The sequence below is a fragment of the Zestomonas insulae genome (assembly GCF_016901015.1).
Lineage (GTDB): Bacteria > Pseudomonadota > Gammaproteobacteria > Pseudomonadales > Pseudomonadaceae > Aquipseudomonas > Aquipseudomonas insulae.
Genome location: NZ_JAFEUP010000005.1, coordinates 388,896 through 445,033, shown reverse-complemented (window position 1 = coordinate 445,033; position 56,138 = coordinate 388,896). Strand labels below are relative to the sequence as shown.

47 protein-coding genes (2 of these 47 cut by a window edge) are annotated in these 56,138 nt (G+C 68.9%); 18 read left to right on the top strand and 29 right to left on the bottom strand.

What is annotated here, in order from left to right; genetic code table 11:
- From JQX08_RS17920 to JQX08_RS17905, 4 genes are all read left to right on the top strand, one after another.
- Window positions 1-81, top strand: the 3' portion of a protein-coding gene (locus JQX08_RS17920; protein ID WP_205349773.1) for a zinc ABC transporter substrate-binding protein. Its footprint begins 828 nt before the window's first position; 81 of the gene's 909 nt are visible here — the last part of the coding sequence; its start codon lies beyond the left edge, outside the window; the stop codon is at window positions 79-81.
- Window positions 82-186: 105 nt separating this feature from the next.
- The gene (locus JQX08_RS17915) at window positions 187-651 is read left to right on the top strand and encodes a bacteriohemerythrin (protein WP_205349772.1); all 465 of its coding nucleotides are present in this window, start codon (window positions 187-189) and stop codon (window positions 649-651) included.
- Between the two features lie 95 nt (window positions 652-746).
- Window positions 747-2,894, top strand: a complete 2,148-nt coding sequence (locus JQX08_RS17910) for an adenosylcobalamin-dependent ribonucleoside-diphosphate reductase (protein ID WP_205349771.1) — start codon at window positions 747-749, stop codon at window positions 2,892-2,894.
- 110 nt (window positions 2,895-3,004) lie between these two features.
- A complete protein-coding gene (locus JQX08_RS17905) occupies window positions 3,005-3,691 on the top strand; it encodes a TSCPD domain-containing protein (protein WP_205349770.1) in 687 nt (228 codons plus the stop codon).
- Window positions 3,692-3,792: 101 nt separating this feature from the next.
- On the opposite strand, the gene JQX08_RS17900 is transcribed toward JQX08_RS17905, so the two are convergent.
- From JQX08_RS17900 to speB, 5 genes are all read right to left on the bottom strand, one after another.
- Window positions 3,793-4,434 (bottom strand): DUF2931 family protein, encoded by a 642-nt coding sequence (locus tag JQX08_RS17900; RefSeq protein ID WP_205349769.1) that lies wholly within the window; start codon window positions 4,432-4,434, stop codon window positions 3,793-3,795.
- On the bottom strand, window positions 4,434-5,996 hold the full coding sequence (locus JQX08_RS17895) for a phospholipase effector Tle1 domain-containing protein (protein ID WP_205349889.1): 1,563 nt from the start codon (window positions 5,994-5,996) through the stop codon (window positions 4,434-4,436). The genes JQX08_RS17900 and JQX08_RS17895 overlap by 1 nt, the downstream gene beginning before the upstream one ends.
- A 243-nt stretch (window positions 5,997-6,239) precedes the next feature.
- On the bottom strand, window positions 6,240-8,060 hold the full coding sequence (gene recD / locus JQX08_RS17890; protein ID WP_205349768.1) for an exodeoxyribonuclease V subunit alpha: 1,821 nt from the start codon (window positions 8,058-8,060) through the stop codon (window positions 6,240-6,242).
- On the bottom strand, window positions 8,057-11,614 hold the full coding sequence (recB, locus tag JQX08_RS17885; protein ID WP_205349767.1) for an exodeoxyribonuclease V subunit beta: 3,558 nt from the start codon (window positions 11,612-11,614) through the stop codon (window positions 8,057-8,059). Before recB ends, recD begins: the two co-directional genes overlap by 4 nt.
- A gap of 271 nt (window positions 11,615-11,885) precedes the next feature.
- Window positions 11,886-12,848, bottom strand: a complete 963-nt coding sequence (gene speB, locus JQX08_RS17880) for an agmatinase (RefSeq protein WP_205349888.1) — start codon at window positions 12,846-12,848, stop codon at window positions 11,886-11,888.
- Between the two features lie 115 nt (window positions 12,849-12,963).
- Between speB and JQX08_RS17875 the strand changes: the two genes are divergently transcribed.
- On the top strand, window positions 12,964-13,866 hold the full coding sequence (locus JQX08_RS17875; RefSeq protein WP_205349766.1) for a LysR family transcriptional regulator: 903 nt from the start codon (window positions 12,964-12,966) through the stop codon (window positions 13,864-13,866).
- A gap of 87 nt (window positions 13,867-13,953) precedes the next feature.
- Here the strand turns inward: JQX08_RS17875 and recC are convergent, their stop codons facing one another.
- Both recC and JQX08_RS17865 read right to left on the bottom strand, forming a co-directional pair.
- Complete coding sequence (gene recC / locus JQX08_RS17870) at window positions 13,954-17,280, bottom strand: exodeoxyribonuclease V subunit gamma (RefSeq protein WP_205349765.1); 3,327 nt, start codon at window positions 17,278-17,280, stop codon at window positions 13,954-13,956.
- 175 nt (window positions 17,281-17,455) lie between these two features.
- A complete protein-coding gene (locus tag JQX08_RS17865) occupies window positions 17,456-18,181 on the bottom strand; it encodes a hypothetical protein (protein ID WP_205349764.1) in 726 nt (241 codons plus the stop codon).
- Between the two features lie 311 nt (window positions 18,182-18,492).
- Between JQX08_RS17865 and JQX08_RS17860 the strand changes: the two genes are divergently transcribed.
- Both JQX08_RS17860 and JQX08_RS17855 read left to right on the top strand, forming a co-directional pair.
- Window positions 18,493-20,163 (top strand): Na/Pi cotransporter family protein, encoded by a 1,671-nt coding sequence (locus JQX08_RS17860; protein WP_205349763.1) that lies wholly within the window; start codon window positions 18,493-18,495, stop codon window positions 20,161-20,163.
- Between the two features lie 44 nt (window positions 20,164-20,207).
- Window positions 20,208-21,242, top strand: a complete 1,035-nt coding sequence (locus tag JQX08_RS17855; protein ID WP_205349762.1) for an AraC family transcriptional regulator — start codon at window positions 20,208-20,210, stop codon at window positions 21,240-21,242.
- 188 nt (window positions 21,243-21,430) lie between these two features.
- Here the strand turns inward: JQX08_RS17855 and JQX08_RS17850 are convergent, their stop codons facing one another.
- Entirely contained in the window at window positions 21,431-22,393 is a 963-nt protein-coding gene (locus JQX08_RS17850; protein ID WP_205349761.1) for an SDR family oxidoreductase, read from the bottom strand.
- The gene (locus tag JQX08_RS17845; protein WP_205349760.1) at window positions 22,381-23,298 is read right to left on the bottom strand and encodes a bile acid:sodium symporter family protein; all 918 of its coding nucleotides are present in this window, start codon (window positions 23,296-23,298) and stop codon (window positions 22,381-22,383) included. The genes JQX08_RS17850 and JQX08_RS17845 overlap by 13 nt, the downstream gene beginning before the upstream one ends.
- 283 nt (window positions 23,299-23,581) lie before the next feature.
- Between JQX08_RS17845 and JQX08_RS17840 the strand changes: the two genes are divergently transcribed.
- Both JQX08_RS17840 and JQX08_RS17835 read left to right on the top strand, forming a co-directional pair.
- Window positions 23,582-25,471 (top strand): sensor domain-containing diguanylate cyclase, encoded by a 1,890-nt coding sequence (locus tag JQX08_RS17840; RefSeq protein WP_205349759.1) that lies wholly within the window; start codon window positions 23,582-23,584, stop codon window positions 25,469-25,471.
- 136 nt (window positions 25,472-25,607) lie between these two features.
- On the top strand, window positions 25,608-27,485 hold the full coding sequence (locus JQX08_RS17835; protein ID WP_205349758.1) for a sensor domain-containing diguanylate cyclase: 1,878 nt from the start codon (window positions 25,608-25,610) through the stop codon (window positions 27,483-27,485).
- Here the strand turns inward: JQX08_RS17835 and JQX08_RS17830 are convergent, their stop codons facing one another.
- Window positions 27,486-28,175 carry a type 1 glutamine amidotransferase domain-containing protein gene (locus JQX08_RS17830; protein ID WP_205349757.1) on the bottom strand — a complete coding sequence of 230 codons (690 nt, stop codon included), beginning with the start codon at window positions 28,173-28,175 and terminating at the stop codon, window positions 27,486-27,488.
- Between the two features lie 170 nt (window positions 28,176-28,345).
- On the opposite strand from JQX08_RS17830, the gene JQX08_RS17825 reads away from it, so the two are divergent.
- Window positions 28,346-29,470: a DUF5924 family protein gene (locus JQX08_RS17825; RefSeq protein ID WP_205349756.1), complete on the top strand. Its 1,125-nt coding sequence runs from the start codon at window positions 28,346-28,348 to the stop codon at window positions 29,468-29,470.
- A gap of 174 nt (window positions 29,471-29,644) precedes the next feature.
- Here JQX08_RS17825 and JQX08_RS17820 read toward each other — a convergent pair whose 3' ends face one another.
- The gene (locus JQX08_RS17820) at window positions 29,645-30,874 is read right to left on the bottom strand and encodes a nucleoside recognition domain-containing protein (protein ID WP_205349887.1); all 1,230 of its coding nucleotides are present in this window, start codon (window positions 30,872-30,874) and stop codon (window positions 29,645-29,647) included.
- A gap of 131 nt (window positions 30,875-31,005) precedes the next feature.
- On the opposite strand from JQX08_RS17820, the gene wrbA reads away from it, so the two are divergent.
- Window positions 31,006-31,602: an NAD(P)H:quinone oxidoreductase gene (gene wrbA, locus JQX08_RS17815; RefSeq protein ID WP_205349755.1), complete on the top strand. Its 597-nt coding sequence runs from the start codon at window positions 31,006-31,008 to the stop codon at window positions 31,600-31,602.
- 72 nt (window positions 31,603-31,674) lie between these two features.
- Window positions 31,675-32,346 carry a DUF3313 domain-containing protein gene (locus JQX08_RS17810; protein WP_205349754.1) on the top strand — a complete coding sequence of 224 codons (672 nt, stop codon included), beginning with the start codon at window positions 31,675-31,677 and terminating at the stop codon, window positions 32,344-32,346.
- Between the two features lie 228 nt (window positions 32,347-32,574).
- Here JQX08_RS17810 and JQX08_RS17805 read toward each other — a convergent pair whose 3' ends face one another.
- From JQX08_RS17805 to JQX08_RS17795, 3 genes are all read right to left on the bottom strand, one after another.
- Window positions 32,575-33,039, bottom strand: a complete 465-nt coding sequence (locus JQX08_RS17805; RefSeq protein WP_205349753.1) for an inhibitor of vertebrate lysozyme family protein — start codon at window positions 33,037-33,039, stop codon at window positions 32,575-32,577.
- A complete protein-coding gene (locus JQX08_RS17800) occupies window positions 33,036-33,200 on the bottom strand; it encodes a DUF1328 domain-containing protein (protein WP_205349752.1) in 165 nt (54 codons plus the stop codon). Before JQX08_RS17800 ends, JQX08_RS17805 begins: the two co-directional genes overlap by 4 nt.
- Before the next feature lie 245 nt (window positions 33,201-33,445).
- The gene (locus JQX08_RS17795) at window positions 33,446-33,880 is read right to left on the bottom strand and encodes a PA2169 family four-helix-bundle protein (RefSeq protein ID WP_205349751.1); all 435 of its coding nucleotides are present in this window, start codon (window positions 33,878-33,880) and stop codon (window positions 33,446-33,448) included.
- Window positions 33,881-34,125: 245 nt separating this feature from the next.
- On the opposite strand from JQX08_RS17795, the gene algB reads away from it, so the two are divergent.
- A complete protein-coding gene (gene algB, locus JQX08_RS17790; RefSeq protein ID WP_205349750.1) occupies window positions 34,126-35,472 on the top strand; it encodes a sigma-54-dependent response regulator transcription factor AlgB in 1,347 nt (448 codons plus the stop codon).
- Between the two features lie 34 nt (window positions 35,473-35,506).
- Window positions 35,507-37,294 (top strand): ATP-binding protein, encoded by a 1,788-nt coding sequence (locus tag JQX08_RS17785; RefSeq protein WP_205349749.1) that lies wholly within the window; start codon window positions 35,507-35,509, stop codon window positions 37,292-37,294.
- 11 nt (window positions 37,295-37,305) lie between these two features.
- Here the strand turns inward: JQX08_RS17785 and JQX08_RS17780 are convergent, their stop codons facing one another.
- The 6 genes from JQX08_RS17780 to JQX08_RS17755 form a co-directional block, all read right to left on the bottom strand.
- Window positions 37,306-37,491 carry a PA3371 family protein gene (locus JQX08_RS17780; protein ID WP_205349748.1) on the bottom strand — a complete coding sequence of 62 codons (186 nt, stop codon included), beginning with the start codon at window positions 37,489-37,491 and terminating at the stop codon, window positions 37,306-37,308.
- A gap of 26 nt (window positions 37,492-37,517) precedes the next feature.
- A complete protein-coding gene (locus JQX08_RS17775) occupies window positions 37,518-37,835 on the bottom strand; it encodes a hypothetical protein (RefSeq protein ID WP_205349747.1) in 318 nt (105 codons plus the stop codon).
- 178 nt (window positions 37,836-38,013) lie between these two features.
- Window positions 38,014-39,213 carry a hybrid sensor histidine kinase/response regulator gene (locus JQX08_RS17770; protein ID WP_205349746.1) on the bottom strand — a complete coding sequence of 400 codons (1,200 nt, stop codon included), beginning with the start codon at window positions 39,211-39,213 and terminating at the stop codon, window positions 38,014-38,016.
- Window positions 39,207-39,821: a chemotaxis protein CheB gene (locus JQX08_RS17765; RefSeq protein WP_205349745.1), complete on the bottom strand. Its 615-nt coding sequence runs from the start codon at window positions 39,819-39,821 to the stop codon at window positions 39,207-39,209. The genes JQX08_RS17770 and JQX08_RS17765 overlap by 7 nt, the downstream gene beginning before the upstream one ends.
- Entirely contained in the window at window positions 39,818-40,627 is an 810-nt protein-coding gene (locus tag JQX08_RS17760) for a CheR family methyltransferase (protein ID WP_205349744.1), read from the bottom strand. Before JQX08_RS17760 ends, JQX08_RS17765 begins: the two co-directional genes overlap by 4 nt.
- Window positions 40,627-44,112 carry a response regulator gene (locus tag JQX08_RS17755; RefSeq protein ID WP_205349743.1) on the bottom strand — a complete coding sequence of 1,162 codons (3,486 nt, stop codon included), beginning with the start codon at window positions 44,110-44,112 and terminating at the stop codon, window positions 40,627-40,629. Before JQX08_RS17755 ends, JQX08_RS17760 begins: the two co-directional genes overlap by 1 nt.
- 150 nt (window positions 44,113-44,262) lie before the next feature.
- Between JQX08_RS17755 and JQX08_RS17750 the strand changes: the two genes are divergently transcribed.
- The gene (locus JQX08_RS17750; protein ID WP_205349742.1) at window positions 44,263-44,664 is read left to right on the top strand and encodes a response regulator; all 402 of its coding nucleotides are present in this window, start codon (window positions 44,263-44,265) and stop codon (window positions 44,662-44,664) included.
- A gap of 9 nt (window positions 44,665-44,673) precedes the next feature.
- Here JQX08_RS17750 and JQX08_RS17745 read toward each other — a convergent pair whose 3' ends face one another.
- The 7 genes from JQX08_RS17745 to JQX08_RS17715 all read right to left on the bottom strand — a co-directional run bounded on the left by JQX08_RS17745 (window position 44,674) and on the right by JQX08_RS17715 (window position 50,673).
- Window positions 44,674-45,450: an N-acetylmuramoyl-L-alanine amidase gene (locus tag JQX08_RS17745; protein WP_205349741.1), complete on the bottom strand. Its 777-nt coding sequence runs from the start codon at window positions 45,448-45,450 to the stop codon at window positions 44,674-44,676.
- The gene (locus tag JQX08_RS17740; protein ID WP_205349740.1) at window positions 45,447-46,040 is read right to left on the bottom strand and encodes a MarC family protein; all 594 of its coding nucleotides are present in this window, start codon (window positions 46,038-46,040) and stop codon (window positions 45,447-45,449) included. The genes JQX08_RS17745 and JQX08_RS17740 overlap by 4 nt, the downstream gene beginning before the upstream one ends.
- Before the next feature lie 92 nt (window positions 46,041-46,132).
- Entirely contained in the window at window positions 46,133-48,037 is a 1,905-nt protein-coding gene (locus JQX08_RS17735) for a GGDEF domain-containing protein (protein WP_205349739.1), read from the bottom strand.
- Between the two features lie 11 nt (window positions 48,038-48,048).
- Entirely contained in the window at window positions 48,049-48,912 is an 864-nt protein-coding gene (locus JQX08_RS17730) for an endonuclease/exonuclease/phosphatase family protein (protein ID WP_430472550.1), read from the bottom strand.
- Window positions 48,913-48,926: 14 nt separating this feature from the next.
- Window positions 48,927-49,559 carry a thiol:disulfide interchange protein DsbA/DsbL gene (locus JQX08_RS17725; protein WP_205349737.1) on the bottom strand — a complete coding sequence of 211 codons (633 nt, stop codon included), beginning with the start codon at window positions 49,557-49,559 and terminating at the stop codon, window positions 48,927-48,929.
- A 144-nt stretch (window positions 49,560-49,703) separates the two neighbouring features.
- Complete coding sequence (locus JQX08_RS17720; protein ID WP_205349736.1) at window positions 49,704-50,336, bottom strand: c-type cytochrome; 633 nt, start codon at window positions 50,334-50,336, stop codon at window positions 49,704-49,706.
- A 46-nt stretch (window positions 50,337-50,382) separates the two neighbouring features.
- Window positions 50,383-50,673, bottom strand: a complete 291-nt coding sequence (locus JQX08_RS17715) for a c-type cytochrome (RefSeq protein WP_205349886.1) — start codon at window positions 50,671-50,673, stop codon at window positions 50,383-50,385.
- 181 nt (window positions 50,674-50,854) lie between these two features.
- Between JQX08_RS17715 and yihA the strand changes: the two genes are divergently transcribed.
- Window positions 50,855-51,496: a ribosome biogenesis GTP-binding protein YihA/YsxC gene (gene yihA / locus JQX08_RS17710; protein WP_205349735.1), complete on the top strand. Its 642-nt coding sequence runs from the start codon at window positions 50,855-50,857 to the stop codon at window positions 51,494-51,496.
- Window positions 51,497-51,770: 274 nt separating this feature from the next.
- Here the strand turns inward: yihA and polA are convergent, their stop codons facing one another.
- Window positions 51,771-54,566, bottom strand: a complete 2,796-nt coding sequence (polA, locus tag JQX08_RS17705; protein ID WP_205349734.1) for a DNA polymerase I — start codon at window positions 54,564-54,566, stop codon at window positions 51,771-51,773.
- A gap of 74 nt (window positions 54,567-54,640) precedes the next feature.
- On the opposite strand from polA, the gene JQX08_RS17700 reads away from it, so the two are divergent.
- Window positions 54,641-54,925 carry a DUF2782 domain-containing protein gene (locus tag JQX08_RS17700; RefSeq protein ID WP_205349733.1) on the top strand — a complete coding sequence of 95 codons (285 nt, stop codon included), beginning with the start codon at window positions 54,641-54,643 and terminating at the stop codon, window positions 54,923-54,925.
- Between the two features lie 12 nt (window positions 54,926-54,937).
- Window positions 54,938-55,888, top strand: coding sequence for a homoserine kinase (locus tag JQX08_RS17695; protein WP_205349732.1), 951 nt, complete (start codon window positions 54,938-54,940; stop codon window positions 55,886-55,888).
- Window positions 55,889-55,899: 11 nt separating this feature from the next.
- Here the strand turns inward: JQX08_RS17695 and JQX08_RS17690 are convergent, their stop codons facing one another.
- On the bottom strand, window positions 55,900-56,138 hold the end of the coding sequence (locus tag JQX08_RS17690; RefSeq protein WP_205349731.1) for an AEC family transporter. 667 nt of this gene lie beyond the right edge of the window; only the last 239 of its 906 coding nucleotides appear in the window; the start codon falls outside the window, past its right edge; it ends in the stop codon at window positions 55,900-55,902.

The following is a 56,138-nucleotide window of genomic DNA, read 5'->3' as shown; positions in this document are numbered from 1 at the left end:
GCACCGCTGACTGCGCAAGGCTACGAGCAGCTGCTCGACAACCTCGCCGGGACCCTGGCCGGCTGCCTGGAACGCCTCTAGCCCACCACTCGTCGGCATTGATCCGGGTCAATACCGGCGCTGCGGAGTGCCCCTAGTCTGCCGGCTTGGCCCGCCCGTTGCGGGCCCTGGCAGGGGGAACATGCAGTGACGCAACTGGTCTGGCAGAACGACCTGAACACCGGGATCGTGGTGATCGACAATCAGCACAAGCGCATCGTCGAGATGATCAACCGCCTGTACATCGCCCGCCACGGCAGCGGTGGGCGGCCGGCGGTGGCGGCGGTGATCGAGGAGCTGGTCGACTACACGCAATCGCACTTCGCCTTCGAAGAAACCCTGATGGAAGACGCCGGCTACCCGCTGAGCCGCGCGCACAAGCGCGTCCACGAACTGTTCATCCGCCGTGTCGACGAGTACCGCCTGCGCTTCAAGGCCGGCGAGGACGTCGCCGAGGAACTGCAGCAACTGCTCGCTCGCTGGCTGTTCAACCACATCCGCAACGACGACGCCGGTTACGCCGAGACGGTGCGCCAGAGCATGGCCGCGCTGACCAGCGACCGCAGCGAGGGCGGTTGGCTGAGTCGCTCGCTGCGGCGCTTCTTCGCCTGAGACCCTGTCCACGATCTGCTGCGCGTCGGTCAATCGCGCGGGCGGCGGCGTCAGCTTCTAAGGTGTGTGTACGCGTTACTCCACGAGGACTGCCCATGGCCAAGCCCGGGAATGCCCCGCCAGTCGACTCGCTGGCCGAGCTGCCGCTGCAGCCGGCGTCGCTGGACATCTGGGACAGCAAGTACCGCCTGCGCGACCGCCGCGAACGGGCGCTGGACGCCGATCCGGATGCCACCCTGCAGCGCGTCGCCCGCGCTATTGCCGCGGTGGAGGCCGAGCCGGCGCTGCAGGAGCACTGGTACCAGCGCTTTCTCTGGGCGCTGCGCAACGGTGCGCTACCGGCCGGGCGGATCATCGCCAACGCCGGCGCCGAGGCGCACAAGCCGGCCACCTCGACGATCAACTGCACGGTGTCGGCGACCATCGGCGACTCGATGGACGCCATCCTCGGCACCCTGCACCAGGCCGGTCTGACCCTCAAGGCCGGCTGCGGCATCGGCTACGAATTCAGCACCCTGCGCCCGCGCGGCGCCTACGTGTCCGGCGCCGGCGCACACACCAGCGGGCCGCTGTCGTTCATGGAAATCTACGACAAGATGTGCTTCACGGTGAGCTCCGCCGGCGGTCGGCGCGGCGCGCAGATGGCCACCTTCGACATCGCCCATCCGGACGTACGCGACTTCATCCGCGCCAAGCGCGAGGACGGCCGCCTGCGCCAGTTCAACCTCAGCCTGCTGGTCAGCGACGCCTTCATGCAGGCGGTTGAGGACGACGGCGACTGGCCGCTGCTGTTCCCCCTGCACGCCAAGGAGCGCGAGCGCCTCGACCTCGGCGATCCGCGCCAGGTGCAGTGGCGCGCCTGGCCGTGCCACGACGGCTACCTGGTCGACGAGCACGGCCGGGTGGCCTGCAAGGTGCACGGCCAGCTCAAGGCGCGGCACCTGTGGGACATGATCATGGCCTCCACCTACGACTTCGCCGAGCCGGGTTTCATCCTCATCGACCGGGTCAACCAGTGGAACAACAACTGGTGGTGCGAGCAGATCCGCGCCACCAACCCCTGCGGCGAGCAGCCGCTGCCGCCCCACGGTGCCTGCCTGCTCGGCTCGCTGAACCTCACCGCGTTTGTCGTCGAGCCATTCGGCGCCAACGCGCATTTCGATTGGGAGCGCTTCCGCGAGGTGGTGCGGGTGTTCACCCGCCTGCTCGACAACGTGGTCGAGCTCAACGGTCTGCCGCTACCGGCGCAGCGCGACGAGATCTTCGCCAAGCGCCGCCACGGCATGGGCTTCCTCGGCCTCGGCTCGACGCTGTGCATGCTCAAGCTGCGCTACGGCAGCGCGCAGGCCTGCGTGTTCACCGAGGAGGTCAGCCGCGAGATGGCCCTCACCGGCTGGCAGGTGGCCCTCGAACTGTCCCGCGAGAAGGGCCCGGCGCCGCTGCTGCGCGAGGACTTCGAGGTCACCGCGTCGATGCTCGAACAGCGCCCCGAGTTGAGCGCCGACGGCTACCGGCTCGGCGATCGGATTCCCGGGCGGGTGCTGCACGCCAGGTATTCGCGCTACATGCAGCGCCTCGCCGAGCATGCCCCCGAGCTGGTCGCCGCGCTGGCCGAGGAGGGCGCGCGCTTCACCCACCACAGCTCGATCGCGCCGACCGGCACGATCAGCCTGAGCCTGGCCAACAACGCCTCCAACGGCATCGAACCAAGCTTCGCCCACCAGTATTCGCGCAACGTCATCCGCCCCGGACGCAAGACCAAGGCCAAGGTCGAGGTGCTCAGCTACGAGCTGCTCGCCTACCGTCGGCTGGTCAACGCCAGCGCCCGTCCCGACGCGGAAAGCCCGGCGCAGCGCCTGCCGGATTACTTCGTCAGCGCCGACGACATCAGCCCGCAGGAACACGTCGACATCCAGGCCGCGGCGCAGAAGTGGATCGACTCGTCGATCTCCAAGACCGCCAATGTGCCCACCGACTATCCCTTCGCGCAGTTCAAGGACATCTACCGCTACGCCTGGCGCCAGGGCCTCAAGGGCTGCACCACGTTCCGCTTCAACCCGGCGGCGTTCCAGGGCGTGCTGGTCAAGCAGGCCGACCTGGAAAACACCCGCTACCGCTTCGAGTTGGACGACGGCAGCACCGTGGAGCTGCGGGGCGACGAAGAGGTCGAATACGACGGCGAGACGCACAGCGCGGCCAACCTGTTCGAGGCGCTGAAGGATGGCTACTACGGCAAGTACTGAGCGGGGCGTGCTTGTAGGAGCGGCCCATGGGCGCGATCGCGGGCGCCAACGACCTTTCGCGGCCATGGGCCGCTCCTACGGGGTGATTGCAACCGCGAGTGGAGATGCGCATGAGCATTAAGATCGACAAACGCATCAAGGGCTTCGCGGTGGTCGACGAGGCCGCCGAGCGCGCCCGCCAGGCCGCTGCCGAAGCGGCCGCGGTAGTGCAGATGGACGAGACCCTGCAGCGCCCCGAGACCCTGGTCGGCGCCACCTACAAGATCAAGTCGCCGCTGTTCGAACACGCCCTCTACGTGACCATCAACGATGTGGTCCTCAACCCCGGCACGCCCCACGAACAGCGCCGGCCCTTCGAGATTTTCATCAACTCCAAGGGCATGGAGCACTTCCAGTGGATCGTCGCGCTGACCCGCATCATGTCGGCGGTGTTCCGCAAGGGCGGCGATTGCACCTTCCTGGTCGAGGAGCTCAAGGCGGTGTTCGACCCGCGCGGCGGCTACCTGAAGCGCGGCGGCGTATACATGCCGTCGATCGTCGCCGAGATCGGCGCGGTACTGGAGCGCCACCTGATCGCCATCGGCCTGCTCGAAGGGCAGAAGCTCGACGAAGAGCAGCGCCTGTACCTGGCAGAAAAGCGCGCCGCCTACGAGGCCAGCGTTGGCGTGTCCAAGGCCGAACCCGGCGAGGGCTTCCCAGCCGGCGCGCAGCTATGCGGCAAGTGCAACACCCAGGCGGTGGTGCAGATGGAAGGCTGCGCGACGTGCCTGAACTGCGGCTACTCGAAGTGCGGTTGAGGGACAGGGCCTGAGCTGGGGAGACGAATCAACGAAGCGACGGGGCAGTCATGACCAGGCGCTGAGTGGCTGAATCGCTCAGGCCTGGTCGGGTTGCGGTATTACCAGCTGCCGTAAGGGATGCCCCAACGCTCGATGTAGCGCTTCGAGGCATCGGACTGTGGGTAGTAGTGCCCGTCAGATTCACCCTGGTGTGGGCCCAGCGGTTCCACTTCGGCCTGGGCGCGGGCGACTTTGATGGGGCGCAAGCATTCGTCGCGTACCCACACTTGTACGATGCCACCAGGAGCAAGTCCGAGGGTTACTCGACCACCGCCACCCATTGGCATGGGATGCGGGTCGTCAGGGCAAAGTGCGGTGGTCGATTGACGCAAGATGCGCCGCGCTTGCTCCGGTATCTCGATCCAGGTGCGATAGGTTCGCGATTCGGCGACTGATTGCCAGCGGACGAAGAGGCGCTTGGGCAGGTCCGCCCCCACTGCGGGGTACACGCTGCTCCCCACGCCGAGCCAGCCGCGTGCGTATTCAGCGTCGCCCTTCGGCTCGCCGCCGGCTGCGGTGCCGGCGCCAATACGGTGGAACAATTGGCCCTGGATATCCTCGGCGTCCAGGGTTTCTACCCAAACCTTCATGTATGCAGGCTCGGTGAAGCCAACGAGCCACCAGGCCGGTCTTTGTTGTTGCGGCGCCTGGCAGCCAGCCAGCAGCAGAATGGTTCCCAGCAGTGCAATTTGGCGGCGCATTACGGCAACTCCGAGTCTGGCGTGTGGGGGTGTTGCACGCGCACCGCGTCGGTGGTTGGTGCATTGACGAACTGCAGATTGATGCCAGTGCGCGGCGTCTGACCCTGCAACTTTGCTGGCGGATTCCAGTTCGCGGAACAGTGGATGTAGCGCAGCTTGAGTAGCTGTTCCTCGTCAGGCGTGACGCTGTAGTTGCCACTGACAAAGCGGGCGCATAGCGCGTTGAGCTCCGCCGGCAGCGCGTAGCCAGGATCGTGGTCGTCGATGACGTTGAAGCGCACCCCTTTTTGCTTGGCCAACTGATACATGACGCGCAGGTACACCCGTGACAACTCGCCGCGCACCGGTCGTTTGAGTTGCAGTGCTGCATAGACCCGCTTCTGTCGCGCGGCGTTGCGTTCGGCGGGCAATGGCTTGGCTGGCGGGGTGACGATCTCCAGCATGGCCGCGGGCCAACCCTGGGCCAGCCAGCGCGCCTTTTCCCGTACTGCAGCCTGGTAGATGGCGGTGCTCTTCACATCGGTGTGCAAGGCCACGTCCTGCGCCTGCATCGGACTGATCAGCAGGCACTCCTGCGCTTCGCTGAGGTAGCCGCCGCCGATGTCCGAATGCGCTCCGGGCAGGCTGATTTCCGGATGATCCGGTTTGACCCGGCACAGTGGGAAGTTGGCGCGATGCTCGTCACGGGCGACCAGGTGCACCACGTTGGCAAACAGCCGGCGCGGCAGATGCAGCTTCAGGCCGGGAGCGGAGGCGCTGCGCACATTGCCCAGATTGCTCAGGCCGCCGACCGAGGCCACGGTATCGAACAGGCCGATAAAGCCGACGTGGATATCCTGCTGGTAGCGGTCGATAAACGACGGCTTGAAGGCAGGGGCCATGCTCTCAGTGGTCTGCTGCAACGGCCCCTGGCCGCCACACGCTACTTCGTTGGCGAAATGCCGAGCTGCTGCGGCGCCGCGGCTGAAGCCGAAGGCGTCGAAAGTCAGTGAGGCGATTTCGCAGTCTGGATGGGATTGGTGGAATTCCTTCACCAGTACCTGAATGTCGCTGAAAACCGATTGCACTCTGCCCGCCACCCCAGTGGAACCGCGGCCGAGCCCTGCGCCGAGTAACGGATCTTCTTTGCCCGCACTGGTACCAATGCCCTCGACGTAGATTTTCCGATAGGCCTGCTGCTGCCCGGAGTCGCTTTCGATCATCACCTGGCTGAAGTACAGCTCACTCAACTTCTTCACATTGGTCACGTCATTGCCGTAGCTGCTGTCGGGATCACGCATATACGGCTTGCAGCTGGCGTCCAGGTCTTCGGCGCTGATCGGGTGCTGGGCGCCGCACAGCTGGCCCAGGGCGCTGTTGCTGGCGTTGTTGCCGGTGCCGTCGAAGAACACGCCGATGCGCAGGGCCACCGCGGTTTTCGCCGGTGCCGCGACGCGTTCGTGGCCGCTTGTGTCGGCGTCATCCCAGCGCGAGGCGGGGCGGCTAGGTGCCGGTGCCGAGACCCCGCGCAGGCGTGCGCTTGGCGGCGTGTTGGCCGCCGCGGGGCGGCAGACGTTCGGCATCACGTGATCGCAGCTTGTTCTCCAGTCGGACGTTCCACTCATTCCCTTGTCTCCCGGTCCTTGGTTACTGCGCACGCTCCGGTGCGCGTCGAGCCGGACTATACCGGCAACCCGACTGCGCAAAGGTTTGCGCAATCGGGCTGCAGGCCGCGGCGGGCGGGGATTGGACAGAGTTCGCCACGAATGGGTGGGCAATAACTGGCGCACTCGCGGCGAGCCCGGAAGGGGTATGCCGAGAGGGGGCTAGAACAGGCTGAGCTGGTCCTTGGCCGGGCCGCTCGGCGGTGTGGCGCTGGTGGGCAACGCCAGCCGTTCGGCCAGCCCGGCGGCGCGTTCGGCGCGGGTCTCCACCGCCTCGCGCAGGCGCGCGGCCAGGGCCCACAGTTCGACCTTGTGCTTGGCGCGGGTGATGCCGGTGTAGAGCAGCGCGCGGGTCAGCAGCGGGCTCGGTTGTTCGGGCAGGGCGAGCAGCACTTCGCTGAATTCCGAGCCCTGGCTCTTGTGCACGGTCATGGCGAAGGCGCTGTCGTGGCTGGGCAGTCGCGCGGTGGCGAACAGGCGGAAGCCGTCCTCGCCCTCGAAGCACACGCGCAGGCCCTCGGCGGTCGGCAGGCATAGGCCGATGTCGCCGTTGAACAGGCCGAGCGCGTAGTCGTTCTGAGTGACCATCACCGCGCGACCGGGGTACCAGCGGTCCCGCGCGGCGAGGCCGAGGCGGCGCTTGAGGCGCGCATCGAGCGCTTCGTTAAGGCCGTTGACGCCGAACGCGCCGTCACGCTGGGCGGCCAGCGCGCGGAACGCGTTGAACGCGTTGAACGCGGCAACTGGTTCGCCGATCTGGGCGGCGGCGAGGTAGGGCGCGTAGCCCTGTTCGAGGCGTTCGAGCAGCGCCTGCGGGCCGGGTTGCGCCTGCCAGGCCAGATCGCTGCGCGCCTCGCCGAGTAGCGCCAGGGTGCCGCTGGCATCGCCGCCGTTGATGCGCCGGGCCAGTTCGCCGATGCCGCTGTCGCCAGCGAAGCGGTGACTGTGGCTGAGCAATACCACTGCCTCGCCGAGCCGCGAGCGCGGCGGTGTGCACGGCACACTTTGCCCGGTCAGGCGCTGCAACTCGGCGGCGGTGGTGGGGGTGAAACCCTGACCCTCGCACAGCTCGGCGAACACCGCGCCGGCCTCGACCGCGGCGAGCTGGTCCTTGTCGCCGAGCAGGATCAGCCGCGCCTGCGGCGGCAGTGCGTCGAGCAGCTTGGCCATCAGCGCCAGGTCGACCATCGACGCCTCGTCGACCACCAGCACGTCGAGCGGCAGCGGGTTGCTCGCGTCGTGGCGCACCCGCGGGCTGTCGCCGCGATTGCCGAGCAGACGGTGCAGGGTGCGCGCCTCTTCGGGCAGCGCGGCCTTCACCGCGTCGCTGACCGGCAGCTGGGCCTTGGCGTTGCGGATCGCCTCGGCCATGCGTGCGGCGGCCTTGCCGGTGGGCGCGGCGAGGCCGATCGCCAGGCGTTCACCGCCAGGCTGCTCCAGCAGCGCGGCGAGCAGGCGCACCACCGTGGTGGTCTTGCCGGTGCCCGGGCCGCCGGAGATCACCGCCAAGTTGCGGCGCACCGCCTGCGCGGCAGCCAGCCGTTGCCAGTCCGGTTGCTGCTGGTTGAAGGCGAACAGGCGCTGCAGGCTGTCGGCCAAGCGCGTCTCGTCGACGCTCGGCAGCTGCTCGACGCGCCCCAGCAGCTGTGCGGCGAGTTGCGCCTCGTAGGCCTGGTAGCGCGCCAGGTAGAGCCGCTCGCCCTCGAGGATCAGCGGGCTGAAGGCACCCGCGTCACCGACCAGCGTCGAGGCGCGCAGGCGTGCCTGCCAGTCGCTCAGCGCGGGCAGGGCGAAGGCGAACTCCGGCCACGGCCGCTTGCCGGCCCAGCGGCTCAGTGGCAGGCACACGTCGCCGCCGGCCAGGGCCTGGCAGGTGAGCGCGGCGGCGGCCAGCACGCTGCTGTCGGCCGTCGGTTCGAGACGCTTCAGGCTGGCCAGCAGGGCGCGCTCCAGGGGCCCCAGGGGCAGTTCGGCGAGGCTCATCGTTCGGCTCCGTCGAACAAGCGATCCAGTGCATCCAGCAGGCTGTCGGCCGGGCGCGCGAAGTACACCCCGGCGTCGGGCATGCCGCGCAGGAACAGGTAGTAGGCGCCGCCCAGCTGCTCGTCGCGGAAGTCCGCCAGGCGCTGGCGCAGGAAGCGGCGCAGGGCGACCAGGTAGAGCAGGTATTGCAGGTAGTAGTGCTCGCCGGCCAGCGCCTGCAGCAGGCGCTCGCTGCCGTAGTAGCTGGGGTCCGGGCCGAGCCAGTTGGACTTGTAGTCGGCGATGTACCAGCGCCCGTCATGCTCGAAGGTCAGGTCGATGAAGCCCTTGAGGAAGCCCTTGAGGCTGTCGAATTCCAGGCGCGCGGCGGCTTCGCGCAGCGGCGCGGCGAGGCCGTGGGCGGGATCGGCGAGCAGCGCGCGCAGGCGCAGCACGTCGAGGTTGGCGACCGGGAAGGTGAAGCCCAGTTCGGGCAGCCGGCGCGCGCTGTGCAGCGCAGCGAGGCTCAGGCCCTGGCCGTCGAGGTCGCTGGCGAGCACGCGCTGCAGCTGCTCCAGCACGGTGCTGGTCCAGGTCTCGGCGTCGATGCCGTGGGCGCTCAGTTGCGGCGCGACCAACGCCTCCAGCGGGCCCTTGGCGCGCGCCCAGTCCTCGAGGATGGCGTGCAGGCAGGTACCGGCGCGGGCGCCGCGCGGGAAGGCGAAGAAGCCGCTGCCCGGCTCGCTGGCGGCCGGCATGGCCAGCGCGTCGCGGTCCGGCGCTTCCATGTGCAGGCCGGCGGCCAGCCCGGAGAAGCTGCCGATGCGCCAGGCGCTGTACAGGCTGCGCGGCAGGCTGGCGAGCTGGCCGGGCGGCAGCGCGCGCTGTTCGCCGGCGGCACTGGCTTCGCGGTCGAGCAGCGGCAGGCGGGCGATCAGCCCGGTGCTGTCAGCCGCCAGCGCATCGACTTCGCCGGCCAGGGCGCTGCCGCCGCGACTGCTGAGGTGCGCGGCCAGCTCGCCGAGCGCGTCGCCGCCGGGCAACGCGCGGCCGTGCAGCAGCCAGGCCAGCGCGCTGCTGTGCAGGCCTTCGTCGGGCAGCCCGCCGTCCTTCTTCGGCTTGGGCAGGGCGACCGGGCCCCAGTGCAGCCACAGGCGGTCGCGCGCACGGGTCAGGGCGACGTAGGCGAGGCGCAGTTTCTCGGCGAAGACTTCCTCGCGGGCGCGTTGCAGGTGCGTGTCGAGCGCTTCGCTGCCGAGGTCGAGCAGCGGCTGGCCGGCGTCGTCGTGGCAGCGCGCGCTGTCGGTGAACTGGCCGAGCAGCTTGCCGTCCCACAGGAACGGGCAGAACACCAGCGGGTACTCGAGGCCCTTGGAGGTGTGGATGGTGACGATCTGCACCCGCTCGGCATCGCTTTCCAAGCGCAGCAGGGCGTCCTCGCCGGCGCCTTCGCTGGCGCGCTGGGCGTTGAACCAGGCGAGCAGCGGTTCCAGGCCGGGGCGCTGCAGGCTCTCGGCCTGCAGCAGTTCGGCGAGGTGCAGCAGGTTGGTCAGCCGGCGCTCGCCGTCCGCCGCGGCGAGCAGCCGTTCGGCCACCGCTTCGCGGTCCAGCCAGGCGCGGAACGCGCGCATGAAACCGTGCTGCTGCCACAGCTGGTGGTACAGCTCGGCGTCCTCGCGCTCGCGGTCCCAGGCGCGCTCGTCGTCCTGGCAGCGCGCCAGCTGCGCGGCGTCGCGGCCGAGCAGGCGGGTCGCCAGTGCATAGCGCAACACGCCTTCGCGGCCCGGTTCGGCGTAGGCGGCGAGCACCGCGGCCAGCTCGCCGGCTTCCTCGCTGTGCCACACGCTCTGGTTGCCGCGCCGCACGCTGGGCACGCCGCGCGCGGCGAGCTGCTCGGCGACCGCCGCCGCCTGGCGATGGTTGGCGACCAGTACGGCGATGTCGCCGCCCTTCAGCGGCGTACGCTCGGCCGCCTGCTCGAAGTAGGCGCTGCCCTGGCTGCTCGCGGCGAGCAGCGTGGCGATCCGGCGTGCGCAGTCGAGGGCGGCCAGCTCGCTGGCCTGCTGCTTGTTCAGCGCCTCGTCGCCGAGCCATACCAGGCCGAGCGGTGCGTCGCTCTCGCCGGCCGGCAGCACCAGCTGCGCGCGCGGCTTGCTGCCGGCGGCCACCGGCGGGTAGTCGAGGCCGTCGACGGCGAACGGCTGCGGGCGGTCGAACAACTGGTTCAGCGCGGCGATCAGCGCGGCGGTGGAGCGGTAGTTGTTCGGCAGGTCGTAGCGCCGCGCGGCACTCGCGCGGGCCTGCAGGTAGGTGGCCAGGTCGGCACCGCGAAATGCGTAGATGGCCTGCTTGGGATCGCCGACGAAGCACAGCGCCGCCGGCTCGGTGCTGGCGGTCGGGTAGATGCGGTCGAAGATGGCGAACTGGATCGGGTCGGTGTCCTGGAACTCGTCGATCAGCGCCAGCGGGTACTGCTGGCGCAGGGTCGCCGCCAGGCTGTCGCCGGCCGGGCCGTGCAGCGCCGCGTCGAGGCGGTTGAGCAGGTCGTCGAAGGCCAGCATGCGCTGCGCCGCCTTGCGTTCCGGCAGCTCGCGGTTGAGCCGCTCGAGCAGGCTGACCTGCAGCGCGATCAGGCGCTGGCGGCCGGCCGGCACGGCGGCGCCGAGCCGCTCGGCGAGCGCGTCGAGGGCCTGGGCGAGGGCGCAGTCGGGGGTCTCGTGACCCTTCTTGCAGGCCTTGGCCAGCGCTGCGCTGCCGAGTTTCTCCAGCGCCTGCGGGGCATCGAACAGCGCCGCCGGGTCGGCGAAGTAGCTGTCCAGCTCGGCCTGCCAGAGCGGGAATTTGCCGGCCTTGTGGGTGCTCTGGCTGAGCCCGGGATGCGCAGCCAGCGCCTCGCTCCACGCGGCGCCGTGCGCGGTCCACTGTGCGGCGGCGTGTTGCCAGGCGCTCCCGGCGGCGTCCAGCTCGTCACCGAGCACCTGCTGCTGCGGCTCGACGCGCAGGTAGGGCTTGCCAAGGTGGCTGCGCAGGCGCTGGCGCAACAGCGCCGGGGTGATCTTCTGCTTGGCCAGGAAGCGCGCCCAGGCCGGGTCGGCGTTGGCCAGTTCGTGGCGCCAGGCATCGGCGAGCAGCGCGTCGAGCACCTCGCGGTCGTCCTGGGTCAGCTCGCTGTCGAAGTCGCCACCGGCCTCGAACGCGGCGTCTTGCAGGGCGCGCTGGCAGAAGCCGTGGATGGTGAAGATCGCCGCCTCGTCGAAGCCGTGCACGGCGAGCAACAGCCGGCGGCGCGCCTCGGCGCCGGGGTAACGGGCGTGCAGGGCGGTGAGGAAGGCGTCCGCGCTGGGCGTGTCGTCGTAGATCGCCAGCAGCTCGGCGAGCCGCGCACGGATGCGTTCGCGCAGTTCGGCGGTGGCCGCGGTGGTGTAGGTGACCACCAGGATCTGCCCGACCGACAGCTCGCGCTCGAGCAGCAGGCGCGCGTACAGCGCGGTCAGCGTCCAGGTCTTGCCGGTGCCGGCGCTGGCCTCGATCAGCGAGCGGCCGTCGAACGGCGACAGCTGCAGGTCGAGGCTCATGCGGGATTGACCGGCAGACAGAGGAAGTGGGACGGCAACATGACGCTCCGGGCGCGGGCGGACGATGCGCCATTATGCCCGGATCACGGTGGCCTGCGCGCAGCATGCAGCGGGCGCCGCTACCGACGCTGCGCGCTGTAGGAGCGGATTCATCCGCGATCCCCGGCCACTCCGCGTCCGCGCGCATCGCGAATGAATTCGCTCCTACACCGTACATGGGTTGGATCGCATCCGGGCTACGGCGAGAGCCGAGGCCCTCCGGGCGCCTGGTCTAGGCGCGGTCGACCTTATGCCGCGCCGCGTACAGGCAGACCATCTCCATCGCCAGGGTAGCGCCGGCCAGCGCGGTGACTTCGGCGTGGTCGTAGGGCGGTGCTACCTCGACCACGTCCATGCCGACCAGGTTGATGCCGCGCAGGCCGCGGAGGATCTCCAGGGCCTGGTGCGAGCTGAGGCCGCCGCACACCGGGGTGCCGGTGCCGGGGGCGAACGCCGGGTCGAGGCAGTCGATGTCGAAGGTCAGGTACACCGGCTGTTCGCCGACCCGCGCGCGGATCAGCTCGGCGATCTGCGTCGGGCTGCTGCGGTGTACCTGGCGCGCGTCGAGGACCTGGAAGCCCATCACGTCGTCGTTGGTGGTGCGCAGGCCGATCTGCACCGAGCGCGCCGGGTCGACCAGGCCCTCGCGGGCGGCGTGGTAGAACATCGTGCCGTGGTCGATGCGCTGCCCCTCGGTGTCCGGCCAGGTGTCGCTGTGCGCGTCGAAATGCACCAGCGCCAGCGGGCCGTGGCGCTTGGCGTGGGCCTTGAGCAGCGGGTAGCTGATGAAGTGGTCGCCGCCCAGGGTGAGCATCGCGCAGCCGGCGGCGAGGATGTGCTCGGCATGCGCCTCGATGGCCGCCGGGGTGGCCTGCGGCGTGCCGTGGTCGAACGCGCAGTCGCCGTAGTCGATCACCGCCAGGTGGTCGAACGGGTCGAACTCCCAGGGAAAGTGCCGCGCCCAGGCCGACTGCACCGAGGCGGCGCGGATCGCCCGCGGGCCGAAGCGGCTGCCCGGGCGGTTGGTGGTTGCGGTGTCGAACGGCACGCCGCTGACCACCAGGTCTACGCCGCGCAGGTCGCGGCTGTAGCGGCGGCGCATGAAGCTGGTGATGCCGGCGTAGGTGCTCTCCGCGGCGGTGCCGTAGAGGCTGTCGCGGGTGAGCGCCTGGTCGTTGTCGTAGGCCTGGTCCATCTCGTCGATCTCGTTGGGCTGCACGGTGAGGCCATGCTGCCGGCGACGTTGCTTCGCATAAATACGAAGTGATCTACTCCAACATCGACAGCGATCAATTTATGGAGCCAGCGCCATGCTCAGCCAGGTTCGTGACCTCGATCTGCAACTGCTGCGCCTGTTCGCCACCGTGGTGGAAAGCGGCGGCTTCAGTGCCGCGCAGGGCGAGTTGGGGATCGGCCAGTCGACCATCAGCACGCAGATGGCCAAGCTGGAGACGCGCCTGGGCTTTCGCCTGTGCGAGCGCGGCAAGGCCGGCTTCCGCCTGACCCCCAAGGGCGAGCAGGTGCTGGCCGCCACCCACCGCCTGTTCGCCGCGCTGGAGACCTTCAAGGGCGAGGCGCAGGGCATGGCCGACAAGCTGCTCGGCGAGCTGCGCATCGGCCTCTCCGAGGCGCTGGATACAGAGGTGATGCAGCGCGTCGGCGCCGCCATCGGCCGTTTCCGCCGGCGCAACCAGGCGGTGCAGATCGAATTGCTCAGCGCCATGCCCGGCGAGCTGGAGCGGCGTCTGCTGCAGGATCAGCTGCACCTGGCGATCGGCTATTTCGCCGGCAACCAGGCGGCGCTCGACCTGCAACCGCTGTTCGTCGAGGAGCAGCGGCTGTACTGCGGCAAGGCCCATGTGCTGTTCGCCGAGCGCGCGCTGAGCGCCGACGCGGTGGTGGCCTGCGACCGGGTCGCCCACCCGTACCGCTACATCGACGACGCCGAACCGTTCCTCGCCGCGCCGAGCAGCGCGCGCTGCGAGCAGGTCGAGGGCAGCCTGGCGTTCATCCTGTCCGGAGCGCACATCGGCTACCTGCCCCGGCATATCGCCGCACCCTGGCTGGCGCGCGGCGAGTTGCGCGAGCTGCTGCCCGAACAGTTCGGCTACCGCGTCGAGTTCCGCCTGGCGCAGCACCGCGGGCGCCAGCCGAGCGAGGCGCAGCAGGCGTTCGTCGCCGATCTGTTGGCGGCGTTCGGCGAGGACGGCTGAGCCCCGCGGAGGATGGTTGAGCGCAGCGATACCCATCGGCATCGTTCGATGGGTATCGGCGCGGTGCGCCTCGACCCATCCTACGGCCTACTCGTCGTCGCCCTCGGCGAGGGCCAGCAGCGGCGGGCCGAGCAGTTCCTCGGCGAGCTGCTCGAAGCGTTCGTCGAGCGCGACCCGGTCGCGGAACGCCAAGGCGTACCAGGGGTCGAGGCTCTCCCCCTCAATCGGGCTGAAGTCGGCGCCGAGCCAGGCGGCCTGGGCCTTGTCGCGCGCCGCATCGAGCGGCTCCTTGCGGCTCTTGGCGCTCGGCGTGCACTTGGCCTTGGCGAATTCGTAGCTGCTGCGCACCAGAAACGGCAGCGGTTCGCAGAGCGCCTGGCGGTAGGCGCGCAGCCAGGGTTCGAGCAGCGCGGCGGCATCGTTCTGCGGGCCGAGCTGCCAGTCGCCGGCCGGGGAGATCAGCAGGCTGTGGCGGGCGATCTCTGGGGTGGCGGCGAGGTTCAGCAGCAGGTGGCGCAGCCAGAAACCCGGCAGGTCCCAGGCCGCCGGGCGATTGAGGCGCCACTCGAACAGCCCGGCCGCGGTGACTCCGTCGAGGAAGCCGTGCACATGCAGGCCGGCCAGTTGCAGGTCGACCAGCAGCGGCTGCGGGGTTTCCGCCGGGCGCGTGTCGAACAACCGCGGGGCGAAGGCGCGCACCGGGCCGCGCAGTTTGCCCCACAGCGCCTGGCCGAGCTCGCCGCTCGGCAGCCAGCCGGCGGCACGCGCCACCTGGCGTTCGGCGGCGGGGCTCCAGCCATGCTCGACCGCCTGCAGCGCCAGCTGACGCAGGCCGCGAAAGGCGCTGGGTTCGAGGGCGAAGGGTTCGTCGCCGGCGAGGTTCTCCTCCTGATCGGCGAGGCGCAGACCGAGGCGCCGTTCGAGGAGAAAGCGCGCCGGGTGGCGGAAGCACTGCAGCAGGTCGGCCGGCTCGATGCGCAGCGCCTCGCCGTCGGCGGCCGGCAGCTGGCTGGCGAACGGCTGGACTGTGCCCTCGGCCGGCTGGGCCAGGCGCTGTGCGGCGCGGAACCAGGGCGCGGCGAAACCGCTGCGGCGGCCGCCGGCGAAGTTGCCGGGGGCGAACGGCTGCAGCGGATGGGCCACGCTGATGCGCGCGCTGGCCGGGGATTCCTGTAGGCCCGCATGCGTTGGCGCATCCGCCGGCGCTGAAGGATCGCGAATGAATTCGCTCCTACACACAGCGGTCAGGTCGACGCTTTCCAGCAGTTCGCTGAGTAGCACCGAGGGCGGCAGCTCGGCGTTGTCGCGCGGGTCGCGGCCGACGTAGCTGAGGTACAGCGCGTCGCGGGCCGAGAGCAGGGTTTCCAGCAGCAGGTAGCGGTCGTCGAGGCGCCGCGCGCGGTCGCCACGCCGCGGCCGCTGGGCGATCAGGTCGAAGCCGGGCGCCGGGGTGCGGCGCGGCAGCGCGCCGTCGTCGAGGCCGAGCAGGCAGACCAGGCGGAACGGCAGGCTGCGCATCGGCACCATGGTGCAGAAGGTTACCGCGCCAGTGAGGAAACCGCTGGCGCCGCCGCCGGCCTCCAGCAGCGCGCCGAGTTGCTGGCGCACCAGGGCCAGTTCCAGCGGGCGCTGGATGCCGGCGGCCTGGGCCTGCTCGCGCAGCGCGGCGCAGGCCTGGCTGAGTAGCAGCAGGCTGTCGCCGGCCTCGCTCTCGTCGAACAGCGTGTCGATCAGCTGCAGCAGGTCGTCCGCCCAGACGCTCAGCGCGCGCGGCCGCTGCAGGCGTTCGGCCCAGCCGCCGAGCAGCTCGACGAAGCCGGCCAGGCGCCCGAGCAGTTGCGCGCGGGCGCCTTCCAGGGCGTCCAGCGGCCACAGTTCGCCGAGCAGCGGCGCGGCGTCGCCGGCCAGTTGCGGCGGCGCGGCAAAGCCGAGCAGCAGGCGATCGAGGCCCTCGCGCCAGGTGAACGCCGGGTCTGCCGGCAGGCCGAGGCTGGCGCGGTGTTCGGCGTCGCGGCCCCAGCGCACGCCGGCGGCGCGCAGCCAGTCGCGCAGCAGCGGCAGGTCCTCGCGGGCGATGCCGGCGCGGCGGGCGATCGCCGGCTGCTCCAGCCAGGCGAGGATGTCCTCGGCGGCGAAGCGGCTTTCCGGCAGGCCGAGCAGTTCGACGAACGCCTCGAGCAGCGGCACTTCGGCGCGCCGGCTGCGGTCGGCGAGGGAGAACGGGATGCGCGGCACGCCGTCGCGCGGGGCGAACACCGCCTCGATGCACGGCGCGTAGCGTTCGATGTCGGGGGTCAGCACCACCACCTGGTCGGGGCTCAGCCCGGGGTCGGCGGCGAAGCGGGCGAGCAGCTGGTCGTGGAGGATTTCCACCTCGCGCAGCGGCGAGTGGGCGATGTGCAGCTCCAGCGAGCGGTCATCGTCGCGCAGCGTCAGACGTTCCTCGGGCTGCCGGGTGCGCAGGCGCAGGATGTCCTGCTGCAGGGCGTGCAGCAGGCTGTCGTCGGCCAGCTCGTGGTCGCCCGGGTAGATGCCGATGTCCTCGCCCTGCTCGGCGAAGACGCTGGCGAACAGGCTGTCAAAGAAGTCCCGGCCCTGCTTGCCGAGACTGGCCAGCAGTGGGTGGCCGACGTCCAGGTACCAGTCGTCCGGGCTGATCTCCGGCTGGCGGGCCAGCTCGGCGACGTCGCGGATTTCGCCCCAGGCCTCGCGGCTCGGGTTGAGGGCGAACAGCACCACGTCGATGTGCCGGGCCAGGCCGGTGAGCACGCGCAGGTGGTGCGGCGGCAGGCTGCTGATGCCGAACACCAGCAGGCGCTCGGGCAGCCCGCTGAGCGGTTCGCTGGCGTACAGGCGCTGCAGCAGGTCGTCGAGCAGGCGCGCGCGGTGCGGGTGGCCGTCGCGGGTCAGCTCCTGCCAGAGCAGCGCCTGCCAGTCCTCGTCGGCGCCGAGCTCAAGGCGCTCGCCGCGCTCCCAGGCGGCCAGCCAGTCGTCGCGGTACAGCAGGTACTGGTCGAAGACGTCGGCGATCCGCGTTGCCAGGGTGAGCCGGCGGCGTTCGTCGCCGCCTTCCAGGTAGTGCGCCAGGCGCGGCGCGAGGGCCAGGTTGGCGGGCTCGCACAGCCAGTCGTAGAGCCGCCAGGACAGGGTCGCCGGGGCGAACGCGGATTGCTCGGGCAACTCGCCGAGCACCTGGCGGCTCAGCGCCCAGACGAACGCCGAGGGCAGCTGCACCTCGAGGTGCATGGCGATGCCCTGCTTGCGCGCCAGCTCGAGGCTCAGCCAGCGGCCCATGCCGTGGCTCGGCACCACCACCCGCGCCGGCGCCAGCGGGTCGCGCTGCGGCTGGGCGAGCAGGGTGGTGGCCAGTTCGCCGAGGGTTTCCAGGTCGGGGGCGTGGTAGAGCGAGAGCATCGGGGCAGCCGGCAGTCGGAGACGCGGCTAGGGTAGCAGCGGAGTGCCTGCCGGCGACACGGCCTGTGCGCCGGCCTGCAATTGCTGGCCATTGCTGCAGGAGCGAATTCATTCGCGATGGGACCGGGCGCGGCGTTGCCGGCTATCGCGAATACATTCGCTCCTACGGGCGCCCCTAGCGACTCGCGGTGGGCATCACCACCTGCAACTGCAGGCGCGGTTTCGACCAGTAGCCGGTGCAGCTGTCCTCGTTCTTCGCCAGCGCGCCTTGCGGCGGGGCGAGCACGAAGCCGTAGTTCGGCTGGTCGTTGAGCACCCAGCGCTGCACCTCGGTGGTCACCGGGATGCTCACCGTGGTGGTGCTGCTGCCCTGGCCGACCTGCTGCAGCGGACCTTCCACCGGCGTGCCGCTGATCACCGCGAAGTTGCTGCCGGCATCCAGCGCCTCGCTGGCCACCAGCAGGTGCAGGCCGCACTGGTCGCCGCCGGACACGCGGTTGCCGACCAGGGTGTTGCGCCGGTCGAGCAGCAGCGTCGCCGAGGTGATGGTGGCGCCGCGCAGGTCTTCGAGGTTGAAGCCGAAGGTGCCGTTGTAGGCATGGCTGACCTGGGTGGCGCACGGTGTGCCGGGTTCGACGTGGTTGTGGTAGCCGGCGATGAACTCGCCGGGCTGGCCAGGCGGCACCGGCTTGGGCAGCGTCGCCGGGTCGAACGGTCCGGGCAGGCAGCCGAAACGATCGACGTACTGCGAGACCTTGGTGCCGACCCGGTCGGCGCCGCGCTCGGGCAGGCTGGTACCCGGCGGACTGACCGGCGGCGAGGCTTGGCTGGCGCAGGCGACCAGCAACGGCAGGGGCGCCAGCGAGCTGAGCAGGCGCGAAAGGATCGAGGCGTGGGGCATCTGGGCTTCCTCCAGCGGAGTGGGCTGCGCCAGGCTGCGCGGAAAACAGCGACCGCCACCGGCTGACGTGTTCACTGAATAGGACCGCGGGCGCGGCAAAAAATGCGCCGCGCCGTTGCGCTTGCTGCCGCGCCGACTGGCGCGCAGGGCGAAGCGCAACTAAAGCTAGAGGAAGGGCCGCGTTCGGCTGGAGCTGTCGAACCCGAGCGCCCTTGCGTGAGTCTCATATCTATCGCGCGACGCCCGCCCGCCTTGCCCCGCACCGCCGAGCCAGAGCGCCGCCCACGTTGGCTGAGGGGGAGGCCGCTGCCATGCTCACCCTGTTGAATCTGTTGTCCGCCGTGGCCCTGCTGATCTGGGGCACGCACATCGTGCGCACCGGCATCCTGCGCGTGTTCGGCAGCCAGCTGCGTGGGGTGCTCAGCCACAACATGCGCCGCCGGCCGCTGGCGTTCGCCGCCGGGATCGGCGTCACCGCGCTGGTGCAGAGCAGCAACGCCACCGCGCTGCTGGTCACCTCGTTCGTCGCCCAAGGCCTGATGGCGCTGGGCCCGGCGCTGGCGATCATGCTCGGTGCCGACGTCGGCACCGCGCTGATGTCGCGGGTGCTGACCCTCGATCTGTCCTGGCTGTCGCCACTGCTGATCTTCCTCGGGGTGATCTTCTTCCTGTCGCGCAAGCAGACCCGTGCCGGCCAGCTGGGTCGCGTCGGCATTGGCCTGGGGCTGATCATCCTTGCCCTCGAACTGATCGTCAGCGCCGCGCTGCCGATCACCCAGGCGCACGGCATCAAGGTGCTGTTCGCCTCGCTGACCGGTGACCTGCTGCTCGACGCGCTGGTCGGTGCGCTGTTCGCGCTGATCTCCTACTCCAGCCTGGCCGCCGTGCTGCTCACCGCCACGCTGGCCGGCGCCAAGCTGATCAGCCTGCCGGTGGCGATCGGTCTGGTGATCGGCGCGAACATCGGCAGCGGCGTGCTGGCGCTGCTCAATGCCAGCATGCAGAGCGCCGCCGGGCGCCGCGTGGCGCTGGGCAGCCTGCTCTACAAGGTGCTCGGGCTGATCCTGGTGATCCCGCTGCTGTACCCGCTGGCGCAGTGGATGGACGGCCTGAACTGGAGCGCGCAGGGCCTGGTGATCGGCTTCCACCTGGCCTACAACAGCCTGCGCTGCCTGTTGATGCTGCCCACCGTGGGCGCCATGGCGCGCTTCTGCACCTGGCTGCTGCCCGACCAGCCGGCCGCCAACGGCATCGCCCGGCCGCGCTACCTCGACCCCACTGCGCTGCAGCTGCCGAGCCTGGCGCTGGCCAATGCGGTGCGCGAGACGCTGCGCATCGGCGACCTGATCGAGAGCATGCTCAACAACCTGCTCGAAGTGCTGCGCGGCGGCCAGCCGGCGCTGAGCCGCGAACTGCGCCGCCTGGATGACGACGTCGACGCGCTGTATAGCGCGGTCAAGCTGTACCTGGCGCGCATCGACCAGGACAGCCTCAGCGAGCGCGAGCGGCGGCGCTGGGCGGAAATCATCGAACTGGCGGTCAACCTCGAGCAGGCCGGCGATCTGGTCGAACGCATGCTCGGCAAGGTGCAGGACCAGAAGACCGCGCAGCGCCGCGAGTTTTCCGCGCACGGCCTGGAGGAGCTGGCCGCGCTGCACGGCCAACTGATGGCCAACCTGCGCCTGGGGCTGGCGGTGTTCGTCTACGGCGACGCCGAGAGCGCCCGCCAGCTGCTCCGCGAGAAGCGCCGCTTCCGCGCCCAGGAGCGCCGGCTGGCGCATGCCCACGTCGGCCGCCTGTACCACGGCAACCGGCAGAGCCTGGAGACCAGCGCCCTGCACCTGGAGCTGATCGCCGACATGAAGCGCCTCAACTCGATGTTCTGCATCAGCGCCTACGTGGTCCTCGAAGGCGAGGACACCGGCGCGCTGCTGCCAAGCACCGTGGCCGACGCGGAACACGACAGCGCCGCCTCGGCGTGAGCGCGGACTACCCTCGCGGCGTTGGCTTGGGCAGAATCGCCGGCATGACCAGTTCCCCGATCGACAGCCCCCACGCCTCCGTCAGCGCCAGCATCACCCAGGCGGTGCTGCACGCCGCGCAGCGCCTCGGCCTCGAGCGCAGCGAGTTGCTCGCCGCCTGCGGCCTGGCCGAACAGCAGCTCAGCGACCCCGATGCGCGGGTGCCGTTCGCCGTGCAGGAGCACCTCTGGCAGCTGCTCGGCAGTCGCCTGCCGCCGCCCGAGCCGGGCCTGGCGCTGGGCCGGCATCTGGCGCCGGGACCGTTCAGCGTGCTCGGCTACCTGCTGCAGAGCAGTGCCACGCTGGGTGACGCGCTGGCCGCCGGGCTGCGCTACCAGCGCCTGGTCGGCGAGGGCGGCGAACTGCAGCTGGAAGCCAGCGCCAGCGAGCTGCGCCTGATCTACCGGCCGCTGCACCCGCAGCTGCCGGCCACGCGCACGCGCATCCTCGCGCTGATGGCCTTCTGGGTGCAGATGATGGCGCCGCTGCTCGACGAATTCCGCCTGCTGCGCGCCGACTTCGCGCATGCCGAGCCGGAGGCGCTGGCGGTGTACGCCGAGGTGTTCGACTGCCCGCTGCGCTTCGGCGCCGACGACTACGCGCTGGTGCTGCCGGCCAGCCTGGGTAGCGCCGCGCTGATCCAGGCCAACCCGCCGCTGCAGCAGCTGCTCCGCCAGCACGCCGAGGCGCTGCTCGCGCGCTTGCCCAGCGAGGGCCTGGTGGCGCGCGTGGTGACCCTGCTCGGCGCGCAGCTGGCGCATGGCGAACCGGACCGCGCCGAGCTGGCGCGCACCCTGCACCTCAGCGAACGGACCCTGCAGCGGCGCCTGGCCGAGGAGGGCAGCAGCTACCAGCAGCTGCTCAACGATACGCGCCGGCAGCTCGCTGAACGCCACCTGCGCGATGGCCAGCTGCCGGCGGCGGAGATCGCCCTGCTGCTCGGCTATTCGGAACCCAGCGTGTTCTTCCGCGCGTTCCGCCACTGGACCGGGCTGACCCCCGGCGAGTACCGCGCGCAGTACAGCCAGCCGCTGAGCTGAGCGTGGTCAATCAGTCGCGCGCGGCGGACGTGCCCGCGGTGGGTCGCCGCGGATTTATGCGTGAAGCGAGAGGTATCCCCGGCGTTGGGGTTGCCGGTTTTCGCGGATAAATCCGCTCCTACAGTGGTCGCGTTAGCCGCCGTGGTAGGAGCGAATTCATTCGCGATCAGCAGGCGCCTGGGATGGCGTCAGGCGCACGCCTCGACGCCCTGGGCGGCGAGGAAGGCGAGGAAGGCCTCGCGGCTGGTGTAGCGCGGCTGGTAGCCGAACTCTTCCTTCAGCCGGCGGTTGGCCAGCACCGGGCGGTAGCGCAGGAAGTCCAGTTGCTCGGGGCCGTACTGGGTCAGGCCGAGCGGCTTGAGCAGGCGCAGCACGGTACGGATCAGCCCCGGCGGCAGCGGCCGGTAGGGCTTGCCGAGGATCGCGGCGATCTCGCGCAGGCTCAGCGCGCCGTCGCCGGCGAGGTTGAAGATGCCTGCCGAACCGCGGTCCAGGCCCTGGCGGATGATGCTCACCACGTCCTGGTCCCAGATGAACACGAAGCGGCTGTCGCTGCCGCGCACGCCCATCACCGCGCGTTTCTTGAACAGGTCGGTGATCTGGTTGTTGACCTGCTTGCCGAGGATGGTCCCCGGGCGCAGCACCAACTGCTTGAGGCGCGGGTGCTCGCGGCGCGCATGGGCGAGCAGCTGCTCGACCTCGCGCTTGTGCTTGGCATAGGCGAACTGCGCATGACCGCGCAGCGGATCGTTCTCGTCGATCCACTCGGCGTTTTCCGGGTAGTAGCCGTAGGCGGCGCCGGAGCTGGTCACCACCAGCTGCTCGACGCCGTTGGCCAGCGCCGCGTCGAGCACCGCGCGGGTGCCGCCGACGTCGATGGCGTGCAGCGTCGCCTCGCTCATCCCCGGCGGCGGGGTGACCACCGAGGCGAGGTGGACGATGGCCTGCGGCCGCCAGGTTGCCACGCACTCGTGGACCTGCGCGGCCTGGCTGATGTCGAGGGTCACCGTTTCGATGTTCGGCTTCAGCCACTGCTGGCCGAGGGCACGGATGTCGGCGGCGATCAGTGTCCATTCCGGGTGGTGGATGGACAGGTCGGCGAGCACCTGCTGGCCGATGAAACCGGCGGCGCCGGTGATCAGGACACGCATGGCAGAGCCTCCTCGCGCACCGGCAGCGGGCGCTTGCGCCAGAACAGCACCAGCAAGCCACCGCTGACCAGGTGCCAGGTACCCCAGAAGGCGGCGACCAGGGCCATGTTCGGCTCAGCGCCGAACTGGGCGAAGATCAGGCCGAGGGCCAGACCGGAGTTGTGCATGCTGATCTCGATCACCATGGCGCGCAGGTTGGCGCCGTCCTGGCGGGCCAGCTTGGCCATCAGCCAGCCGAGCACGATGGCGCTGAGGTTGTGCAGCACGACGATGAAGAACACCAGGCCGAGGTTGGCGACGAACATCCGCCAGTTGCCGGCCACCGCGCCGACCACGAACACCGCGAAGGCCAGCAGGGCGAAGCGCTTGAACCACGGCATGACCTTTTCCGCCAGGCGCGGGAACAGGTTGCCGACCAGCATGCCGAGCAGCAGCGGCAGGCCGAGCAGGAACACCAGGCTGACCACGATGCTGCCCTGGTCGACGTGCAGGTCCTGCAGACGGCCGGCCAGGTAGACCGAGGCTTCCGGGTTGAGCGAGCTGGTCAGGGCGAAGTTCAGCGGCAGCAGCACCAGGGCGAGCAGGCTGGACAGCGCGGTCATGCTCATCGACAGCGCGACGTTGCCGCGCGCCAGGTGGGTCATGACGTTGGACAGGTTGCCGCCCGGGCAGCAGGCGACCAGCAGCAGGCCGAGCTCGAGGCCCGGGTGCAGGTCGACCAGCAGGGTCACCAGCAGGGTCGCCCAGGGCAGGATCAGGCACTGGCCGAACAGCCCGGCGAGCACCGGGAGCGGACGGCGCAGCACGCTGGCGAACTGCGCCACGCGCAGCTCCAGGGAGACGCCGAAGATCATCACCGCCAGCACCAGGCCGAGGATCAGTTGCTGGCTTTCGTCGTAATTCATGGACACGGTTCTCTTGTTCTACTGCGACCGAAGGGTAGTGCCCGGCCGCCTGGCCAGCAGTGGCAGCGGCGGCCAGAGCGAGTGGCGGATTGCGACAGGCGTCGGTCGCGCTGTGCTGATGATTGGCGCAGATGACGGCTGCCTGGCGTTGCGGTGCCACCTGCGATGATATTGAATGGCCATTACTGCGCTGGCACTGCCTTCCGTCGGAACGCCCGGATAAGCCCTGCAGTGTCCCCGCAGCTAGCCGATTTCCCCTAGAACAATAATTCGGTGGCCGTCCATGCGTCCTGTCCTCGCTGTGCTGCTCTGGCTGTGCCTGTGGCCGCCGCTGTTCGCGGCGCCGGCGGTGACCCGTCTCGACGCCGTGGACGGCAGCATCGCGGTCGGCCCGCAGCTCGAATACCTGCTCGGCGAGTCGCAGCGCAGCTTCGGCGAGGTGGCCGGCACCGAGTTCGCTAAGGCCTGGCAGCCCAACCTGCGCGCCACCCTCAACCTGCGCATCCAGCGCCAGGGTGTGTGGGTGCGCTTCGCGGTGCAGCGGCAGCGCGACGAGCGTGGCCCGTGGAACCTGGTGATCCGCTGGCCGCTGCTCGACCGCGTCGAGCTGCGCCTGCACTACCCGGAGCGTGACGCGTGGAGCGCGGCGCAACTGGCCGGCGATGCGGTGCCCGCCGAGACGCGCGCGCTGCCGCACCACCTGCTGGCCTTCCCGCTCGACCTGGCGCCCGGCGAGCGCGCCACCGTGTACCTGCACGTGAGCGCCTACGAGGCGCTGATCCTGCCCATGGAGCTGGTCACCGGCGAGCGCCTGCAGCTCGACCAGCTACACGACAGCATCCTCATCAGCCTGTTCTTCGGCGCCGTGCTGGTGATGCTGCTGTACAACACCTGCCTGTACCTGTTCACCCGCGAACGCAGCTACGCCTACTACGTGCTCTACCTGTGCGCCACGCTGGTCTACTGCCTGGCCATCACCGGTTTCGGCCAGCGCTACCTGGACCTGGCGCAACCGGCGCTGGCCGACCGCCTGTACTCGGTGAGCGGCGCGCTGGCCTTCATCCTCGCCTCGTTGTTCGTCCGCGACTTCCTGTCGCTGGCGCGCATCGGCGGCTGGGTCGACTGGGTGAACCGGCTGAACACCGGCTACTGGGTGGTCACCGGGCTGTGCTTCCTGTTCATCCCCTACAGCCGCGCGCTGCACTGGCTGAACCCGCAGAGCCTCGGTCCGGCGTCCTGCCTGCTCGGCCTGCTCACCGGCGTCTACCTGTGGCGCAAGGGCTATCGCGAGGCGCGGCTGTTCACCCTGGCCTGGCTGGTGCTGATCCTCTTCACCCTGCTCAACCTGTCGGCGCTCGACGGCCGGCTGCCGCTCAACGCCTTCACCCTCAACAGCCAGCTGCTGGGCATGGTCATCGAGTTCACCCTGCTGGCCATCGCCCTGGTCGCGCACATTAACCACGAGCGCAGCGCGCGGCTGAGCGCCCAGCAGACCGCGCTGGACTACGCCGAGCGCCTGGCCCGCGAGCGCGAGGAGAAGCTGCACGCCCAGCAGCAGGCGCTGCGCATCCAGCGCAAGGCCAACGAAGAGCTGGAGCAGTGCGTCACCGCGCGCACCCGCGAGCTGGCCGAGGCCAACGTGCTGCTGGCGCGGCTGAGCACCCTCGACCCGCTGACCCAGTTGTGCAACCGCCGCCACTTCGAGGCGCGCTTCGCCGAGGAGCTGGCGCGGGCCAAGCGCAGCGCGGCGCCGCTGGCGCTGCTGATGATCGACATCGACCACTTCAAGTCGATCAACGACCGCTTCGGCCACCCGTTCGGCGACGAAGCGCTGCGCCGCGTCGCCGCCGTGCTGCAGGCGCACAGCCAGCGCGCCGGCGATGTCGCCGCGCGCTACGGCGGCGAGGAATTCATCCTGCTGTTCGCCAACACCGACGCGGGCGCCGCACGGCTGTGCGCCGAGCGGATTCGCGCGGCGATCGCCGCCGTGCAGCTCAGCCAGGCCGGTCAGCTGCTGTCGCTGACCGCCAGCATCGGCCTGGTCGCCCTGGTGCCGCCGCTCAACGTCAGCGAGCAGAGCCTGATCGCACTGGCCGACACCGCGCTGTACCAGGCCAAGAGCGAGGGGCGCAATCGCGTGGTGTTCGCCCGTGACGGGCAGGTGACCACATGAGCGGACGCTTCGCGCCGGGCCGCTGGTCGGCAAATGGCCAGCATGCGCCGCGGGCTGTGCTCCAATCCGCCGCGCCCACGGCGCGCCGCCCTGCTGCCGGCGACGGCACTCCTCCCCACATCTCGGTGACTGATTGATGCGCGCGTTCGCTGCCCTGCTGCTGTACTGCCTGCTGTCGAGTGCCCTGGCCGCCCCGGCCGAGGTGCAGCTGGGCGGTGCCAGCGGCCGCGTGGCGCTTGGCGGCGAGGTGCAGTACCGCCTCGCGGCGCCCGGGCAGAGCTTCGCGCAGGCTGCGGCGACCGAGCAGGGCTGGCAGGCCGGCACGCAGAGCCCGCTCAACCTCGGTACCCAGCGCGGCGATGTGTGGCTGCGCTTCGACCTGCGCCAGGCGCAGGACCAGCAGCGCCTCTGGTACCTGGTGATCAAGTGGCCGCTGCTCGACCGCGTCGAACTGCGCCTGTACTACCCGGACAGCCAGCGCTGGGGCCCGGCCATGTTGGCCGGCGACGGGGTGGACGTGGCCAGTCGCGCGGTGGCCAGCCGCAACCTGGTGTTCCCGCTGGCCGTGGCGCCGGGCGAACGGGCCACCGCCTACCTGCGCCTGCAGGCGTTCGAGCCGATCATCCTGCCGCTCGAACTGCTCGACGAGGCGCAGCTGCGCCACAGCGAGGTGCGGGAGGTGATCCTGATCGGCCTGTTCTTCGGCGCGATGCTGGTGATGCTGCTCTACAACGCCTGCCTGAGCCTGTTCACCCGCGAGCGCAGCTACCTGCTCTACGTCCTCTACCTGTGCGCCGCGCTGGTCTATGCGCTGGCGATCACCGGCTTCGGGCCGCTCTACCTGGGGCTCGACACGCCCTGGCTGGGCACCCGTCTGTATGGTCTCGGGGCCGGCGCGGTGGCGATTCTGGCCAGCCTGTTCCTGCGCTATTTCGTCGGCCTGGGGCGCATCGGCGGCTGGGTCGACTGGCTGAACCGCGTGGTGATCGGCTACTGGTGCCTGTTCACCCTGATCATCCTAGTCGCCCCCTACAGCCGGCTGCTGCACTGGATGCTGCCGGAGCAGGCCGGCCTGTTGTCGTGCCTGGCCGGGATCGCCATCTGCCTGCACCTGTGGCGCAAGGGCTACCGTTCGGCGCGCCTGTTCATCTACGCCTGGGGCCTGCTGATCATGTTTTCGGCGGTGCTGATCCTGGCGCTGACCGGCCTGCTGCCGATGAACGAATTCACCATCAACAGCCAGTTGCTCGGCATGGCCATCGAGTTCGTGCTGCTGGCCATCGCCCTGGTCGAGCACATCAACGACGAGCGCAGCGAACGCCTGCGCGCCCAGCAGGCCGCGCTGGACTACTCCGAACGCCTGGCCCGCGAGCGCGAGGAGAAACTGCACGCCCAGCAGCAGGCGCTGCGCATCCAGCGCAAGGCCAACGAGGAGCTCGAGCAGCGCGTCGCCGAGCGTACCCGCGAACTGGCCGAGGCCAACGTGCAGCTGGAGCGGCTGAGCACCCTCGATCCGCTGACCCAACTGTTCAACCGCCGGCACTTCGAGACGCGCTTCGCCGAGGAGCTGTGCCGCGCCAAGCGCACCGCTTCGCAGCTGGCGCTGCTGATGATCGACGTCGACCACTTCAAGTCGATCAACGACCGCTTCGGCCACCCGTTCGGCGACGAGTGCCTGCGCCGCGTCGCCGCCGTGCTGCAGGCCCACAGCCAGCGCGCCGGCGACGTCGCGGCGCGCTACGGCGGCGAGGAGTTCATTTTGCTGTTCGCCGACACCGACCCGGTCGGCGCGGAGCATTGCGCCGAACAGATCCGCGCCGACATCGCCGCCATGGTCCTCGCCCACGACGGCCGCGAAGTGCGCATCAGCGCCAGCATCGGCCTGGTGACCCAGGTGCCGGCGCTGAGCGCCAGCGCGCAGAGCCTGATCGCCCAGGCCGACGTCGCGCTGTACCGCGCCAAGGAGCAGGGCCGCAACCGCGTGGTCTGCGCCGAGCTGGTGGCGCCGGCCTGATCAGCCCTGGCCGCGCAGGTGGTCGAGCAGCGCGTCGGCACAGGCCTCGGAGGACGCCGGGTTCTGCCCGGTGATCAGCAGGCCGTCCTGCTCGATGTGCGCCTGCCAGTCGGCGTCGGCCTTGCGGTAGGTGGCGCCGCGCTGCTTGAGCATGTCCTCGACCAGGAACGGCACCACGTCGGTCAACTGCACCGCGTCCTCCTCGCTGTTGGAAAAGCCGGTGACGGTCTTGCCGGCCACCAGCGCGCGGCCGTCGGCGGCCTTCACATCACGCAGCACGCCCGGCGCGTGGCAGACCAGCGCCACCGGCTTGCCGGCGCTGATGAAGTCCTCGATCAGGGAGATCGACTGCGGGTCGTTGGTCAGGTCCCACAGCGGGCCGTGGCCGCCGGGGTAGAACAGCGCGTCGTGCTCCAGCGGGTTGACCGCGGCGAGCGTCTCGGTGTGCGCCAGCGCCTGCTGCGCCGCGCTGTCCTTGGCGAAGCGCCGGGTGGCGTCGGTCTGCGCGTCGGCGGCATCGCTCTTCGGATCGAGCGGCGGCTGGCCGCCCTTGGGCGAGGCGAGGGTCAGCGTGGCGCCGGCGTCGCGAAAGCGGTAGTACGGCGCGGCGAACTCTTCCAGCCAGAAGCCGGTCTTCTGTCCAGTACTGCCGAGTTGGTCGTGGGAAGTCAGCACCATGAGAATCTTCATTGCGGGTTCCTCGGGTCGGTGGACGCAGTGGGTAGGACAACAATTCTGGGCAGAGGTCGCGGCGCCTGCCGATTGATCGGTGCGATTTCGTCGGCGACCGACTGTTCCTGAGCTTCACCACTCGCGGGGCGGGCAGTATCCTGCGCACCCCGCTTTGCCAGACTGCCGCCATGATCTCGCTCGCCTGGAAGAACCGCGTTGCCCGCCTGATTGCGTTGATCCAGCGCTACCCGGGGGTGGTCGCGGCGTTCGGTTTCGTCTCCGGGGTGGCCAGCTTCATGCTCGTCGACCGCCAGGCCAAGTCGGCCATCGTGCTGTCGATCGTCATGCTGCTCAGCTGGGTGTGGCTGGCGCTGGAAAGCGTGTTCACCCGGATCATCGCCCGGCTGATCAAGCGCGAGGTGCCGCAGCCGCTGTTGCGCTACGCGACGCAGATGATCCACCAGGAAAGCCTGTTCTTCGTCCTGCCGTTCTTCTTCATCACCACCACCTGGAACAGCGGCCAGGCGCTGTTCACCGGCTTGCTGATCGCCGGTGGGCTGGTGTCGATCATCGACCCGCTGTACTTCAAGGTGCTCGCCCCGCGGCGCTGGCTGTACATGGCGCTGCACACCCTGACGCTGTTCGCCGTGGTGCTCACCGCGCTGCCGATCATCCTTCACCTGACCACCGCGGAGAGCTACAAGCTGGCGCTCGGCATCGCCGTGCTGCTGTCGTTCCCCAGCCTGCTGGCGAGCTTCCCGGTGCAGCGCTGGTGGTACGGCCTGGCGCTGATCGGCCTGACCTTGGCGCTCGGCGCCGCCGGCTGGCTGCTGCGTTCGTGGATTCCGCCGGCCACCCTGTGGCTGACCGAGGTGGCGGTGACCACCCAGTTCGACAACCAGAACCGCGCGCCGGGCAAGAGCCTCAGCGAGGTCAGCGCCGCCCAGCTGCGCAGCCAGGGGCTGTACGCCTACACCGCGATCAACGCGCCGCGCGGTCTCGACGAACGCATCTACCACGAGTGGCAGCGCAACGGCGGCGAGGTCGAGCGCATCCCCCTGGACATCCACGGCGGACGCAAGGCCGGCTACCGGGCCTGGACGCACAAGCAGAACTTCCCCGCCGAGGTGGTCGGCAACTGGCAGGTGCGGGTGATCACCGAGAACGATCAGCTGATCGGCGTGCTGCGCTTCAAGGTGGTCGACGGCCCGGTCGGCGCGCAGGCCCCGGAGAAACCGGCCAAGCCGCCGCTGCTCAAGCCGGCCAGCGACGAGCCGGAGGACGACAAGCCGGCCGAACCGAAGCAGCCCTGAAGCACCAGGCAGGGTGTTGAAGCATGCCCGTCCAGCGATGTCCCTAGGCTAGGGACAGATCGAACCTCACCCTAGCCCTCTCCCGGAGGGAGAGGGGACTGTGCCGGGATGGCCATAGGCGTGGTGCCTGTAGGATGGGTTGAGCGAAGCGATACCCATCGCCGCGCCACTGGCTCAGCCGAAGAACCAGTAGCACACGCCGATCGCCGCCAGCACCCCGGCCAGGTCGGCAAGCAGCGCGCAGCCCACCGCGTGGCGGGCGCGCTGGATGCCCACCGCGCCGAAGTACACGGCGAGCACGTAGAAGGTGGTCTCGGTGCTGCCCTGGACGGTCGCCGCGACCAGCGCCGGGAAGCTGTCCACGCCGTGGGTCTGCATGGTCTCGATGAGCATGGCGCGCGCCGCGCTGCCGGAGAACGGCTTGACCAGCGCAGTCGGCAGCGCCTCGACGAAACGCGTGTCCCAGCCGGCCCAGGCCACCGCATGGCGGATGCCGTCGAGGACGAACTCCAGCGCCCCCGAGGCGCGCAGCACACCGACCGCGCAGAGCATGGCGACCAGGTAGGGCAGCAGGTTCCTGGCCACCTCGAAGCCCTCCTTGGCGCCCTCGACGAAGCTCTCGTAGACCTTCACCTTGCGCAGTGCGCCGGCGAGCAGGAACAGCATGATCAGGCCGAACAGCACCAGGTTGCCGAGCAGCGACGACAGCGCCGCCAGGGCGGTGGCGCTGAGGGTGGCGAGCAGCGCCATGAAGGCGCCGAGCAGCAGCGCGCCAGGCACCAGGTAGGCGAGCACCACCGGGTCCCACAGGCGCAGGCGCTGGACCAGCGCCACCGTCAGCAGGCCGACCAGGGTTGAGGCGCTGGTGGCGAGGAGGATCGGCAGGAACACCAGGGTCGGATCGGCGGCGCCCTGCTGCGCGCGGTACATGAAGATCGACACCGGCAGCAGGGTCAGCGACGAGGCGTTGAGTACCAGGAACAGGATCTGCGCGTTGCTCGCCGTGTCCTTCAGCGGGTTGAGTTCCTGCAGCGCCTTCATCGCCTTGAGGCCGATGGGCGTCGCCGCGTTGTCCAGGCCCAGGCCATTGGCGGCGAAGTTCAGGGTGATCAGACCGAGCGCCGGGTGGCCGCGCGGCACCTCGGGCATCAGCCGGGCGAACAGCGGGCCCAGCGCGCGGCCGAGCGCGTCGACCAGGCCGGCCTGCTCGGCGATGCGCAGGAAGCCCATCCACAGGGTCAGGGTGCCGAACAGCAGGATCATCACCTCGACCGACAGCTTGGCCATGGCGAACAGGCTTTCCACCATGCGCGCGAACACCGTGGCGTCGCCACCCACCAGCCAGGCGCCGAGCGCAGCCACGCTCGCCACCAGGAAGAACCCCAGCCACAGGCCATTCAGCATCGTCATCCCCCTTGATCTGCGTGCCGATGATAGCCGCCACCGGCCGCGCTGTCCGTTGCCGTCGCGCAGCCTTCACAGTGGCGGTCTAGGCTGAGGTTTCCCCTTCGTCCCTGCGAGCAGCGAGAGTCGCGATGAAAAAGATCCTGGTGCTGTATTACTCGATGTACGGCCATATCGAACGCATGGCCGAGGCGGTCGCCGAGGGCGCGCGCAGCGTGCCGGGCGTCGAAGTGACGGTGAAGCGGGTCGCCGAGACCATGCCCGAGGATGCCGCGCGCAAGGCCGGCGCCAAGCTCGACCAGGCCGCGCCGGTAGCCAACCCGCAGGAGCTGGCCGACTACGACGCGATCCTGTTCGGCACGCCGACCCGCTTCGGCAACATGACCGGGCAGATGCGCACCTTCCTCGACCAGACCGGCGGCCTGTGGGTCAAGGGCGTGCTGGTCGGCAAGCTGGCCAGCGTGTTCACCTCGACCGGCACCGGCGGCGGCTCGGAAACCACCATCACCTCGTTCTGGAACACCCTGGCGCACCACGGCATGTTGATCGCCGGGCTGCCCTACACGGCGCCGGAACTCACCGACATCAGCGAGCTGCGTGGCGGCTCGCCGTATGGCGCGGCGACCGTCGCCGGCAGCGACGGCTCGCGCCAGCCGAGTGCCAAGGAGCTGGCCCTGGCCAAGTTCCAGGGCGCGCATGTGGCGAAGCTCGCCACGCGCTTGCAGTAACCCGCTGGCGGGCCGTGTGCCCGCCGCGCTTCCCCGAAGAAAAAAGCCCTCAACACCTTAGGAGTTTCACGGATGAGCAAGCCCTTCCTGGTCGGCGCCCTGAGCGTCGCTCTGCTGCTGGCCGGCTGTGCCAGTTCCACCACCCAACCCGAGCAGTACTCCGGCTTCCTCGGCGACTACTCGCAACTCACCCCGGCCACCTCGGCCAGCGGCGCGCCGGTGCTGCGCTGGGTCAAGCCGGGTCTCGACCTCAGCCAGTACGACGCCGTGCTGGTCGAGCGCCCGCAGTTCTATCCCAAGCCGCAGCCCACTGCGCAGGTCAGCCAGCAGACCCTCGACCAGATCGCCAACTACCTGCAGCAGGCCATGCAGCGCGAACTCAGCTCGCGCATGCAGATCGTCCAGCAACCGGGGCCGCGTACCCTGGTGCTGCGCTCGGCGATCAGTTCGGTGGATGTCTCGCCGGAGGGTCTCAAGGCCTACGAGGTGATCCCCATCGCCCTGGTCCTCGCGGCGGCCAACACCGCGGCGGGCACCCGCGACGAGAACACCGCGATCTACATCGAGATGCAGGCGCTCGACCCGGCCAACAACCAGCCGGTGGCGCAGATCGTGCGCAAGGGCAGCGGTTTGCAGCTGGAGAACGACAGCACCCAGCTGACCCTCAAGGACCTGCAGCCGGTGCTCGATGTGTGGGCCAAGGATGCGCGCAACTTCCAGCCCGCGGTGCAGGCGCAGAAGTAGCGACAGGCAGACGTAGCGATAGGCAGTAAGCGGAGGAAATCGAGCGCGCCGGGAGTGGGTGCCACTGGGTGGTCCACTCCCGTCGACGCTGCTGCCTGACCCGGCCCTTGCGGAGGTACTCCCTGTACCCCTAGGTCGCTCCGACTTCTCAGTGTCCAGAGCGTCCCGACCCCTTGGTCATGCGCGGACCTTCCTCGGGTCAACGCAGGTTGTCTCGGACCATCCGAATCAGTACCAGTTCGGATCGGCCTTCAACTGTTCGTCGAGCAACTGCTTGATGCCCGCATCCGGCTCGCCGAGCCAGCGGTAGCTGGCGTGGCGGCTGGGCGCCTTGTCCGCCGGCAGGTTGGCCGGCAGCTGGACGTACAACGCGTAGGCATGCGCCTTGTCCCAACTGAAGGCGACGTACAGGCGTTGGTGGGCGCAGTCGTGTGCTTCGCACAGCTCGCCGACCAGGTACTGCTCGTCGTCTTCCTCAAGCGCCTGCATCGGCGTCGCGGTGCCGGACAGATTGATGATCCACTCCGGCAGGCGTTCCTCGTCTTCGACCAGCTGTTGCCAGGTGCGCAGGTACTTCGGATCGCTGGCGGGCAGTTCGTTGACGCGGAACTGGGTGTCATGGTCCGCCGCGGCGGCGGTCAGGCTGACGCCAAGCGCCAGCCCGCCGAGACCGAGGCTCAGTAAGCGTTTCATAGACGTCCGCGGCGACCGAAGATCAGCGACACCACGAACATCACCAGGAACACCACGAAGAGGATCTTGGCGATCCCGGTAGCGGTGCCCGCGATGCCACCGAAGCCGAGAACTGCAGCGATGATGGCGATGATCAGGAAGGTGATAGCCCAACTCAGCATGATATTTCTCCTGTGCTTAAGGACCCGTGCAGGGCGGCCGGCGCGTTGCGTACCGGAGCCTTTCCACCGATTGCCAGGTAGCGGCTCGCGCACAGCGCGCGACCCACGGCCAAGGCGCACGCCAGCAGTAGCGACGTGAGCACCAACAGGCTGACAAACACGAGAAAGACACTGGCGAACATTGCGCTGGCTCCTGGTCAGGGTTTGGCAGGCGGACGACCCTGCGGCCGCCGCGTCCGGTCACTTCATTTCATCGCGTGCTTGAGCACGCGCATGCGCTCGTGGCAGGCGCGCACTTTCGGCATTTCCACCGCGAGTACCGCGCGAACGTCCGGGTCCGCGTCTTCCATGGCATCTTCGAAGGCGTGCAGGATGCGGTCTTCGGTCTCTTCCAGCTGCGCCACGTAGGTGGCGTCGGAATCGCGGGTCAGGCTCGCCTTGGTGTCGGCGTAGACCTGGCGCAGCTTGCCGCTCAAGGTACCGCCCTGGGCCGGCTGCTCATGGTTGGCGGCGACCTTCACCGCCAACGCCTGGATGATCTGGGTCTTGGCCTGCGACAGGTCGCGGAACAGGCTCTTCAGCTGCGCGTCCTTCACTTCATCCTGGGCGTGCTGGTAGAAGCGCTGACCATCGCGGGTGATTTCGATCAGCTCGTTGAGTTGTGCAGTAGTACGGCTCATTGCAATTCTCCTTAAAGGCGGCGGTGACAGCGCGGGCGCCGCTACCGTTGGGATACTTATCGCAAGGCCTGTGCCAGCCTGACCGCTAGCACTAAAACGTTATTTATCAATGAGATAACTATGGTGATGGCCTGCGGTCAGCATGCAGGCTGCAGGATCGTGCAGAATGCGCCGTGCAACTTGCACGAATATCCGCGGACTAATGTTCAAGTCGCCGATACGCCCCGCCGGGGTAGGGAGAAGCAATGCAACAGGCTGCCGACAATGGCCGCATCCTCTTGGTCGATGACGAATCGGCCATCCTGCGCACCTTCCGCTATTGCCTGGAGGACGAGGGCTACAGCGTGGCCACCGCCAACAGCGCGGCGCAGGCCGAAACTCTGCTGCAGCGCCAGGTGTTCGACCTGTGCTTCCTCGACCTGCGCCTGGGTGCCGACAACGGCCTCGACGTGCTGGCGCAGATGCGCGTGCAGGCGCCGTGGATGCGCGTGGTGATCGTCACCGCGCTGTCGGCGGTGGACATCGCCGTCGACGCGATCCAGGCCGGCGCCGCGGATTACCTGGTCAAGCCCTGCTCGCCCGATCAGCTGCGCCTGGCCGCCGCCAAGCAGCTGGAAGTGCGCCAGTTGGCGGCGCGCCTGGAAGCGCTGGAAGGCGAAGTGCGCAAACTCAAGGACGGCCTCGACTCGCACTGCCCGGCGATGATGGCGGTGCTGGAGACCGCCCGGCAGGTCGCCGACACCGACGCCAACATCCTCATCCTCGGCGAGTCGGGCACCGGCAAGGGCGAACTGGCGCGCGCCATCCACGCCTGGAGCCGGCGCGCCAAGAAGGCCTGCGTGACCATCAACTGCCCGTCGCTGAATGCCGAGCTGATGGAAAGCGAACTGTTCGGCCACACCCGCGGCTCGTTCACCGGCGCCAGCGAGAACACCCTCGGCCGGGTCAGCCAGGCCGACGGCGGCACGCTGTTCCTCGACGAGATCGGCGACTTCCCGCTGACCCTGCAGCCCAAGCTGCTGCGCTTCATCCAGGACAAGGACTACGAACGGATCGGCGACCCGGTGACCCGCCGCGCCGACGTGCGCATCCTCGCCGCGACCAACCTCGACCTCGACGAGATGGTTCGCGCCGGACGTTTCCGCGAGGACCTGCTGTACCGCCTCAACGTCATTACCCTCAAGCTGCCGCCGCTGCGCGAGCGCCACGAGGACATCCTGATGCTCGCCGAGCGCTTCCTCGCCCGCTTCGTGGTCGACTACGCGCGGCCGGCGCGGGCCTTCAGCGACGAGGCGCGCGTCGCACTGCTCAACTACCGCTGGCCGGGCAACATCCGCGAGCTGCGCAACGTCATCGAGCGCGCCAGCATCATCTGCCCGCAGGAAAGCGTCGAACTCAGCCATCTCGGCCTCGGCGGCGAAGCGCCAAGCGGCGGCGCGCCGCGCATCGGTGCGGCGCTAAGTCTCGAGGAACTGGAGAAGGCGCACATCGCCGCGGTCCTGGCCGCCAGCGCGACCCTCGACCTGGCAGCCAAGACCCTCGGCATCGATGCCTCGACGCTGTATCGCAAGCGCAAGCAGTACAACCTGTAAGTCCGCGGCCTCCCCCGCTCAGAAAGGAAGCGCCATGAAGTTGCCGATGAAGCTGCGTACGCGGATGTTCCTGAGCATCTCGGCGTTGATTACCGTGGCCCTGCTCGGCCTGCTGTTCGGCGTGGTCGGCGTGCTGCAGCTGGCGCGCAGCCAGGAGACGGTGAGCGGCAACAGCTTCGCGCTGGTCGAGGCGAGCCAGAAGCTGAGGCAGACGCTCGGCGATCAGATGGTCATCGTCATCAACGAGCAGCCGGACCTCGTCGCCTGGCAGCGCTCGCGAGACCAGTTCCGCGGCCTGCTCGACAGCACCCGCCGGCTGCCGCTGGAAGACTCGGCGCGCCACGACCTGGAGCTGGTGGCCGACGACTACGCGGCATTCGTCGCGCTGGTCGAAACGCCCAGCGGCATCCGCCCCGAGCTGGCCGGCAACGAGGCCTACACGCGGCTGTTCAACGGCCTGCGCGGGCGCCTGATCGAGGCGCAGAACCGCGCCTTCATCACCATCGGCGAGCTCGAAGGCCAGGCACGGCAGCGCGCCACGCTGATCGCCGCGCTGCTCGGCCTGATGGGCGGCGCGGTGCTGCTGATCGGGGTGATCACCGCCAACAGCGTGGCACGCCGCTTCGGCGCGCCGATCGACCAGCTGGCGCGCGCCGCCGACCAGGTCGGGCGCGGCAACTACGACGTGGTCCTGCCAGTCTCGCCGGTCACCGAGCTGGCCCTGCTCAGCCGTCGCTTCGGCCTGATGACCGAGGCGCTGCGCGTGCACCACTCGGCCAACGCCAATCAGCTGCTGTCCAGCGAGGGACGCCTCAAGGCGGTGCTCGACAGCATCGATGACGGCCTGGTGATCCTCGACGCCGAGGGCCGCGTCGAGCACGCCAACCCGGTGGCGACCCGTCAGCTGTTCTGGCAGGGCGACCCGCACGGCCAGCGCCTCGGTCGGCTGCTCGCCGACCCGGGGGTCGAGGAAGCCGTGCAGCGGGTGCTCAGCGGCCAGCTGCTCGAGCAGGTGCCGGCCGACCTGGCGATCGACAGCGGCGGCGAGCACCGCCTGCTGACCTGGAGCCTGACCCCGGTGCAGCACGCCGAAGGGCGCAGCGTCGGCGCGGTGATGGTGCTGCGCGACGTCACCGAGTTGCGGGTGTTCGAGCGGGTGCGCAGCGAGTTCGTGCTGCGCGCTTCGCACGAGCTGCGCACCCCGGTAACCGGCATGCACATGGCCTTCAACCTGCTGCGCGAGCGCCAGCAGTTCGCCCCCGGCAGCCGCGAGCTGGACCTCGCCGACACCGTCGACGAGGAGATGCAGCGCCTGGTGCAGCTGATCAACGACCTGCTGAATTTCTCCCGCTACCAGAACGGCCTGCACAAGCTCGAGCGTGCGCCGTGCGACCTCGGCCAATTGCTCGACAGCGCGCGCGGACGTTTCGCCGAGCAGGCCGCGGCGCGGCAGATCCAGCTGCACACCGAAACCCAGGGCGTGCTGCCGCGGGTCAGCCTGGACCTGGCGCTGATCGAGCGGGTGCTCGACAACCTGCTGAGCAACGCACTGCGCCACAGCGAGGACGGCGGCGAGGTGCAGCTGCAGGCGCGCCGCCACGGCGAGCGGGTGATCCTCAGCGTGCAGGACCAGGGCGAGGGCATCCCGTTCGGCCAGCAGGCACGCATCTTCGAGCCATTCGTGCAGGTCGGGCGGCGCAAGGGTGGGGTTGGCTTGGGGTTGGCGTTGAGCAAGGAGATCGTGCAGTTGCACGGCGGCCGGTTGAACGTCTATTCACGCCCCGGCCAGGGCGCGCAGTTCTACCTCAGCCTGCCGGTCTGAGCGATGCGCGCTCAGCGCAGTTGCGGGTCGAACTTGATGCGCCGGCCGGCCAGCAGGGCGAGGACGAACAGGCTGGCGCACAGGCCACCGGCGACCTTGAACAGGTTGCGCAGCTCGCTGCCGGGCAGCGGGTCGAGCCACAGCAGGGCGACCGCGAGGACGGTGAGGATCAGGAACAGCACGGCGCTTTTCGACATGGGGGCGCTCCTTCGCGATGGCGGATTCAGAACACCCAGCGCGGGCTGCGCGGCTGCTGCAGGGCGGTTTCGGTGTCATCGCCGGTGCGCAGCCACAGGCCGTTCGCCGGGCTGTTGGCCCGCGGCGCCTGGGCTTCGAGCTGGTGCGGTTGCTGCGCGGTCTTTGCCTGGGCGCTGGGTTGGCTGCGGGTGACCACCGCGTCGCTGGCGAAGCCGTCGAAGGTCAGGTCGGCGGTCTGCACGGCGACGCCATGGCCGACGCGTTCTTCGGCGTGAACGCCGCTGAACCACAGGGTGGCGGCGCAGCACAGGCTCAACAGCGAGATCTGGCGAACAGTGGTCATGGCGCATCTCCTTGCAGTTCAGTCGGGGTTCACGACTCTGCAAGTGCACTCGGCATGCCAGACTTTTTCTTCGATAAAAATGCTTTTAAATCAATAGCTTACGATAGATTTTCGGGCATGCTGCATTGCGCTTTGCACGACGCCCTGGCTGCGGCCATTGCAATTTGCACGAGCGGCCTTAGAGCACGCCCTGCGGCTCGCGCGGCAGGATCACCGTGAAGCATGAACCCTCGCCGGGCTGGCTGAGCAGCTCAATGCGCCCGCCGTGGGCGCGCACGATCTGCTCGCTGATGAACAGGCCGAGGCCCAGACCCTGGGTGACCCCGGTGCCGTTGACCCGCTCGAACTGCTGGAAGATGCGCGCCTGATCCTCGGCGGAGATGCCCAGGCCCTGGTCGCAGACCTCCAGGCGCGGCCCCTCGCTGCCGGCGCTGACCCGCACACTGATCGGCTTGCGCGCGCCGTAGCGCAGGGCGTTGGTGAGCAGGTTGGCGATCACCTGCTCGATGCGGAACTCGTCGACGATGGCCAGCACCGGCTCCGGCGCATGCAGCTCGATCGGGCTGCCGGCGCTGTGTGCCTGGGCGGCGAAGTTCTCCAGCACGCGTCGGGTCAGGTCGCTGAGGTCGCACTGCTGCGGGCGGATCGACAGCTTGCCGGTGCGAATCCGTGAGGCGTCGAGCATGTCCTCGATCAGCCGGGTGAGGCTCTTGATCTGGCGTTCGTCGCGCTCGGTCATGGCGCGCAGCTTGTCGAGGGTGAACGCCTCGCTGCGGTTCTGTTCGAGGCGCAGCTTGCGCAGGTGGATCTCCAGGGTCAGGCCGTTGAGCGGGGTGCGCAGCTCGTGGGAGACGATCGACATGAAGTCGTCACGCATGCGCACCGCGTTCTGCAGCTCGCTCTGCGTGGCGCGCAGCTCGGCGAGCAGCGCCTCCTGTTCGCGACGTGCCTGTTCCAGGGCGTCCAGCTGGCGGCTCAGTGCCTTGCGCTGGCGGTACAGCTCGACGAACACCGAGACCTTGCTGCGCACCTCGTGGGGCGACAGGGGCTTGTGCAGGAAGTCCACCGCGCCACTTTCGTAGCCCTTGAAGGCGTAGTCCAGCTCGCGCCCGGCGGCGCTGACGAAGACGATCGGGATGTGCTTGGTGCGCTCGGTGCCGCGCATCAGCTCGGCCAGCTCGAAGCCGTTCATGCCGGGCATCTGCACGTCGAGGATGGCCAGGGCGAACTCGTGCTCGAGCAGCAGGGCCAGCGCCTGGTCGGCGTCGGTGGCCTGGAACACCTGGCGCTCTTCGCCCTGCAACAGGGCTTCGAGGGCCAGCAGGTTGTCCGGCAGGTCGTCGACGATCAGCAGCTTGGCTTCGATCTTTCTCAGCATGGTTGGCTATCCAGTTCCGCCAGCAGCGCCGGCATGGCATCGAGCGGGAGGAGGAAATCGGGTTGCAACAGCGCCAGCGCGGCTGCCGGCATGGTCGGCACCTGGGCGTCGGCGGGCTCCTGCACCAGGGTCAGGCCACCGCGTTGCTGGATGTGCAGCAGGCCGGCGGCGCCGTCTTCGTTGGCGCCGGTCAGCAGCACGCCGGCCAGGCGTTCCTGGTAGGCGTCGGCCGCCGACTCGAAGAGGAAGTCGATCGATGGCCGGGAAAAGTGCCGCGGCTCCTCGCGGCTCAGCGAGAAGCTGTGGTCCTGCTCGATGGACAGATGATAGCCGGGCGGCGCGAAGTACAGCGTGCCGGCGGCCAGCTGCTCCTTGTCCTCGGCGTCCTTGACGCGCAGCGCCAGCTGGCGCTGGAACAGCGCGGCGAGCAGGCTGCCGGGCTGATCGGGGAGGTGCAGCACGCAGGCGATCGGCAAGCGGTAGTCGGCCGGCAGCGCGCCGAGCAGGCGCAGCAGCGCATCGATGCCACCGGCCGAGGCGCCGATCACCAGCGCCGCCAGTGGCGCGTGCGGGCGGCCGCCGAGTTGCACCTGGGCTGCGCGCTTCATCGCTTGCGGAAGATCCGGTCGGGGCGCACCACGGGCTCGAAGTGCTTGGCGTAGGCGGAGAAGTCCAGGCTCTCCTTGCTGCCCAGGCCGAGGAAGCCGCGGTGGCACAGCGAGTCGTAGAACAGCCCGAGGGCGCGATCCTGCAGGCCGCGGTTGAAATAGATCAGCACGTTGCGGCAGGACACCAGGTGGGTCTCCGAGAACACGCTGTCGGTCGCCAGGCTGTGGTCGGCGAAGGTCACGTTGGCGCGCAGCGACTTGTCGAACAGCGCGCGGTCGTAGGCCGCGGTGTAGTAGTCGGAGAACGCGCTCTGGCCGCCGGCCTTCTGGTAGTTGTCGGTGTAGGTGCGCAGGTTGTCGAGGGCGAAGATGCCCTGCTCGGCCTTCTCCAGCGAGTGCGGGTTGATGTCGGTGGCGTAGATCAGGCTGCGTTCGAGCAGGCCTTCCTCGCGCAGCAGGATGGCCAGCGAATAGACCTCCTCGCCGGTGCTGCAGCCGGCCACCCAGATCTTCAGCGACGGGTAAGTGCGCAACAGCGGCACCACCTGCTGGCGCAGGGCGAGGAAGTAGCCGGGGTCGCGGAACATCTCGCTGACCGGGATGGTGAGGAACTGCAGCAACTGCATGAACGCCGCCTGGTCGTGGAGGATGCGCTCCTGCAGCGCGCTGATCGTCGCGCAACCGAACTGCGCCTGGGCCTGGCGCACACGGCGCTTCAACGACGCACCGGCGTAGTCGCGGAAGTCGTAGTTGTAGCGCAGGTAGATGGCCTCGATCAGCAGGCGCAGTTCGATCTCGGTGGGCATCAGATACGTTCCAGTTTCGGCAGCCATACGCGAATCAGCGAGAACAGTCGGTCGAGGTCGATGGGTTTGGCCAGGTAGTCGTTGGCGCCCGCCTGCAGGCAGCGCTCCTGGTCATCCTTCATCGCCTTGGCGGTCACCGCGATGATCGGCAGGTGCTTCCAGCGCGGCTCCTTGCGGATCTCGCGGGTCGCCTCGTAGCCGTCCATGCCCGGCATCATCACATCCATCAGCACCAGGTCGATGTCACTCTCGCTGCGCAGCTTGTCCAGCGCCTCGAAGCCGTTGCGGGCGATCTCGATCAGCGCGCCTTTCTGCTCCAGGGCACTGCTGAGGGCGAAGATGTTCCGCACGTCGTCGTCGACCAGCAGGATGCGCCGGCCTTCGAAGACCTTGTCGCGGTGCCGCGCGGTCTTGAGCATGCGCTGGCGTTCGCTGGACAGCTCGGCCTCGACCTTGTGCAGGAATAGAGTCACTTCATCGAGCAGTCGTTCCGGCGACCGTGCGCCTTTGATGATGATCGAGCGCGAATACTTGAGCAGCTCGGCCTCTTCGTCGCGGGTCAGGTTGCGCCCGGTGTAGACGATCACCGGCGGGAACGAGCAGATCTCCTCGCTGGCCATGCGCTGCAGCAGCTCGTTGCCGTGCATGTCGGGCAGCTTGAGGTCGATGATCATGCAGTCGAACACCGTGCTGCGCAGCAGCGCCAGGGCGTCGCTGGCCAGCTCCACGGCGGTGATCTCGATGTCCTCGTCGCCGATCAGGCGGGCGATGCTGTCGCGCTGCAGGGCGTCGTCCTCGACCAGCAGGATGCGTTTGACGCGCTGTTCGAGCTTGGCCTCCAGCTTGGCGAACACCCCCTTGAGCTGCTCGCGAGTGGTCGGCTTGAGCGCGTAGCCTATCGCGCCGAGGTGCAGCGCCGCCTCGCTGCGGTCCTCCACGGAGATCACGTGGACCGGGATGTGCCGGGTCGGCGCTTCGTCCTTGAGGCGCTGCAGCACACTCAGCCCCGAGCCGTCGGGCAGGCGCATGTCGAGCAGCACCGCGTCCGGCCGGTGGCGGCGCGCCAGTTCGAGACCCTCGTCGGCGCCGTGGGCGACCAGGCACACATAGCCCAGCTCGTGGGCCAGGTCGTAGAGGATCTGCGCGAAGCGCGGCTCGTCCTCGATCACCAGCACGCAGCGGCTGTTGGCCTGCGCCAGGCGCTCGCGGTCGTCGGCGAAGTGCGCGGTGAGCGGTGCCGGCGGCTCGGGGCTCGGTGCGGGAGCGGCGCGCGGCGGTTGCGGCGCGCTGCTCGTCGGCAGCGGCGGCGGACCGCTGCGCGGGCTGTAATGCTCCGGCAGCAGCAGGGTGAAGGTGCTGCCCTGGCCGGGCGTGCTGCTGACGCTGATCTCGCCGCCGAGCAGCTGGGCCAGGTCGCGGGAGATCGACAGGCCCAGGCCGGTGCCGCCGAAGCGCCGGTTGCTGGTGCCGTCGGCCTGGCGGAACGCCTCGAAGATCAGCTGCTGCTGGTCGGCGGCGATGCCGATGCCGGTGTCGTGCACGGCAAACGCCAGGCCGTTGGCCTGGCGCGCCGCGCTGAGGCTGACCTGGCCGCGCTCGGTGAACTTGAAGGCGTTGGCCAGCAGGTTCTTGAGGATCTGCTCGACGCGCTGGCGGTCGCTGCTGAAGTGTTCCGGCAGCCCGCTGCCGGCTTCGACGACGAACTGCAGGCCACGCTCGCCGGCCAGCGGAGTGAACAGGTCGCGCAGCCCATCGAGCAGGCCGGCGACGCGCAGCGGCTCGGCGTGCACCTCGAGCTTGCCGGCCTCGACCTTGGAGATGTCGAGGATGTCGTTGATCAGGTTGAGCAGGTCGTTGCCGGCGGCGTAGATCGATTCGGCGAACTTGACCTGCTCGGCGTCGAGGTTGCCCTGCGGGTTGTCGGCGAGCAGCCGGGCGAGGATCAACGAGCTGTTCAGCGGGGTGCGCAGCTCGTGCGACATGTTGGCGAGGAATTCCGACTTGTAGCGGCTGGCGCGCTGCAGTTCCTCGGCACGCACTTCCAGCTGCGCCTGCGCCTGGCCGAGTGCGTGGTTCTTCTCGTCGAGGCGGTCGCGCTGTTCGGCGAGCGCCTGGGCCTGCTCGGCGAGCTTCTCGTTGGTCTGCTCCAGCTCGGCCTGCTGGGTCTCCAGGTGCGCCTGGGATTCCTTGAGGATGCGCGCCTGCTGTTCGAGTTCCTCGTTGGCCGCGCGCAGCTCCTCCTGCTGGGTCTGCAGCTCCTCGTTGAGCTGCTGGGTTTCGGCCAGCACTTCCTGCAGGCGCTGGCGATAGCGTGCGGCTTCCAGCGAGGTGCCGGTGCTGCTGGCGATCAGCTCGAGCAGTTCGCTGTCGCGTGCGCCGAGCGGACGCAGGAAGCCCAGTTCGAGCACGCCGTTGACCCGCTCGTCGGCGTGCAGCGGCACCAGCACCACGTGCAGCGGCGCGCCGTGGCCGAGCCCGGAACTGACCTTCAGGTAGTCGGCCGGCAGGTTGTCCAGGTGCACCACGCGCTGGCTCAGGGCAACCTGGCCGACCAGCCCGTCGCCGCGGTAGAAGTGTTGTTCGCGTTCCTGCTGCTCCTGGCTGAAGCCGTAGCTGGCGATGCGCTGCAGGTCGCCAGTCTGTGCGTCGCGCAGGTAGATCGCGCCGACCGCGCAGTCGAGGTACTCGGCGAGGAAATCCAGGGCCTTGGTGCCGAGACTCGGCACCTGTTGCTCGCCGAGCACCCGTTCGGCCAGCTGGGTCTGCCCGCCGCGCACCCAGGCGCGCTGGCGCTGTTCTTCGGCGTAGGCCTCCTGCTGGGCCAGCGACTTGCCGTAGGACTCCGACAGGCGCAGCAGCTCGCGGCGGCCGAACCAGGCGAGGAAGCCGCTGATCAGCAGGCTGATGATCACGTACAGGGCGATGGTCAGCAGCGTGCTGTTGTTCGCCTCGAGGTTGCGTTGCTGGCGCAGCGCGCGCTCGCTGGTGAGGAACGCGTCGTACTCCTTGCGCATCTCGTCGGTCAGGTTCTTGCCGCGCCCGCTGCTGATGATCGACTCGTAGTCGCGGCCGCTTTGCCGCAGGGCGATCATGTCCTGGCCGAACTGGTCCCACTGCAGCTGCAGGGCGAGGATGCGCCGCACCCGCTCGACCTGCGGCGGGTTGTCGGCGACCAGCTCGGCGAGGTGCTCGAGGTTGGCTTTGACTTTCGGCCGGGCCACGTCATAGGGGCCGACGAAGCTGTCGTCGCCAGTGATCAGGTAGCCGCGGATGCCGGTTTCCATGTCCAGGCTGAGCTTGTACGACTCGCTGGCGGTGTTCATCACCTGGTCGGTGTGCTCCACCCACTTGATCACCGTCAGCAGATAGCCGATCAGCAGGATGAACACCAGCGCGCTGAGCAGCCCCAGGCCGAGTGGCAGGCGCACGTTGCGGTTGAGAATTTGCCGGAAACTTTTTTCGTCCAGAGCTGACTGATTGGGCATGGGGATGTCCGCAGGCGGGTGGGCGTAGGCGCTATTCACGCTGCTGGGCGAAGCGCGCGTATGGCAGACTGACAGCGTCGATTCCCCGAAGTTTGCCTGCCCGGGCGAAACTTTGCCCGTGAAACTGCCGCCGCCACTCGAGAGGCTTGCATGCCCAACCCCGAATCCCCTGAGTCGTCGCCGAAATCCGTGCTGCTGGTCGAGGACGACGACATCGTGCGGCTGCTCACCGTGGAAGTGCTGGAAGAGCTCGGCTATCGGGTCACCGCGGTGGCCGAGGCGCCGCCGGCGCTGGCGCTGCTCGGTTCAGCCGAGGGCTTCGACCTGCTGATGAGCGATGTCGGCCTGCCGGGCATGAGCGGCTGCGAGCTGGTCCAGGCGGCGCGCCGCCTGCGCCCGCAGTTGCCGGTGCTGTTCGCCAGCGGCTACCCGGAGCAGGATCTGCTCGCTGAGGTGCGCGCCCGCGACCTGCAGGCACCCACCGACAGCATCACCAAGCCATTCAGCCTCGAACTGCTGCGCAACCGGGTCGGCGCCCTGCTGGCCGATTGAAACGCCGGTTCAGGGGCTGCTGAGCGCCAGCGCGCCGAGCAGTGCGGCGGTCTCGGCATCCAGCACACCGTCGTAGCGGCTCGGCCGGTAGTGCAGCTGGAACGCCGCCAAAGCGTGCTGGGTGGCTTCGTCCAGTACCCCGCTGCGCGGCGCGGCATAGCCGATCTGACTCAACTCGCGCTGCACCCAGCTGATCTCCGGCAACGCCTGCGTGAAGCGGCTGCGCAGGCGCGCCACCTCGGCGGCCTGCGGCCAGCGGCCGAAGCCGGCGGCGGCCAGGCGCTGCCAGGGGAACAGCGGGCCGGGGTCGAGCTTGCGCATCGGCGCGATGTCGCTGTGGCCGATGATGTTCGCCGCCGGCAGGTGGTGGCGCTGCACGATGTCGCGCAGCAGAACGATCAGCGCCTCGATCTGCGCCTCGTCATAGGGGTACCACACCCGCCCGTTGGCGGTGTCCTCGTATCCGGGGTTGACCAACTCGATGCCGATCGAACTGGCATTCAGCCAGGTGCGCCCTTGCCATTCGCTCTGCCCGGCGTGCCAGGCGCGCTGGTTCTCGTCGACCAGGCGGTAGATGGTCGGCGGCTGCGCGCCGATCAGGTAGTGGCTGCTGACTTCGCCAACGGTGAGCAGCTCCAGCGAGCGCGGCAGGTCGGCCGAGGTGTAGTGCAGGACGATGTACTGCGCACGGCTGTCGAAGTTGCGCGACGGGTGGCTGGTGTCGATGCGCAGGCCGCTGGCGCAGCCGCCGAGCAGCGTCAGGCTGAGGAGCAGGAGGTATTTCATGGCGCGATGTGCAGCACGCTTTGCAGGTTGTCGAGGAGCATGTCGACGCTGAGCATGATCAGCAGCATGCCGGTCAGGCGCTCCACCGCGAGCAGCCCGCGGGCGCCGAGGAAGCGCTGCAGGAACGAGGCCTGCAGGAGGATCGCCGCGGTCGCCGCCCACGCCAGGAACACCCCGAGGTACAGCTCCCAGAGCGGCGCCGCCTGGGTACTGCGCAGGGTCAGCAGCACCGCCAGCGCCGAGGGCCCGGCCACTGCCGGGGTGGCCAGCGGCACCAGCAGCGGCTCGCCGCCCGGCAGTTCGCCGAGTACGCCCTGCGGTGGCGGGAAGATCAGGCGCATGGCGATGACGAACAGGATGATCCCGCCGGCGATCGCCGTGGCCTCGCGGGACAGGCCGAGGCCGCTGAGGATCTTGTCGCCGAAGGTGAGAAACAGCAGCAGCAGGACCAGGGCCAACAGCAGCTCGCGCAGCGCCACGCGCATGCGCCGCTCGGGGGCGACGTTCTTCAGTGCGGCGATGTAGATGGCGATGTTGCCGAACGGGTCCATGACGAAGAACAACAGGACGGCGATGCTGACGATATCCATGGCAGGCTCCAGACCGATGCGCTGTAGTGTAAAGCCTGCTGCCGGGAGGCGCTGTCGTGGATGCGTCGCGGCATGGGCCGCGCGGCGCGCGGCTAACCCAGTTCGATGCGGTTGCGCCCGGCGTGCTTGGCGCGGTACAGCGCCTGGTCGGCGCGCTCGAAGACGTTGGCCGGCTGGTCTTCCTGGGCAAACGCCGAGAGCCCGCCGGACAGGGTGATGGTCAGCGGCTCGCCCTTGAAGTGGAACGGGCAGGCCTCGATGGCCTGGCGCAGCGTGTCGAGCAGCTGCTTGCCGCCATCCAGCGGCGTGCCGGGCAGCAGCAGGACAAATTCCTCGCCGCCGAAGCGGGCGATGAAGTCGGTCTTACGCACCCGCCGCGCCAGCTCGCCGGCGATCAGCTTGAGCACCTTGTCGCCGGCCAGGTGACCGAAGCCGTCGTTGATCCGCTTGAAGTGGTCGACGTCGAGCACGGCGAGCAGCAGCTCGCCGCCGTAGCGTTGGCGGCGCGCCACTTCCAGCTCCAGGCGTTCGTTCCAGGCAGCGCGGTTGGCCAGCCCGGTGAGCGGATCGACCAGCGCCTTCTGGCGCTGCACTTCGAGGCGCTCGCGGAAGCTGCCGGCCTCCTGCTCCATCACCGCGACGCGTTCGACCAGGCCCTGCAGGCGGTTCTTGACCTCCTGTTCGTGGCTGTCGCGCTGCCGGTGGTAGTCGATCATGCGGCCGAGCAGGCCTTCCAGGCGGCTCTCCAGGGTGGCCTTGAGGCTCGGCAGGTCGGCGGCGTCCTGCACGCTCTGCTGCAGGTCGCTGACCTGTTCGCGCAGCTCGTTGTCCAGCTGGCGCGCACTGGACAGCGAATCGGCATAACCGTCGTGGGCGGCGCTGAGGTGGCCGAGGAAGTCGGCGAGGCGTTCGTTGAGCTGCTTGAGGTAGCCGGCGAACTCGCGCTGGCCGCCGTCGGCCACGGCGAGCACCAGCACCGCCAGGTCGTCCAGCGCCGGCACCAGCTCATACCAGTTCAGCCCGCCGCTCAGCCGTTCGCGCAGCGCGTCGGCCTGCGCCTGGTGGAAGTCCGGCAGCTTCAGCTCGTCGAGCAGCTTGCGCAGGCTGTCGGCGACGTGCGGGGCGATGGCGCTGTAGCCCGGCTCGCCGGCCGGCAGGGCGTAGGCCGGGTCGCCGCTGGTCTCGCCGAGCAGCACGCTGGCGGCCAGCGGCAGGCTGTCGAGACTGGCGCTGTCGCGCGACGGGCGGGCGGTGCTCGGCACGATGTGGCTGACTGCGGGCTCGGCGACGGCGGCGACCGGCGTCTCGATTACGGCTTCTGCGGCCGCCGGCGCGCTGCTCACCGGCACGGCAGCGACGGCGATTGCGGCGGCGTCCGGCGCTGCGTCAACCAACGGCGGGGTGATCACGGCCGACGGCAGCTCGCTCGCCGCGGGCACCGCCTCGAGCGCCAGTGTGGCCGCCTCGGGTTGTTCGTCGCGGGCGCCGAAGAGGCGCTGCAGCAGGCCCGGGCGTTCCTCCTGCGGTTGTTCCAGGTGGGCGAGCGCCTGCTGCTGCAGATGGCTCAGTTCGGCGAGCAGCGCCGGCATCTCGCGCGACTGGCCGGCGCGCTCGTCGATGCGCTTGGCGAACTGCTTGAGCGGCTTGCGCACCTCGCGCGGCAGCTCCAGGTGCAGCAGCTGCTGGGCCAGCGCAGCGAGCGCGCCGACGTTCTGCTGCACGCGTTGCTGGCGGCGCTGCTCGGAGTCGAGCACGGCCTTTTCCAGGCGCGGGATCAGCCCGGCGAGGCCGGCGTCCATCTGTTCGCCGCGCACGATGTCGCGCAGCTCCTGCATGCACTGATCGACTGCCTTGTCGCTGCCCTCGGCGGCCAGCGAACTGCGCACCAGGCCGCGGCGGAGCAGGTCGAGGCGCTCCTCCCAGCGGCGTTCTTGGGTTTCCTGTTGCTCGAGGCTGGCGAGGTATTTGTCCTTCCAGCGCTGGGCGTCATTGCTCATCGGGGAAATGCTCAGCGGTCGGGTTCAGGCAGCATAGGTGGCAGAGCGCCACTCAGGGTGTCGGGCAGGCGGATATCGACCGCCACCGGCAGGTGATCGGACATCGCCTGTGGCAGTACGCGCACGCGCTCCAGCGCGAGGCTGGGGCTGAGCAGGATGTGGTCGAGGCAGCGTTGCGGGCGCCAGCTGGGGAAGGTCGCTTCAACCTGCGGCGCGAGCAGGCCGAGGTCACGCAGCGGCGAATGCTGCAGCAGGTCGCTGGCGTGGGTGTTCATGTCGCCCATCAGCACCTGATGGCGGTAGCCGCCGATCAGTTCGCGCACGTAGGCGAGTTGGCGGGCGCGGGTCTTCTGGCCAAGCGACAGGTGCATCATCACCACGGCGAGGGCGTCGGCGCCTTCGCCGAAGCGCACCAGGATCGCGCCGCGTCCAGGAGGGCCGGGCAGCGGATGGTCTTCCAGCAGGTTCGGCTGCAGGCGACTGAGCACGCCGTTGCTGTGCTGCGCCAGGTGGCCGAGGTTGCGGTTGAGTTGCTGGTACCAGTAGGGGAAGTCGCCGAGCTGGGCCAGCCGCTCGACCTGGTTGACGTAGCCGGAGCGCAGGCTGCCGCCATCGGCTTCCTGCAGGGCAACCAGGTCGAACTCGCCGAGCAACTCGCCGATGCGCTGCAGGTTGAGCGCCCGCCCGGTGTGCGGCAGCAGGTGCTGCCAGCCGCGGGTCAGGTAGTGGTGGTAGCGCTCGGTGCTGTTGCCGACCTGGATATTGAAGCTCAGTAGGCGTAAGCGCCCGTCGGCCGGCAAGTCGCCGGCCGACGCGGTGTTGACCCGCGGCTGTTGCGGGCGGGCGACACGCTCGTTACCACCCCACCGCCGCAGCATGGTCATGGTCCTTACTTGGCAGCGCGCTCTTTGGCGATCAGCTGGTCGGCGACGTCCAGGGCCTGCTGCGGGCCGCCGGCCGAGCCGACGTCGAAGCGGTACTTGCCGTTGACCACCATGGTCGGTACGCCGCTGATCTGGTAGGCCATGCCGAGTTTCTTCGCCAGGGCCACCTGACCCTTCACGCCGAAGGAGTTATAGGTCTTCAGGAAGGCGTCCTTGTCGACGCCCTGGCCGGCGAGGAACTCGGCCATTTCTTCCGGGGTCGCCAGCTTCTTGCCTTCCTTGTGGATGGCTTCGAACACCGCGGTGTGCACCCTGTGCTCGACGCCCATGGTGTCGAGGGTGATGAACAGCTGGCCGTGCACGTCCCAGACGCCGCCGAACATCGCCGGGATGCGGTGGAAGTAGACGTCTTCAGGCAGCTTCTCGACCCACGGGTTGAGGGTCGGCTCGAACTGGTAGCAGTGCGGGCAGCCGTACCAGAACAGCTCCACCACCTCGATCTTGCCGGGCTTGGCGACCGGCACCGGGCTGCTCAGCTCGGTGTACTGTTTGCCGGCTTCGATCGGCTCGGCGGCCTGGGCCGAGAGGCCGAACAGGCTCATGGCGACAAAGGCGGCAGACACAAACAGATTACGCATGGATCACTCCTTGGCAGTTGGATGCCGCCGCGCCGGCGGCTTCAGTTCGACCGATTTGGCGCGCGCGGGTTCCGGCTATTGTAGCGGCGGCACCAATGAAAAAGGGTGGCCGTGGCCACCCTTTTCTTCCTACCCCAGCGTGCCTTAGTGCAGGCCCTGGATGTAGCTGGATACCGCCGCGATATCCTTGTTGCTCAGCTTGGCGGCGATGGTGCGCATGACCATGCTGTCGCCGTCGTTGGTGCGGTTGCCTTCGCGGAAGTCGGTCAGCTGCTTGGTGACGTACTGCGCGTGCTGGCCGCCCAGGTGCGGGAAGCCGGCGGCGGCGTTGCCCGCGCCGTTCGGCGAGTGGCAGCCGGTGCAGGCTGGGGTACCGTCGGCCAGGTTGCCGCCGCGGAACAGCGCTTCGCCGCGCTTGACCAGGGCCGGGTCGGCAGCGCCGACGCCCATCTTCTGGCTGGCGAAGTAGGCGGCCAGGTCGGCCAGGTCCTGGTCGTTGAAGTTGGCCAGGATGCCGGTCATTTCCAGCACCTTGCGACCTTGTTCAGGCTTGGCATCCGGTGCGGTGCCGGCCTTGATGTCTTTCAGCTGCTTGAGCAGGTAGCGCTCGCCTTGGCCGGCCAGTTTCGGGAAGTTCGGGGCAACGCTGTTGCCGTCCGGACCGTGGCATGCGCCACACACGGCTGCCTTGTTCTTGCCGGCCTCGGCATCGCCTGCGGCATGGGCCATACCGGTGATGCCCAGGGTCAACAGCAGACTCACGAGTACTTTGTTCATCAGCTAATCCAATTACGGCTAAGGGGAGAGAAGATTCCAGCCTAGGCTATCGGCTCATCCAGTGGATGACGGCCTGGTAGTCCTCGGCGCTACAGTCGGTGCACATGCCGCGTGGCGGCATGGCGGTCAAACCGTTGGTTACGCTTTGCACCAGCGTGTCCATGCCCTTGTCCAGGCGAGGTTTCCAGGCTGCCGCGTCACCCTTCTTGGGTGCCATCGGCAACTGACCGTTGTGACACGCACCGCAGCTACGGTTGAACACCGCTTCCGGATCCTGGCTCGCCTGCGCGGAGCAGGCCAGCAGGACGCTGGCGGCAATCAGCAACAACTTCATCAGATTGACCTCATCGGCAAGGAACGTCCTGCGTTCTTGTGCGCAGACTGCTGTGCATCGTTCCCGTGCACGCCTGTCCCGGTGGGACAAAGCGCACACAAAATCCGCGGCATTATATACTTGTGTCGCTCAAACGGAAACGAAACCGCCCCCTGCGACACCGCGTCGCACCTGTGGATATCCCATGTCTGTAAAGAACCCGATTCTGGGCCTGTGCCAACAGGCCTCCTTCATGATCAGCGCCGCCAAGGTCGACCAGTGCCCGGAGGACAGCGGCTACGAAGTCGCCTTCGCCGGTCGCTCCAACGCCGGCAAGTCCAGCGCGCTGAATACCCTGACCCATGCCAACCTGGCGCGCACCTCGAAGACTCCCGGGCGCACCCAGTTGCTCAACTTCTTCCGCCTCGACGACGAGCGCCGCCTGGTCGACCTGCCGGGCTACGGCTACGCCAAGGTGCCGATCCCGCTCAAGCAGCACTGGCAGCGTCACCTGGAGGCCTACCTGGGCAGCCGGGAGAGCCTGGTCGGGGTGATCCTGATGATGGACATCCGCCACCCGCTGACTGAGTTCGACCTGATGATGCTCGACTGGTCGGTGGCCAGCCGCATGCGCCTGCACATCCTGCTGACCAAGGCCGACAAGCTGGCCTACGGCGCGGCGAAGAACGCCCTGCTCAAGGTGCGTCAGGAGCTGCGCAAGGGCTGGGGCGAGGAGGTCAGCGTGCAGCTGTTCTCGGCGCCGAAGCGGCAGGGCATCGAGGACGCGCAGGCCGTGCTGGCGCGCTGGCTGGAGCTGGAAGTCGAAGAGGCCGAGGAACAGGCCTGAATCGCAGGCAAAAAAAACCCCGAGCTTCGTATGGGGAGGGGGAAGGCTCGGGGTTTAAGGTCTGAACCGCTAGGGCGGGGTTCAGAGATCTGCCAACACTTAACACAACATTAGGAGCACCGAAGGGCTTCGTCAGCCATTCCCAGACTCTGATGCAGCATTTGCGAGAAAGTTCCGATTTTTTTGGCAAACGCTTTGCGATAAGTGCTGAAGATTTAATTCCCTGAGGTTTTAAAACGGCGCGCAGCCCTGGCCGTGCGCCGCTTCCCGGCCCTCAGTGCGCCTCGTCCCAGTTGTTACCCACCCCGACTTCCACCAGCAGCGGCACGTCCAGTTCGGCCGCCCCGCTCATCAGCGCGCGCAGGCGTTCGCTGACCTGCTCGACGAGCTCCTCGCGGACTTCCACCACCAGTTCGTCGTGCACCTGCAGGATCACTCGCGCGTCCAACTGCGAGCTTTGCAGCCAGCCGTCCACGGCAACCATGGCGCGCTTCATGATGTCCGCCGCAGTGCCCTGCATCGGCGCGTTGATCGCCGTGCGCTCGGCGCCTTTGCGCATCGCCTGGTTCTTCGAATGGATTTCCGGCAGGTACAGGCGGCGGCCGAACAGGGTCTCGACGAAGCCCTGCTCGGCGGCCTGCGCGCGGGTGCGCTCCATGTAGGCGAGCACCCCCGGGTAGCGGGCGAAGTAGCGGTCGATGTAGGCCTGCGACTGCTTGCGGTCGACGCCGATCTGCTTGGCCAGGCCGAATGCGCTCATGCCGTAGATCAGGCCGAAGTTGATCGCCTTGGCGCTACGGCGCTGGTCGCCGCTGACGTCCTCGAGGGCCACGCCGAACACTTCGGCAGCGGTCGCGCGGTGCACGTCGCGGTCATGGCGGAAGGCGTCCAGCAAGCCTTCGTCCTTGGCCAGGTGGGCCATGATGCGCAGCTCGATCTGCGAGTAGTCGGCGGACAGCAGCTTGTAGCCAGGCGGCGCGACGAAGGCCTGGCGCACGCGGCGGCCCTCGGCGGTGCGGATCGGGATGTTCTGCAGGTTCGGGTCGGTCGACGAGAGCCGGCCGGTGGCGGCGATCGCCTGGTGGTAGCTGGTGTGGATGCGTCCGGTGCGCGGGTTGATCTGCTCCGGCAGCTTGTCGGTGTAGGTGCTCTTCAGCTTGCTCAGCGAGCGGTACTGCATCAGCACCTTGGGCAGCTCGAAGTCCTGTTCGGCGAGCTCGGCGAGCACCGCCTCGGCGGTGGATGGCTGGCCGGTGGCGGTCTTGCTGAGGATCGGCAGGCCGAGCTTCTCGTAGAGGATCACGCCGAGCTGCTTGGGCGAGCCGAGGTTGAATTCCTCGCCGGCGATGGCGAACGCCTGGCGCTCCAGTTCGACCAGCTTGTCGCCGAGTTCGACGCTCTGCTGGCCAAGCAGCTTGGCATCGACCAGCGCGCCGTTGCGCTCGATGCGCGCGAGCACCGGCACCAGCGGCATCTCGATCTCGGTGAGCACCTTGGCCAACGAGGGAATCGCCTGCAGCTTGCTCCACAGCATCTGGTGCAGGCGCAGGGTGATGTCGGCGTCCTCGGCGGCGTAGGGGCCGGCCTGTTCCAAGGCGATCTGGTCGAAGGTCAGCTGCTTGGCGCCCTTGCCGGCGATGTCCTCGAAGTGGATGGTGCTGTGGCCGAGGTACTTGAGCGCCAGGCTGTCCATGTCGTGACGGGTCGCGGTGGAGTCCAGCACGTAGGATTCGAGCATGCTGTCGAAGGCCACGCCCTGCATGGCGATCGGCGTCGAGGCGTTGGCCAGCACGTTCATGTCGTACTTGGCGTGCTGGCCGAGCTTGGCCTTGGCCGGGTCTTCGAGCAGCGGCTTGAGCGCCGCCAGCACCGCATCGCGGTCGAGCTGCGCCGGCACGCCCATGTAGGAATGCGCCAGCGGCACGTAGGCGGCCTCGCCCGGCTCGACGGCGAACGACACGCCGACCACCTGGGCCTGCTGCGGGTCGAGGCTGGTGGTTTCAGTGTCAAAGGCGATCAGTTCGGCACCGCGCAGCTTGTCCAGCCAAGCGTCGAAACGCGCCTGCTCGAGGATGGTTTCGTAGCGCTGCTCGGCCGCGGCTGCAGGCGCGGCCTCTGCCGCAGACTCAGCGGCCGCCGGAGCGCTTGTCGGGGCGGCGAACAGGTCGCCGGCGGCCGGGGCGCTCGCCGGCGCCTGACGCAGCACGTCGTCGAGCCAGTTCTTGAACTCCAGTTCGCGGTACCACTCGGCCAGCACGGCATTGTCCGGCGTGCCGGGATACAGGTCTTCGGCATCCAGGTCGAGCGGCACGTCGAGCTTGATGGTCGCCAGCTGGTAGGACAGGTAGGCCATCTCGCGGTGCTCGGCGAGCTTGGCCGGCAGGGTCTTGGCGCCGCGGATCGGCAGTTCCGGCACCTTGTCGAGGTTGGCGTAGAGCACATCGAGGCCGCCGCCGACGCCGACCAGCAGGCCCAGCGCGGTCTTCTCGCCGACCCCGGGGACGCCGGGGATGTTGTCGACCTTGTCGCCCATCAGTGCCAGGTAATCGATGATCAGCTCGGGGCCGACGCCGAATTTGCCGCGCACCCCTTCGATGTCATAGACGCTGCCGGTCATGGTGTTGACCAGGGTGACGTGCGGGCAGACCAGCTGGGCCATGTCCTTGTCGCCGGTGGAGATCACCACGTCGCGGCCCTGCGCGGCGGTCTGCCGGGCCAGGGTGCCGATCACGTCGTCGGCTTCCACGCCCTCGACGCACAGCAGCGGCAGGCCGAGCGCCTTGACGCAGGCGTGCAGCGGTTCGACCTGCACGCGCAGCTCATCGGGCATCGACGGGCGGTTGGCCTTGTACTCGGCGAACAGCTCATCGCGGAAGGTACCGCCCTTGGCGTCGAAGACCACCGCGAACGGGCTGTCCGGGTACTGCTTGCGCAAGCTCCTGAGCATGTTCAGCACGCCCTTCACCGCACCGGTGGGCAGGCCCTTGGAGGTGGTCAGCGGCGGCAGGGCATGAAAGGCGCGGTATAGATAAGAGGAGCCGTCCACCAGGATCAGGGGCGCGTTCGACATGAGCAGGATCAACCTTTTCGGCGGGGCCAGCGCTAAACTGACTGGACCATTGACGAGAAAGGAACAAGGTTACCATGCGCAAAACCCCGCGCCTGTTACTCGCCGGCCTGCTGTTGCTTGGCCCGCTCGCTGGCTATGCCGAGGATGCGCCGAGCGGCGACCCGGACGTGACCATCCGCACGGAAGGCGACAAGACCATCCAGGAATACCGGGTCAACGGCTTCCTCTACGCCATCAAGGTCATCCCCAAGGGCGGCAAGCCTTACTTCCTGGTGCGCGCCGACGGCAGCGATGGCAACTTCATCCGCTCCGACAACCCGGACATGCTGATTCCGGCCTGGGAGATCTTCAAGTGGTAGGGCCACGCTGAGATGTCGGTGTTCACGCCGCTCGAGCGCCATGAGCTGGAGGCCTTCCTCGCCCCCTACGGGCTCGGGCGGCTGAAGGACTTCCAGGGCATCGCCGCCGGCAGCGAGAACAGCAACTTCTTCATCAGCCTCGAACAGGGTGAGTACGTACTGACCCTGATCGAGCGCGGTCCAGCGCAGGACCTGCCGTTCTTCATCGAACTGCTCGACGTGCTGCACGGCGCGCGCCTGGCGGTGCCCTATGCGCTGCGCACCGAACGCGACGAAGCGCTGCGCGAGCTGGCCGGCAAGCCGGCGCTGCTGCAGCCGCGCCTGCCCGGCAAGCACGTCACCTACGCCAATGCCCACCACTGCGGCGAAGTCGGCCGCTGGCTGGCCTGCCTGCACCTGGCTACGCGCGGGCGGATTCTCGAACGCAAGAGCGACCGCGGCCTCGACTGGATGCTCGCCGAAGGGCCGAGCCAGGCGCTGCGCCTGGGCGACGCCGAGGTCAGCCTGCTGCGCGATGCACTCAACGAAATCGCCGCGCGCCGCGACGCGGTGCTCGCCTTGCCGCGCGCCAACCTGCACGCCGACCTGTTCCGCGACAACGTGCTGTTCGACGGCAATCACCTGTCCGGGGTGATCGACTTCTACAACGCCTGCGCCGGGCCGATGCTCTACGACCTGGCCATCGCGGTGAACGACTGGTGCGTGGAGGCTGACGGCAGCCTCGACGGCGCGCGGACCCGCGCGCTGCTCGCCGCTTATTCCACGCTGCGGCATTTCACCCCGGCCGAGGCCGAGCTGTGGCCGACCCTGCTGCGCGCCGCCTGTGTGCGCTTCTGGCTGTCGCGGCTGATCGCCGCCGAGGCGTTCGCCGGCCAGGACGTGTTGATTAAGGACCCCGCCGAATACCGCCGGCTGCTCGAGCAGCGCCAGCGCGTCGACCTCGGCCTGCCATTCGCCTTGTAACCAAGCCCCAGTCAGCCGAGCAGCGCCAGCAGCAGCGGCAGGCTGAGCGCGGCGAGCAGCGTCTGCAGGGTGATCAGCGCCGCCATCAACTGGCTGTCGCCACCCAGTTGACGGGTCAGCACATAGGCGGTCGGCGCGGTGGGCAGGGCGAAAAACAGCACCAGCACGCTGCTTTCCAGTGCCGGCAAATGGAGCGCGCGGGCCACCGCGTAGGCCAGCAGCGGCATGCCGAGCAAGCGCAGCGCGCAGT

Bases quoted from the DNA above. Each gene is read 5' to 3' on its own strand.
- JQX08_RS17910 (WP_205349771.1), top strand. From the start codon at position 747: ATGGCCAAGCCCGGGAATGCCCCGCCAGTCGACTCGCTGGCCGAGCTG.
- JQX08_RS17905 (WP_205349770.1), top strand. From the start codon at position 3,005: ATGAGCATTAAGATCGACAAACGCATCAAGGGCTTCGCGGTGGTCGAC.
- JQX08_RS17900 (WP_205349769.1), bottom strand. From the start codon at position 4,434: ATGCGCCGCCAAATTGCACTGCTGGGAACCATTCTGCTGCTGGCTGGC.
- JQX08_RS17895 (WP_205349889.1), bottom strand. From the start codon at position 5,996: ATGCCGAACGTCTGCCGCCCCGCGGCGGCCAACACGCCGCCAAGCGCA.
- recD (WP_205349768.1), bottom strand. From the start codon at position 8,060: ATGAGCCTCGCCGAACTGCCCCTGGGGCCCCTGGAGCGCGCCCTGCTG.
- recB (WP_205349767.1), bottom strand. From the start codon at position 11,614: ATGAGCCTCGACCTGCAGCTGTCGCCGTTCGACGGCCGCTCGCTGATC.
- speB (WP_205349888.1), bottom strand. From the start codon at position 12,848: ATGGACCAGGCCTACGACAACGACCAGGCGCTCACCCGCGACAGCCTC.
- JQX08_RS17875 (WP_205349766.1), top strand. From the start codon at position 12,964: ATGCTCAGCCAGGTTCGTGACCTCGATCTGCAACTGCTGCGCCTGTTC.
- recC (WP_205349765.1), bottom strand. From the start codon at position 17,280: ATGCTCTCGCTCTACCACGCCCCCGACCTGGAAACCCTCGGCGAACTG.
- JQX08_RS17865 (WP_205349764.1), bottom strand. From the start codon at position 18,181: ATGCCCCACGCCTCGATCCTTTCGCGCCTGCTCAGCTCGCTGGCGCCC.
- JQX08_RS17860 (WP_205349763.1), top strand. From the start codon at position 18,493: ATGCTCACCCTGTTGAATCTGTTGTCCGCCGTGGCCCTGCTGATCTGG.
- JQX08_RS17855 (WP_205349762.1), top strand. From the start codon at position 20,208: ATGACCAGTTCCCCGATCGACAGCCCCCACGCCTCCGTCAGCGCCAGC.
- JQX08_RS17850 (WP_205349761.1), bottom strand. From the start codon at position 22,393: ATGCGTGTCCTGATCACCGGCGCCGCCGGTTTCATCGGCCAGCAGGTG.
- JQX08_RS17845 (WP_205349760.1), bottom strand. From the start codon at position 23,298: ATGAATTACGACGAAAGCCAGCAACTGATCCTCGGCCTGGTGCTGGCG.
- JQX08_RS17840 (WP_205349759.1), top strand. From the start codon at position 23,582: ATGCGTCCTGTCCTCGCTGTGCTGCTCTGGCTGTGCCTGTGGCCGCCG.
- JQX08_RS17835 (WP_205349758.1), top strand. From the start codon at position 25,608: ATGCGCGCGTTCGCTGCCCTGCTGCTGTACTGCCTGCTGTCGAGTGCC.
- JQX08_RS17830 (WP_205349757.1), bottom strand. From the start codon at position 28,175: ATGAAGATTCTCATGGTGCTGACTTCCCACGACCAACTCGGCAGTACT.
- JQX08_RS17825 (WP_205349756.1), top strand. From the start codon at position 28,346: ATGATCTCGCTCGCCTGGAAGAACCGCGTTGCCCGCCTGATTGCGTTG.
- JQX08_RS17820 (WP_205349887.1), bottom strand. From the start codon at position 30,874: ATGCTGAATGGCCTGTGGCTGGGGTTCTTCCTGGTGGCGAGCGTGGCT.
- wrbA (WP_205349755.1), top strand. From the start codon at position 31,006: ATGAAAAAGATCCTGGTGCTGTATTACTCGATGTACGGCCATATCGAA.
- JQX08_RS17810 (WP_205349754.1), top strand. From the start codon at position 31,675: ATGAGCAAGCCCTTCCTGGTCGGCGCCCTGAGCGTCGCTCTGCTGCTG.
- JQX08_RS17805 (WP_205349753.1), bottom strand. From the start codon at position 33,039: ATGAAACGCTTACTGAGCCTCGGTCTCGGCGGGCTGGCGCTTGGCGTC.
- JQX08_RS17800 (WP_205349752.1), bottom strand. From the start codon at position 33,200: ATGCTGAGTTGGGCTATCACCTTCCTGATCATCGCCATCATCGCTGCA.
- JQX08_RS17795 (WP_205349751.1), bottom strand. From the start codon at position 33,880: ATGAGCCGTACTACTGCACAACTCAACGAGCTGATCGAAATCACCCGC.
- algB (WP_205349750.1), top strand. From the start codon at position 34,126: ATGCAACAGGCTGCCGACAATGGCCGCATCCTCTTGGTCGATGACGAA.
- JQX08_RS17785 (WP_205349749.1), top strand. From the start codon at position 35,507: ATGAAGTTGCCGATGAAGCTGCGTACGCGGATGTTCCTGAGCATCTCG.
- JQX08_RS17780 (WP_205349748.1), bottom strand. From the start codon at position 37,491: ATGTCGAAAAGCGCCGTGCTGTTCCTGATCCTCACCGTCCTCGCGGTC.
- JQX08_RS17775 (WP_205349747.1), bottom strand. From the start codon at position 37,835: ATGACCACTGTTCGCCAGATCTCGCTGTTGAGCCTGTGCTGCGCCGCC.
- JQX08_RS17770 (WP_205349746.1), bottom strand. From the start codon at position 39,213: ATGCTGAGAAAGATCGAAGCCAAGCTGCTGATCGTCGACGACCTGCCG.
- JQX08_RS17765 (WP_205349745.1), bottom strand. From the start codon at position 39,821: ATGAAGCGCGCAGCCCAGGTGCAACTCGGCGGCCGCCCGCACGCGCCA.
- JQX08_RS17760 (WP_205349744.1), bottom strand. From the start codon at position 40,627: ATGCCCACCGAGATCGAACTGCGCCTGCTGATCGAGGCCATCTACCTG.
- JQX08_RS17755 (WP_205349743.1), bottom strand. From the start codon at position 44,112: ATGCCCAATCAGTCAGCTCTGGACGAAAAAAGTTTCCGGCAAATTCTC.
- JQX08_RS17750 (WP_205349742.1), top strand. From the start codon at position 44,263: ATGCCCAACCCCGAATCCCCTGAGTCGTCGCCGAAATCCGTGCTGCTG.
- JQX08_RS17745 (WP_205349741.1), bottom strand. From the start codon at position 45,450: ATGAAATACCTCCTGCTCCTCAGCCTGACGCTGCTCGGCGGCTGCGCC.
- JQX08_RS17740 (WP_205349740.1), bottom strand. From the start codon at position 46,040: ATGGATATCGTCAGCATCGCCGTCCTGTTGTTCTTCGTCATGGACCCG.
- JQX08_RS17735 (WP_205349739.1), bottom strand. From the start codon at position 48,037: ATGAGCAATGACGCCCAGCGCTGGAAGGACAAATACCTCGCCAGCCTC.
- JQX08_RS17725 (WP_205349737.1), bottom strand. From the start codon at position 49,559: ATGCGTAATCTGTTTGTGTCTGCCGCCTTTGTCGCCATGAGCCTGTTC.
- JQX08_RS17720 (WP_205349736.1), bottom strand. From the start codon at position 50,336: ATGAACAAAGTACTCGTGAGTCTGCTGTTGACCCTGGGCATCACCGGT.
- yihA (WP_205349735.1), top strand. From the start codon at position 50,855: ATGTCTGTAAAGAACCCGATTCTGGGCCTGTGCCAACAGGCCTCCTTC.
- polA (WP_205349734.1), bottom strand. From the start codon at position 54,566: ATGTCGAACGCGCCCCTGATCCTGGTGGACGGCTCCTCTTATCTATAC.
- JQX08_RS17700 (WP_205349733.1), top strand. From the start codon at position 54,641: ATGCGCAAAACCCCGCGCCTGTTACTCGCCGGCCTGCTGTTGCTTGGC.
- JQX08_RS17695 (WP_205349732.1), top strand. From the start codon at position 54,938: ATGTCGGTGTTCACGCCGCTCGAGCGCCATGAGCTGGAGGCCTTCCTC.